The sequence below is a fragment of the Bradyrhizobium sp. Cp5.3 genome (assembly GCF_000426265.1).
GTDB classification, from domain to species: Bacteria; Pseudomonadota; Alphaproteobacteria; order Rhizobiales; family Xanthobacteraceae; genus Bradyrhizobium; species Bradyrhizobium neotropicale.
The window spans coordinates 1-57,502 of record NZ_AUFA01000004.1 but is presented as its reverse complement, the minus strand read 5'-3'; the positions used below and the strand labels follow the sequence as shown (position 1 = coordinate 57,502).

General features: G+C 61.8%; 48 protein-coding genes, 1 rRNA gene and 6 pseudogenes (1 of these 55 cut by a window edge). 36 read left to right on the top strand and 19 right to left on the bottom strand.

The genetic code is table 11. The features are described from left to right. A protein-coding gene (locus K289_RS0107965; protein ID WP_027551009.1) for a flavin-dependent oxidoreductase crosses the window boundary here: on the top strand, positions 1–146 show its 3' end. Its footprint begins 1,105 nt before the window's first position; only the last 146 of its 1,251 coding nucleotides appear in the window; its start codon lies beyond the left edge, outside the window; its stop codon occupies positions 144–146. An 87-nt stretch (positions 147–233) separates the two neighbouring features. Here the strand turns inward: K289_RS0107965 and K289_RS0107960 are convergent, their stop codons facing one another. Further along, positions 234–689 (bottom strand): cupin domain-containing protein, encoded by a 456-nt coding sequence (locus K289_RS0107960; RefSeq protein WP_027551008.1) that lies wholly within the window; start codon positions 687–689, stop codon positions 234–236. A 33-nt stretch (positions 690–722) separates the two neighbouring features. Then, a complete protein-coding gene (locus K289_RS0107955) occupies positions 723–1,898 on the bottom strand; it encodes an ABC transporter substrate-binding protein (protein ID WP_027551007.1) in 1,176 nt (391 codons plus the stop codon). Between the two features lie 265 nt (positions 1,899–2,163). Here K289_RS0107955 and K289_RS0107950 point away from each other — a divergent pair, with 265 nt between their 5' ends. The 3 genes from K289_RS0107950 (at position 2,164) to K289_RS0107940 (ending at position 4,973) form a co-directional block, all read left to right on the top strand. Then, complete coding sequence (locus K289_RS0107950) at positions 2,164–2,655, top strand: MarR family winged helix-turn-helix transcriptional regulator (RefSeq protein WP_027551006.1); 492 nt, start codon at positions 2,164–2,166, stop codon at positions 2,653–2,655. A gap of 149 nt (positions 2,656–2,804) precedes the next feature. After that, a complete protein-coding gene (locus K289_RS0107945) occupies positions 2,805–4,496 on the top strand; it encodes a benzoate-CoA ligase family protein (protein WP_027551005.1) in 1,692 nt (563 codons plus the stop codon). A gap of 15 nt (positions 4,497–4,511) precedes the next feature. After that, entirely contained in the window at positions 4,512–4,973 is a 462-nt protein-coding gene (locus tag K289_RS0107940) for a RidA family protein (protein ID WP_027551004.1), read from the top strand. A 14-nt stretch (positions 4,974–4,987) separates the two neighbouring features. Here the strand turns inward: K289_RS0107940 and K289_RS0107935 are convergent, their stop codons facing one another. From K289_RS0107935 to K289_RS0107925, 3 genes are all read right to left on the bottom strand, one after another. Beyond that, positions 4,988–5,716 (bottom strand): CBS domain-containing protein, encoded by a 729-nt coding sequence (locus tag K289_RS0107935; protein WP_027551003.1) that lies wholly within the window; start codon positions 5,714–5,716, stop codon positions 4,988–4,990. A gap of 161 nt (positions 5,717–5,877) precedes the next feature. Next, on the bottom strand, positions 5,878–6,861 hold the full coding sequence (locus K289_RS0107930; protein WP_027551002.1) for a CHAD domain-containing protein: 984 nt from the start codon (positions 6,859–6,861) through the stop codon (positions 5,878–5,880). Positions 6,862–6,871: 10 nt separating this feature from the next. Next, positions 6,872–8,404 carry a bifunctional aminoglycoside phosphotransferase/ATP-binding protein gene (locus tag K289_RS0107925; protein ID WP_027551001.1) on the bottom strand — a complete coding sequence of 511 codons (1,533 nt, stop codon included), beginning with the start codon at positions 8,402–8,404 and terminating at the stop codon, positions 6,872–6,874. A gap of 249 nt (positions 8,405–8,653) precedes the next feature. On the opposite strand from K289_RS0107925, the gene K289_RS0107920 reads away from it, so the two are divergent. Both K289_RS0107920 and K289_RS0107915 read left to right on the top strand, forming a co-directional pair. Next, positions 8,654–9,478: a universal stress protein gene (locus tag K289_RS0107920; RefSeq protein ID WP_027551000.1), complete on the top strand. Its 825-nt coding sequence runs from the start codon at positions 8,654–8,656 to the stop codon at positions 9,476–9,478. Between the two features lie 64 nt (positions 9,479–9,542). After that, positions 9,543–12,236: a bifunctional acetate--CoA ligase family protein/GNAT family N-acetyltransferase gene (locus tag K289_RS0107915; RefSeq protein WP_027550999.1), complete on the top strand. Its 2,694-nt coding sequence runs from the start codon at positions 9,543–9,545 to the stop codon at positions 12,234–12,236. 57 nt (positions 12,237–12,293) lie between these two features. On the opposite strand, the gene K289_RS0107910 is transcribed toward K289_RS0107915, so the two are convergent. Then, entirely contained in the window at positions 12,294–12,644 is a 351-nt protein-coding gene (locus tag K289_RS0107910; protein ID WP_035684245.1) for a c-type cytochrome, read from the bottom strand. Next, positions 12,644–13,399 (bottom strand): universal stress protein, encoded by a 756-nt coding sequence (locus K289_RS0107905; protein ID WP_371260793.1) that lies wholly within the window; start codon positions 13,397–13,399, stop codon positions 12,644–12,646. Before K289_RS0107905 ends, K289_RS0107910 begins: the two co-directional genes overlap by 1 nt. 239 nt (positions 13,400–13,638) lie before the next feature. Here K289_RS0107905 and K289_RS44070 point away from each other — a divergent pair, with 239 nt between their 5' ends. After that, positions 13,639–15,465, top strand: coding sequence for an alpha/beta hydrolase (locus K289_RS44070; RefSeq protein ID WP_035684242.1), 1,827 nt, complete (start codon positions 13,639–13,641; stop codon positions 15,463–15,465). A gap of 9 nt (positions 15,466–15,474) precedes the next feature. Here the strand turns inward: K289_RS44070 and K289_RS0107895 are convergent, their stop codons facing one another. From K289_RS0107895 to K289_RS0107885, 3 genes are all read right to left on the bottom strand, one after another. Further along, positions 15,475–16,458: a zinc-dependent alcohol dehydrogenase family protein gene (locus K289_RS0107895; RefSeq protein ID WP_027550996.1), complete on the bottom strand. Its 984-nt coding sequence runs from the start codon at positions 16,456–16,458 to the stop codon at positions 15,475–15,477. A gap of 75 nt (positions 16,459–16,533) precedes the next feature. Continuing rightward, complete coding sequence (locus K289_RS0107890) at positions 16,534–16,995, bottom strand: phage holin family protein (protein WP_027550995.1); 462 nt, start codon at positions 16,993–16,995, stop codon at positions 16,534–16,536. Further along, complete coding sequence (locus K289_RS0107885; RefSeq protein ID WP_027550994.1) at positions 16,996–17,271, bottom strand: hypothetical protein; 276 nt, start codon at positions 17,269–17,271, stop codon at positions 16,996–16,998. 165 nt (positions 17,272–17,436) lie between these two features. Here K289_RS0107885 and K289_RS0107880 point away from each other — a divergent pair, with 165 nt between their 5' ends. The 18 genes from K289_RS0107880 to K289_RS0107790 all read left to right on the top strand — a co-directional run bounded on the left by K289_RS0107880 (position 17,437) and on the right by K289_RS0107790 (position 37,796). Further along, entirely contained in the window at positions 17,437–18,573 is a 1,137-nt protein-coding gene (locus tag K289_RS0107880; RefSeq protein ID WP_027550993.1) for an MlaE family lipid ABC transporter permease subunit, read from the top strand. A gap of 2 nt (positions 18,574–18,575) precedes the next feature. Next, positions 18,576–19,355 carry an ABC transporter ATP-binding protein gene (locus K289_RS0107875; protein WP_027550992.1) on the top strand — a complete coding sequence of 260 codons (780 nt, stop codon included), beginning with the start codon at positions 18,576–18,578 and terminating at the stop codon, positions 19,353–19,355. Between the two features lie 3 nt (positions 19,356–19,358). Continuing rightward, positions 19,359–20,462, top strand: a complete 1,104-nt coding sequence (locus tag K289_RS0107870; RefSeq protein ID WP_027550991.1) for an MlaD family protein — start codon at positions 19,359–19,361, stop codon at positions 20,460–20,462. 792 nt (positions 20,463–21,254) lie between these two features. Then, positions 21,255–22,307: an NAD(P)-dependent alcohol dehydrogenase gene (locus tag K289_RS0107860; RefSeq protein ID WP_027550990.1), complete on the top strand. Its 1,053-nt coding sequence runs from the start codon at positions 21,255–21,257 to the stop codon at positions 22,305–22,307. Positions 22,308–24,034: 1,727 nt separating this feature from the next. Continuing rightward, positions 24,035–25,705 carry an aromatic/alkene/methane monooxygenase hydroxylase/oxygenase subunit alpha gene (locus tag K289_RS0107855; RefSeq protein WP_027550989.1) on the top strand — a complete coding sequence of 557 codons (1,671 nt, stop codon included), beginning with the start codon at positions 24,035–24,037 and terminating at the stop codon, positions 25,703–25,705. Between the two features lie 84 nt (positions 25,706–25,789). Continuing rightward, positions 25,790–26,830 carry a 2Fe-2S iron-sulfur cluster-binding protein gene (locus tag K289_RS0107850; RefSeq protein ID WP_027550988.1) on the top strand — a complete coding sequence of 347 codons (1,041 nt, stop codon included), beginning with the start codon at positions 25,790–25,792 and terminating at the stop codon, positions 26,828–26,830. A gap of 60 nt (positions 26,831–26,890) precedes the next feature. Next, positions 26,891–27,961 carry an aromatic/alkene monooxygenase hydroxylase subunit beta gene (locus tag K289_RS0107845; RefSeq protein ID WP_027550987.1) on the top strand — a complete coding sequence of 357 codons (1,071 nt, stop codon included), beginning with the start codon at positions 26,891–26,893 and terminating at the stop codon, positions 27,959–27,961. A 6-nt stretch (positions 27,962–27,967) separates the two neighbouring features. Then, on the top strand, positions 27,968–28,339 hold the full coding sequence (locus K289_RS0107840; RefSeq protein WP_027550986.1) for an MmoB/DmpM family protein: 372 nt from the start codon (positions 27,968–27,970) through the stop codon (positions 28,337–28,339). Positions 28,340–28,447: 108 nt separating this feature from the next. Continuing rightward, the gene (locus K289_RS0107835; RefSeq protein WP_027550985.1) at positions 28,448–29,470 is read left to right on the top strand and encodes an amidohydrolase family protein; all 1,023 of its coding nucleotides are present in this window, start codon (positions 28,448–28,450) and stop codon (positions 29,468–29,470) included. A gap of 5 nt (positions 29,471–29,475) precedes the next feature. Continuing rightward, positions 29,476–30,312 carry a metal-sulfur cluster assembly factor gene (locus K289_RS0107830; RefSeq protein ID WP_027550984.1) on the top strand — a complete coding sequence of 279 codons (837 nt, stop codon included), beginning with the start codon at positions 29,476–29,478 and terminating at the stop codon, positions 30,310–30,312. A gap of 85 nt (positions 30,313–30,397) precedes the next feature. Next, entirely contained in the window at positions 30,398–32,029 is a 1,632-nt protein-coding gene (locus K289_RS0107825) for a molecular chaperone GroEL (RefSeq protein ID WP_027550983.1), read from the top strand. A gap of 149 nt (positions 32,030–32,178) precedes the next feature. After that, positions 32,179–32,859: an MIP family channel protein gene (locus K289_RS0107820; protein WP_027550982.1), complete on the top strand. Its 681-nt coding sequence runs from the start codon at positions 32,179–32,181 to the stop codon at positions 32,857–32,859. A 133-nt stretch (positions 32,860–32,992) separates the two neighbouring features. Beyond that, complete coding sequence (locus K289_RS0107815) at positions 32,993–33,487, top strand: hypothetical protein (protein ID WP_027550981.1); 495 nt, start codon at positions 32,993–32,995, stop codon at positions 33,485–33,487. A gap of 118 nt (positions 33,488–33,605) precedes the next feature. Then, a complete protein-coding gene (locus K289_RS0107810; RefSeq protein WP_245283863.1) occupies positions 33,606–35,654 on the top strand; it encodes a sigma-54-dependent Fis family transcriptional regulator in 2,049 nt (682 codons plus the stop codon). A 14-nt stretch (positions 35,655–35,668) separates the two neighbouring features. Then, complete coding sequence (locus K289_RS0107805; protein ID WP_027550979.1) at positions 35,669–36,115, top strand: hypothetical protein; 447 nt, start codon at positions 35,669–35,671, stop codon at positions 36,113–36,115. Next, positions 36,112–36,420 (top strand): hypothetical protein, encoded by a 309-nt coding sequence (locus K289_RS0107800; protein ID WP_027550978.1) that lies wholly within the window; start codon positions 36,112–36,114, stop codon positions 36,418–36,420. The genes K289_RS0107805 and K289_RS0107800 overlap by 4 nt, the downstream gene beginning before the upstream one ends. Positions 36,421–36,444: 24 nt before the next feature. Next, a complete protein-coding gene (locus K289_RS0107795) occupies positions 36,445–37,560 on the top strand; it encodes a WD40 repeat domain-containing protein (RefSeq protein WP_027550977.1) in 1,116 nt (371 codons plus the stop codon). 53 nt (positions 37,561–37,613) lie between these two features. After that, complete coding sequence (locus K289_RS0107790; protein ID WP_027550976.1) at positions 37,614–37,796, top strand: hypothetical protein; 183 nt, start codon at positions 37,614–37,616, stop codon at positions 37,794–37,796. Between the two features lie 172 nt (positions 37,797–37,968). On the opposite strand, the gene K289_RS44065 is transcribed toward K289_RS0107790, so the two are convergent. After that, positions 37,969–38,877 (bottom strand): class I SAM-dependent methyltransferase, encoded by a 909-nt coding sequence (locus tag K289_RS44065; RefSeq protein ID WP_245283862.1) that lies wholly within the window; start codon positions 38,875–38,877, stop codon positions 37,969–37,971. A 369-nt stretch (positions 38,878–39,246) separates the two neighbouring features. Here K289_RS44065 and K289_RS0107780 point away from each other — a divergent pair, with 369 nt between their 5' ends. Further along, positions 39,247–40,230 (top strand): VOC family protein, encoded by a 984-nt coding sequence (locus tag K289_RS0107780; protein ID WP_027550975.1) that lies wholly within the window; start codon positions 39,247–39,249, stop codon positions 40,228–40,230. A gap of 517 nt (positions 40,231–40,747) precedes the next feature. Here K289_RS0107780 and K289_RS44060 read toward each other — a convergent pair. Continuing rightward, positions 40,748–41,083 (bottom strand): hypothetical protein, encoded by a 336-nt coding sequence (locus tag K289_RS44060; RefSeq protein ID WP_156917858.1) that lies wholly within the window; start codon positions 41,081–41,083, stop codon positions 40,748–40,750. A 377-nt stretch (positions 41,084–41,460) separates the two neighbouring features. Between K289_RS44060 and K289_RS52200 the strand changes: the two are divergent. Then, a pseudogene (locus K289_RS52200) lies at positions 41,461–41,695 on the top strand (hypothetical protein). Positions 41,696–41,778: 83 nt separating this feature from the next. Here K289_RS52200 and K289_RS0107765 read toward each other — a convergent pair. Together K289_RS0107765 and K289_RS0107760 are read right to left on the bottom strand one after the other, a co-directional pair. Next, a complete protein-coding gene (locus K289_RS0107765; protein ID WP_156917856.1) occupies positions 41,779–41,964 on the bottom strand; it encodes a PRC-barrel domain containing protein in 186 nt (61 codons plus the stop codon). A gap of 67 nt (positions 41,965–42,031) precedes the next feature. After that, the gene (locus tag K289_RS0107760; RefSeq protein WP_051310520.1) at positions 42,032–42,274 is read right to left on the bottom strand and encodes a hypothetical protein; all 243 of its coding nucleotides are present in this window, start codon (positions 42,272–42,274) and stop codon (positions 42,032–42,034) included. A gap of 1,608 nt (positions 42,275–43,882) precedes the next feature. On the opposite strand from K289_RS0107760, the pseudogene K289_RS0107745 reads away from it, so the two are divergent. Both K289_RS0107745 and K289_RS0107740 read left to right on the top strand, forming a co-directional pair. Further along, positions 43,883–44,257: pseudogene (locus tag K289_RS0107745) on the top strand (efflux RND transporter permease subunit); the annotation flags it as partial. A 508-nt stretch (positions 44,258–44,765) separates the two neighbouring features. Further along, a complete protein-coding gene (locus tag K289_RS0107740; RefSeq protein ID WP_027550971.1) occupies positions 44,766–46,118 on the top strand; it encodes a ferric reductase-like transmembrane domain-containing protein in 1,353 nt (450 codons plus the stop codon). Positions 46,119–46,306: 188 nt separating this feature from the next. Here K289_RS0107740 and K289_RS44050 read toward each other — a convergent pair whose 3' ends face one another. The 4 genes from K289_RS44050 to K289_RS0107720 all read right to left on the bottom strand — a co-directional run bounded on the left by K289_RS44050 (position 46,307) and on the right by K289_RS0107720 (position 52,015). Next, complete coding sequence (locus K289_RS44050) at positions 46,307–47,590, bottom strand: S41 family peptidase (RefSeq protein ID WP_084788570.1); 1,284 nt, start codon at positions 47,588–47,590, stop codon at positions 46,307–46,309. A gap of 101 nt (positions 47,591–47,691) precedes the next feature. Beyond that, positions 47,692–48,861 carry a trans-acting enoyl reductase family protein gene (locus tag K289_RS0107730; protein ID WP_027550970.1) on the bottom strand — a complete coding sequence of 390 codons (1,170 nt, stop codon included), beginning with the start codon at positions 48,859–48,861 and terminating at the stop codon, positions 47,692–47,694. A 1,033-nt stretch (positions 48,862–49,894) separates the two neighbouring features. Beyond that, the gene (prpB, locus tag K289_RS0107725; RefSeq protein ID WP_027550969.1) at positions 49,895–50,815 is read right to left on the bottom strand and encodes a methylisocitrate lyase; all 921 of its coding nucleotides are present in this window, start codon (positions 50,813–50,815) and stop codon (positions 49,895–49,897) included. A gap of 21 nt (positions 50,816–50,836) precedes the next feature. Continuing rightward, entirely contained in the window at positions 50,837–52,015 is a 1,179-nt protein-coding gene (locus tag K289_RS0107720) for a 2-methylaconitate cis-trans isomerase PrpF family protein (RefSeq protein WP_027550968.1), read from the bottom strand. A gap of 248 nt (positions 52,016–52,263) precedes the next feature. Between K289_RS0107720 and K289_RS53035 the strand changes: the two are divergent. The 5 genes and pseudogenes from K289_RS53035 to K289_RS53030 form a co-directional block, all read left to right on the top strand. Next, positions 52,264–52,485, top strand: a pseudogene (locus tag K289_RS53035) (GntR family transcriptional regulator); the annotation flags it as partial. 24 nt (positions 52,486–52,509) lie between these two features. Next, positions 52,510–52,968: a GntR family transcriptional regulator gene (locus K289_RS44045; protein ID WP_245283861.1), complete on the top strand. Its 459-nt coding sequence runs from the start codon at positions 52,510–52,512 to the stop codon at positions 52,966–52,968. A 207-nt stretch (positions 52,969–53,175) separates the two neighbouring features. Beyond that, positions 53,176–54,696: an FAD-dependent tricarballylate dehydrogenase TcuA gene (gene tcuA, locus K289_RS0107710; RefSeq protein ID WP_027550967.1), complete on the top strand. Its 1,521-nt coding sequence runs from the start codon at positions 53,176–53,178 to the stop codon at positions 54,694–54,696. Beyond that, complete coding sequence (locus tag K289_RS0107705; RefSeq protein ID WP_027550966.1) at positions 54,693–55,649, top strand: MmgE/PrpD family protein; 957 nt, start codon at positions 54,693–54,695, stop codon at positions 55,647–55,649. Before tcuA ends, K289_RS0107705 begins: the two co-directional genes overlap by 4 nt. Positions 55,650–55,774: 125 nt before the next feature. Further along, positions 55,775–56,425 (top strand): annotated as a pseudogene (locus K289_RS53030) (ABC transporter substrate-binding protein); the annotation flags it as partial. A gap of 150 nt (positions 56,426–56,575) precedes the next feature. Here K289_RS53030 and K289_RS44040 read toward each other — a convergent pair. Continuing rightward, a pseudogene (locus K289_RS44040) lies at positions 56,576–56,947 on the bottom strand (transposase); the annotation flags it as partial. 2 nt (positions 56,948–56,949) lie between these two features. Between K289_RS44040 and K289_RS50260 the strand changes: the two are divergent. Both K289_RS50260 and K289_RS48515 read left to right on the top strand, forming a co-directional pair. After that, positions 56,950–57,111, top strand: a pseudogene (locus K289_RS50260) (IS256 family transposase); the annotation flags it as partial. A 53-nt stretch (positions 57,112–57,164) separates the two neighbouring features. After that, positions 57,165–57,502, top strand: a 23S ribosomal RNA gene (locus K289_RS48515); the annotation flags it as partial.

Here is a 57,502-nt window from a genome sequence, read left to right as displayed (position 1 = left end):
TCGACGCCGTCGAGCAGCTTGCGCCTGACGGCTTCGACAATGTCGACAACGTCCTCAGCTACTCCCAGCGCGAGGCGATCGTGCGCGGCTACGCCACCAAGGCCGGCTTCGCCGCGGTGCCCGGCCTCGCGGCAGTGCGGGCTTAAGCGCGATGAATGATCATCACCCTTAAAACTTTTGATTGAGCATGACCCTTCCGGAAAACCGCTGCACACTTTTCCGGGGTCGTGCTGCTAGCCGCCGGGGGGCGGCGGCAGGAAGTGGATGTTGAACTCGGCGGCCATCGCCACCACGTCCTCCGGCTTCTGCTCCTTCATGTTGTGAAGGCCCCAGAACAGCTCGTAGAGCTTGCGGCTTGGCGAGACCCAAAACAGCACCTTTGCAGTCTGTTCCGACTTGTTGAAGATGCCGTGCGGCACGCCCATGCCAAGCCGGATCAGATCGCCCGTGGTCGCCTGTGCCTCGGAATTGCCAAGCATGAAGTCGAGCTTTCCCTCCAGCATGTAGAGATACTCATCCTGGTCGGGGTGGATGTGCGGCGGCACGAACGTGCCCGGCGGCAGCGTCGCGTGCCAGGAGAAGCTGTGCTCGGCGTAGCTCTTCGGCACATAGGTCTGGCCGAGGATGTTCCAGGAAATGCCCTGGATCCCCTCATTCGCCCGCGTGATGCCGGTAATTTCGCTCTTCATTGAAGTCCTCCCGTAACTCGTTCGCGCGCCGTGCTAGTTCGCCGGCTTGCAGTTCTTGGCATAACGATCGCCATAGTTCTCGAAAACCTTCTGAACGATCTCAGTCTGGAACTTGCCGTCCGGACGCTTGGCGACCCTGGTCAGATAGAAGTCCTGGATCGGATAGCCGTTGGTGTTGAACTTGAAGGCGCCGCGCAGCGAGGTGAAGTCGGCCTTCTTCAACGCCGCCGCGACGGCGTCCTTGTTGGAGAGGTCGCCCTTCACCGCCTTGACGGCGCTGTCGATCAGCATCGCGGCGTCATAGGCCTGGAACGCATAGGTGCCGGGCACGCCGTTGTAGGCGGCCTCATAGGCCGCGACGAACTTCTTGTTCTGCGGATTGTCGAGATTGGGCGCCCAGTTCGCGCCGCCGAACATGCCGACCGCGGCGTCCTGCTGCGCAGGCAGCGTTGACTCGTCGACGGTGAAGGCCGACAGCACCGGAATGGTGTCGGCGAGGCCGGCTTGTCGATATTGCTTGACGAGATTGACGCCGAGGCCGCCCGGCATGAACGTGAAGAGCGCATCGGGCTTCTGCGATGAAATCTTGGAGAGCTCCGGCTGGAAGTCCAGCGTGTTGAGCGGCATATAGGATTCCTCGACAATCTCACCCTTGTAGTCGAGCTTGAAGCCCGCCACCGAATCCTTGCCGGCCTGATAGTTCGGCACCATCAGGTACATGCGCTTGTAGCCGCGATCCTGCGCGACCTTGCCGAGGATCTCGTGAACCTGATCGTTCTGATACGACGTCACATAGAAGAACGGATTGCAGTCCTTGCCGGCATAGGTCGACGGGCCGGCATTAGGGCTGATCAGGAAAACCTTCGATTCCGTGACGGGGCGGTGGATCGCCTGGAGGATGTTGGAGAAGATCGGCCCGACCACGAAGTCGACCTTGTCGCGCTCGAGCAGGCCCTTGACCTTGGTGACGGCCGCGTCCGGCTTCAACTCGTCGTCGGCGACGATCACCTCGACATCGCGGCCGCCCATCTTGCCGCCGAGGTCCTTGACCGCCAGCGCAAAGCCGTCGCGGACCTGCTGGCCAAGAGCAGCGGCGGGACCCGACAGCGTGAGGATCACGCCGATCTTGATCTTCTCCTGGGCGAGAGCAGGGTTCATCGTGGTGCCGAGCAGCAGGGCGATTGCGGCAAATGTCGATCGCTTCTTCATGATTTGTCCCCCCGTGACTATCGGGCTTGCGCTGCAAGCCGCATACTCCGATCCGAGCTTATGCCGATGATGGCGCCCGCGGCAAGCAAAGCCCCGCCGCCTCCATCGAGCGGGGCAGGGCATGCAAGCCGCGCGCCAGTTATTTGAAGCCTAAAGAATATCGCGTGCGGTTGATTGTTGCAGGTTTGGACTTGCAGCCGGCTTGAATATATTTGAAGCTCAAAACGATAGGTGAATCCGCGCCGGCGCCAATGGACTGCACCAGATGCTTGATTCCGAGACCAAGGCCGTCGAACTTCCGGAGGACCATGCCGAAGAGCTTCGGCTGTGGCTGCGGCTGCTGACCTGCACGACCCTGATCGAGGGCGAAGTCCGTGGCCGCTTGCGGCAGCGGTTCGATGTCACTCTGCCCCGTTTCGATCTGATGGCGCAGCTCGACAAGGCGACCGATGGCATGACGCTGTCCGACGTCTCCAAGCGCATGATGGTGTCCAACGGCAACGTGACCGGCCTCGTCGAACGCCTTGTCGAATCCGGCCATCTCGACCGCCGTACCTCGGATACGGATCGCCGCGTCCAGGTGATCCGGCTCACCAAACTCGGCCGCGCCGAGTTTCGCAGGATGGCCGCGGAGCACGAGACCTGGATCGCCGATCTCTTTGCCGATCTCACGCCGAAAGACGTGCGCGAGTTGATGCGTCTCCTGGCCAAGACCAAGGCATCGGCGCAGAAATCGGCCGGTCGCCGCCGGGCCTAGGCCTGCGGGCGGGCCCTGTTCCCCAATCCCAATTTGCCGCACGAAAAAGCAGGGTGTGCTCAAAATCCTCTATTGCGCCAAATTATTTTAAGCCTAAAATGTTTTCCAAGAGTGCTGCCGGGTGCTTTCCATGCTGAAAGGAGCGTGCGATGGCCAACGCCGCCAAGATTCAAGTGTCGGGCTCGCATGACGGCAACGCTGCGACCGCCCACGTCGATCCATTTGCCCGGCAACATCTGCCGCCGCGCGATCTTTGGCCCGAATTCATCTTCACCCGGCCGGAGCTGCACTATTCGCCGCGACTGAACTGCGTCAGCTCTTTTCTCGATCGCTGGGTCGAGCAGGGCCATGGTGACGCGCCGTGCGTCATCAGTCCCGCCGTCAGCTACAGTTACCGCGAGCTGCAGGAGCTCGTGAATCGCATCGCCAACGTACTTGTTGGCAGGCTCGGTTTGGTGACGGGCGGGCGCGTTCTGCTGCGCTCGGCCAACAATCCCATGATGGTCGCAACCTATCTCGCCGTGATCAAGGCCGGCGGCATTGTCGTTGCGACGATGCCGCTGCTGCGCGCCAAGGAGCTGTCATATCCGATCCAGAAGGCGGATATCGCGCTCGCGCTCTGCGACGGCAAGCTCTCGGAAGAAATGGAGAAAGCGAAGGCCGCCGCGCCTGGTCTCAAGCGCGTCGTCTATTGGGGCAACGGCGCCGCGGACTCGCTCGAGGCGTTGATCGCGGATGCAAGTCCGGAGTTCAGGGCGGTCGATACCGCTGCCGACGATATCTGCCTGATCGCCTTCACATCGGGTACGACCGGCGATCCCAAGGGCACCATGCATTTCCACCGCGACATGCTGGCGGTGTGCGACGGCTATGCGCGCAATATTTTGCGGGCCGAGCAGAAGGATCGCTTTATTGGTTCGGCGCCCCTTGCGTTCACGTTCGGCTTTGGCGGCGTGCTGTTTCCGATGCACATCGGCGCCTCATTCGTGGTCCTGGAAAAGACGACGCCGGACGATGTGCTGGCGGCGATCGAGAACTACCAGACCACCGTGTGCTTCACCGCGCCGACTGCATACCGGGCCATGCTCGGCAAGCTCGCCGGCCGCGACATCTCCTCCTTGCGGAAATGCGTTTCTGCGGGCGAGACACTGCCCAAGCCGACATTCGACGCCTGGCTCAGGGCCACCGGCATCAAGCTGATGGATGGTATCGGCTCGACCGAGTTGCTGCACATCTTCATCAGCGCGACCGAGGACGAGATCCGCGCCGGTGCGACCGGAAAGCCGGTCCCGGGCTATGAGGCGAAGATCGTCGATGACGACGGCAATGACGTGCCGGCCGGCACCATGGGGCGGCTCGCCGTTCGTGGGCCGACCGGCTGCCGATATCTCGCCGACGAGCGGCAACGCAAATATGTCCAGAACGGCTGGAACATCACGGGCGATACTTATCTGATGGATAGCGACGGCTACTTCTGGTACCAGTCGCGCTCCGACGACATGATCGTGTCGGCCGGCTACAACATCGCAGGCACGGACGTCGAGGCGGCGCTGCTCACGCATCCTGCGGTCGTCGAGTGCGGTGTCGTCGGAGCACCCGACGAGGCGCGGGGCATGATCGTGAAGGCCTATGTGGTCGCCGCGCCGGGTGTGACGCCGGACTCGCAGCTCGTCACCGAGTTACAGGAGCACGTGAAGCGCGAGATCGCTCCCTACAAGTATCCGCGCGCGATCGAGTTTGTGACGCAGCTGCCGAAGACCGAGACGGGAAAATTGAAGCGCTTCGCTCTTCGACAACTGGCACAGGCCGCGGCGGCGTCCTCGGGCGTCGCGGCAGAATGAGAGAAGGATAGAGAATTGTCCGTGACCCCGAAAGCTCCGCAGCTTGCGGTGCTGCCCATCGCCGCTGAGGATGAGGCGCCTTCAGTGCCGCAAATCCTCCAGCCCTCCGGCTGGCCGATGCCGAAGGGCTATGCCAACGGCATGGCTGCGGACGGCCGCATCGTCGTCACCGGCGGGGTGATCGGTTGGGATGCGGAGGAGCGTCTGGCGGAAGGCTTCGTCGCGCAAGTGCGCCAGGCCCTGAGCAACATCAAGGCGATTCTCGCCGAAGCCGGTGCGCGGCCCGAACACCTCGTGCGCCTGACCTGGTACGTCGTCGACATGGACGAATACCTCGCGAACCTGAAGGAGCTGGGGCAGGCGTACCGGACGATCTTCGGTACGCACTATCCGGCGATGGCGCTGGTCCAGGTCGTTCGCCTCGTCGAGAAGGCGGCACGCGTCGAAATCGAGGCCACCGCCGTCATTCCTCGCTGATTGTGCAAGGCCGATCAGCTTGCCTTGGCGAGGCCATCGTCCTCGGGCGAGTTCAGGTAGATGCCGGACATGGTGTCGACCCAGCAGAGATGGTCATGCACCTTCTTCACGCCTTCGACGTTCTCCGCGGCGACGATCGCGGCTTTGCGCGCGCGTTCTTCCGTGATGACGCCGCTGAGGTGAACGATGCCGTCGCGAACGATGACATTCAGGCCGAACGGGCACCAATCGTACTTCTCCATGGTCGCGATGATGCGGCTGCGGATGTGATCGTCGTCGGCCGTCGGATCCGGCACCTCGCGAGCGAGGCTCGCCACCGCCTGTAACAGGTTGGCGCGAGATACGATGCCGACGAGCTCATCACCGCGAACCACAGGCAGGCGCTTCACGTTGTGCCGTTCCATGAGATCGGCGATTTCGGCGAGCGCGGTATCTTCGGTGATGGTCACGGGCGAGGTCGTCATCACCTCCGAGATCTTGCGACCATGCTCCTGGACGAAATCGCTGGCCGAGTTGCCGGGGCCGAGGATGAAGCGCAGCAGGCCGCGCCGCTTGCGCCCGGTTCCGATCTCGCTGCGGCGGATGAAATCCCCCTCCGACACGATGCCCATCAGCTTGCCGGCATCGTCGACCACCGTGAGGCCGCTGACGTGCCGTTGCAGCATGATGTTCGCTGCCTCCACGATGCTGGTCTCGGGCGTGACCGAAATGACCGGCCGGGTCATGATCTGATGGGCGCGCATGGCGAACTCCGCAAGTTCCAATGAATTCCGATGTGCGAATTTTAGTCCGGGTGGGGGGGGGCTGGTTTGACTCAGGTCAAGCCAACGAAGTCGATCAATCCTGTTGACCAAATGCGATGGCCGCCTGGCTTGATCCAGCCCGCGGAGCGCACTCGGATTGTCTAGTCGTCGGCTTCGGGACTGCGCGCGAGGTCGGACGAGCGGAACGGCTTGGCCTTGTCCAGTTTCCGATAGGCAGCCTTTGCAGTTCGCAGCAGCCGCATTTCCCGCTTGCGATCGAGGAAGCGAACACCCGCGTCGGATCCCGCTCCGCCCAATGAGTCAGCCAGAGTCTGACCTCGTGCATCGTCATTGAGCTGCCCGAGAGATCTCTGCGCCTTGCGCAATTGCTTGAGGACCGACTTCTGCTTCGTGAGCGAATCGTCGGAGAACAGGTCCTCCAGCGATTCGATCGAATAGGTCACCCGCTTGTTGAGAAGCCGCAGTCTGTGCCGTTTCTCAACGCTGAGCTTGCCGAGCTTGCGGGCCTTCTTGAGGAGCGTCTTCTCCCATTCGGTGAGTTGAGCCGCCGCATGGTCGGCGAGCGGGCAGCGGCGCAGACGGATGGCCTCCTTGCTGCGCCTGGTCGACCAGGGGCCGCTCTCGATCCAGCCAGAGGTCTGCTCGATCAGGCGCCGATACCGCGCCGATTGCAGCGCCCGGGCCAGGAGGCGATGGCTCTCGGCGCGCTTTTCGTCCCAGGACTGAAGCTCGGCGATCACCGCGAGCTCATCGCCGGTGGCCGCGACGACGCGTTCGATCGCGACGTCGAGGTCCCGCACCATGCCGAGCTGGCTATTCAGCCATTTCAGCTCGGCCCAGACCACCGGCCGCACGGCGTCGTCGACCACCGGCGAGAAGAAGCGGATGGCGGTCCGCAAGTGCGTCAGCGCGATCCGTATCTGATGCAGCGCCTCGGGGTCGCCGCGGCAGGTGCCATCGTGCCGGGCGAGGACGGCGTCGAGGTGTCGCCGCGCGATGATCCGAAAGGCCGTATCACAGGCCATACCCGGGCTGAGCCGGCCGGGCAGGGCATTGCGTTTCGCCGCCGGCTTGGCGGGCGCGGTCGAAGTCGTGCTGGGTCGCGCCGTCCTTGCCCGCGCCAATCAGATTACCTTACCTGCCCTCGGCGATCGCCATCCGGCAGCGCTGCAGTGTCTGCTCAGGTGTCCCGGATGCATCGATGGTCGCCCAACCAACATGGCCGATATTATAGTGCTCTTGCAGCGCAGCAACCTCTTGCGTGGCGTCGGACGCATCCGCTCGCCGGCTGCCGATTCGGGCCTGCCGCGTCGCGAGGTCCGCGACCAGGAATAGCCCGGCCAGGGGGACCTTGCAGTCCCGGGCAAGCGCGGCGACGGCATCGCGCTCGGATTCGCGTGCAAAGACGGCATCGACAATGGCGGAATGGCCCTGCTTCAGCACGCGGCGGGCATGCTCGGTCAAAGTCTCGTAAACGCGCAATGTGACGTCGGGCTGATACGTGGATGACGGCAGCCGGTCCGTGTCCCCGACCCCGAACAAGCGCTTGCGAATGACGTCGCTGCGCAGCACGACAGCCCCTGGCTGTGGTGCGACGACCGGCGCAAGCGCGCGGGCCAGCACCGACTTCCCGGTACCCGACAATCCGCCGACCGCGATCAGACGGGGCGCGGGAGGCTGGATCAGCGCCTGGGCGAGGTTGAAATAGCGGCTTGCGCCGTCGAGAATGCCGGGACGATCGGAATGAGGCCGGTTCAGCCGCGCCAGCGCCACCTGGGCGCGGATCGCAGCCCGGATCGACATGAATAGCGGCAGAGCGCCAAGCGCGTCGAGATGGTCGAGCGACGTAGAGGCGAGATAGTGGTTGAGGACGGTATTGGCCGCCAGTGGCTGGTCGTGACGCAACAGATCCATCAGCGTGAACGCTAGATCGTAGAGCACGTCGACGGTTGCAAGTCGGGGGTCGAACTCGACGGCGTCGAACAGCACGGGTTGTTCGTCGATCAGCACGATATTGGCGAGATGCAGGTCGCCGTGGCAGCGGCGCACGAAGCCTTGACGGCCGCGTTTCTCCAGCAGGACACGGATGCGTTGGAACGCATCGTGCGAGGCTTGATCAAGTCGTTCGATCTCCATTGCTGCAAAATGATTGCCGTTTCGTAGGCCAGCGGTGTTTCCCTCGATGAGCGCCGGGATCGAGGAGACCCATGCGCTGCCCTCCGCGGGCGGCGCGACCCTATGCGAGTTCGCGATGGCGTCGGCGATCGCTGAGGCGAGGTCCGCGTCGAGCACTCCGGCCTTCGCCAGATGATCGAGCGTCCGGCTTTCGTCAAAGCGGGACATCTCCACCGCGTATTCGATCGGATTGCCGGGCCCGCCGACCTCCACCGCGCCATCCGGCCCCTCCGCGATCGCCACGACGCGGCGATAGATCTGCGGCGCCAGGGGCCGGTTGATCCTGATCTCCTCCTCGCAGGCCGCCTTGCGCTTTTCGAGGGTCGAATAGTCAAGGAATGGAAGCCGGACGGCCCGCTTGATCTTCAGCGCACGCGGCCCGTCGAGAAAGACCGAGGCAGCATGCGTATCGATCCTCACTGCGTCAGGACGTGTGGCGGGATCGCTGAGTGCTGCAAAGATCCGGTCCTGGGTCGCGGCGTCGTCCGTCATTGAGAATGTCATGTGCAGGTACGATCACTCACCCGGGTCGGAGCCGCAGGTTGTCTCTCCGGGGCACCAGCAGGCGCGTCCGCGCTTCGGGGCAGGCGGTTCCAATCAAGTTAACCGTAGAAGCGCGGTCGAGCGAGTCCTTGACTTCCGTCAAGCGCTGTCATCGGCTGGCTGCAGGTATTCCCGACTTGACGAGGATCAAGCGCCCCGACGGAGGGGCGGCCTATCCTGCCACCAAGGAGAATTCCGATGCCCATCAAGGATGTGTTTCTTCCGCTTATCGGTCAGCCGCGCGAGCCGACGCTTGCCGCGATCGAAAAATGCGTAGCCGTCGCCGCCGATCTCGGCGCCCGGATCACCGGGCTTGCGCTGGAGGAAGATATTTTCGTGCGGCCGAAAGCGGTGCTCCCGGATGATCTGGAGTCCGCCGCCGAGGCCGGCGACGTGCAGCAGCTCCTGAATGCGTTCAACAATGCCGCTTCACGCGCGGGCATCCGCGCCCAAAGCCGATCGGGTAAGGTACCGGCGGACCAGGTCGCAGTGACTTTGGCGGAGTACGCCCGCTTCAGCGATCTCTCGCTGATCCCGGTGAAGCCGCACGACAGTCGTACGGAGGCCGTCATCGAGACGTTCCTGTTCGAATCCGGCCGACCGCTCCTGCTCTGTCCGGAGCACCTCGTCAGCGAGCTGCGCACGGATTTCGAGAACGTCATGATCGCCTGGGATCACTCCGCGCGTGCGGCCCGCGCGGTTGGTGATGCGCTGCCGATCCTTCAGGCCGCCGCCTCGGTCCGCATCGTCACGGTGGCGGACGACAAGACCGAGGCGATCAACCGATCCGGGATGGACCTCGTCGACCATCTCAGGGAGCATGGGGCCTATGCCTCGTTCGAGACGGTGCAGGCCGGAGGCAGTTCGATCGGCAAGGTGCTCGGAAGCTGGGCTCAGTCCCAGGCGATTGATGCCATCGTCATGGGGGCCTACCGTCATTCCCGCCTGAACGAAATCGTCTGGGGCGGCGTTACCAAGACTGTCATCGGTCAGCCACCGTGCTGGGTTATGATCTCCCACTGATTGCTTCTTCCGAGCCGGATCTTCAATCTTCGGAACCAGCGCCCCGATTGGACGCACCGCATTCATGTCGACCTACCGTCTGAAAAATCTGCTGTCGCCGCGCTCGGTGGCGCTCGTCGGAGGGAGCCCCCGTCAGGTCTCGGTCGGACGTGCCGTCCTGGAGAACATTGGCAAGGCGCAGTTCAAGGGCCAGTTTGGGCTGGTGAACCCGCGCTATGCGGAGATCGGCGGCGTCGCCGCGGTCAAAAGCCTGGACATGCTGTCCTTCGTTCCCGAGCTTGTCGTGATCACCGCTCCCGCCCGCGAGGTTCCCGCAATCGTCGATCAGGCCGGCCGCCTCGGTTCGGCGGGTGCCCTGATCGTATCGGCCGGGCTCGGCCACGGACCGGGGTCTCTGCACGAGGCGACGATCACGGCTGCCAGGAAATATGGCATGCGGCTGATCGGGCCCAATTGTCTGGGCATCATGATACCGGGCGTGAGCCTCAATGCCAGCTTCGCCGCGCACATGCCGGGCGCGGGTAATCTTGCATTGATCTCGCAATCGGGCGCGATCGCCGCCGGCATGGTCGATTGGGCTGCGCAGCGCGGCGTCGGCTTCTCCGGCATCGTGTCGATCGGTGACCAGATCGACGTCGATATTGCCGACCTGCTCGATCATTTCGCGATGGACCACAAGACGCACGCGATCCTCCTCTACATCGAGGCCATCAAGGATGCGCGCAAGTTCATGTCGGCGGCGCGCGCCGCAGCGCGGGTGAAGCCGGTGGTGGTGGTGAAGTCCGGCCGCATGGCGCAGGGCGCGAAGGCGGCGGCCACGCATACCGGCGCTCTCGCAGGCGCGGACGCGGTTTATGACGCGGCATTCCGCCGCGCCGGCGTCCTCCGCGTCTCCGATCTGCGCGAGCTGTTCGATTGTGCGGAGACGCTTGGCCGTGTCGAATCGCCGACGGGAAAGCGCCTCGCCATCCTGACCAATGGCGGCGGCATCGGCGTCCTCGCCGTCGACCGCTTGGTGGAGCTTGGCGGAATCCCCGCGCCCATGACGGAAGATACGCGGCGCAATCTCGATGCGGTGTTGCCACCGACCTGGTCGGGTGCAAATCCAGTCGATATCGTGGGCGATGCCGATGCATCGCGCTATGCCGCGGCGCTGGGAGTTCTGCTTGCCGATCCCGGGAACGATGCGGTCCTGGTCCTCAACGTGCAGACCGCGATTGCCTCGGCGGCCGACATCGCAGCGACTGTCACCGAACAGGTCAGGGCATATCGAGATCGGCATCGCAGTTGGGCCAAGCCGGTGCTCGCTGCCTGGGTCGGCGCCGATCAGAAGATCGTCGAATCGCTGAGTGGCGCCCGCATTCCGAACTATCCGACCGAAGACGATGCGGTGCGCGGCTTCATGCATCTGGTCCGGCATCGCGAGGTGGTGGAGGAGCTGAGCCAGGTTCCGCCGGCGATGCCAGATACGTTCGTGCCTGACGCCGAGGCTGCCAGGCGGATCGTCGCAGGCGCGATCGCCGATGGACGCAAATGGCTCGAGCCAGTCGAGATCAAACGCCTGCTCGAAGCCTACGACATCGCGATGGTGCCGACCTATGCGGCCGCGGACGTCGACGAGGCCGTTGCCTATGCGAACGAGATGTTCGCGCAAGGCGCCACCGTCGTGCTCAAGATCATGTCGCGCGACATCGTCCACAAGTCCGATGTCGGTGGTGTCGTCCTCAACCTGACCACGCCCGAGGCCGTGCGCGTAGCCGCAGCCGACATTCTCGCCCGGGCGAGGAAGCTGCGTCCGGAAGCCCGCATCTCCGGTGTCATCGTGCAGGCGATGGTCGTCAAGGCGAAGGCGCGCGAGCTGATCCTGGGTCTTGCCGACGATCCGACTTTCGGCACCGTGGTCGTTTTCGGCCGGGGCGGGACGGCCGTGGAGATCATCAACGACAGGGCGCTCGCGCTGCCGCCGCTCGATTTACAGCTCGCCCGCGACCTGATCGAACGCACGCGCGTCTCGCGGCTGCTGCGCGCCTATAGGGACGTGCCCGCCGTCAAGGAGAACGCCGTCGCCATGGTGCTGGTCAAGCTGGCGCAGATGGCCGCCGACATTCCCGAGATCCGCGAATTCGACATCAACCCGCTGCTCGCGGACGAAACCGGCGTGACGGCGGTCGATGCGCGCGTCATCGTGGGGCCGCCGCAACGGAAATTCGCAGGCTCCGGCCCTGCCAATTTCGCCGTTCGCGCCTATCCGTCGCAATGGGAGCGCCACTTCGCGCTCAAGGACGGCCGGCGCATCTTCGCCCGGCCGCTGCGTCCCGAGGACGAGCCGGCGATTCACAAGTTTCTGCGTCACGTGACGCCGAACGATCTCCGTCTCCGCTTTTTCGCGCCGATGAAGGAATTTACCCACGAATTCATCGCGCGCCTGACCCAGCTCGACTACGCCCGCGCGATGGCGTTCATCGCGTTCGACGAAGCCACCAACGAGATGGTGGGCGTGGTCCGGATCCATTCGGACTCGATCTACGAGACCGGTGAATACGCCATTTTGCTGCGCTCCGACCTCAAGGGCAAAGGACTTGGATGGGCCCTGATGCAGATGATCATCGAATATGCGAAGTCGGAGGGTCTGAAGACGATATCGGGCGACGTGCTCAAGGAGAACACCGTGATGCTCGACATGTGCCGCCAGCTCGGCTTCGAGGTGAAGCCGGATCGGACCGAGCCGGACATCTGCGACGTCAGGCTGAAGCTCTGAGCGAGGGCTCCGCGTTTAGGAGCTTGCTCCGCTCGACTCGCGGCCGCGTGTGCCGCCTTATTTCTCCAACGTCTTCAGGAACGCGATGAAATCGCCAACCTGATCGGCATCGAAGCTGAATTCCGGCATCGTCGGGTGCCCCGTGACGATGCCCTCGGCAAGGGCCTCCTGCAACTGCTCGACCGGGTATCGCTCGTGCAATGTGCGGAACGGGGGAGCGATCTTGAGAGGGCTGGGGCTGACTTTGTCGGTCGAGTGACATTTTGCGCAATAGAGCAGCGCAAGATGTCGTCCCTGCTCGACGTTCGAAGCCGCAGTTGGGCCTGAGAGGAGAAGAAGAGCCGCTGCGACGATGCTGCCTGCGATGGCGCGTTTGATTCGGAGATGCGTCCTCACATCAAGCTCCATCAGTGCGACATCAGGACGGGGAGGGTCATGCTGCGGAACATCTCCCGTGTAACGCCGCCGAACACCGTCTCCTGAAGCCGAGAATGCCCGTAGCCGCCCATGATCAGGAGGTCGAGGCTTTCATCCGCGGCAATCGACAGGATGCTCGACTGCAGATTGCCGCGGTCGGACTGAAGCGAAACGGTCTTCGCCGGCAGGCCCTTGCGCGCGAGGTGTTTCACCAGCCGGTCGGGCGATGCGTCGGCCGGCACGTCGGATGCGTTGAGAGTGATGATCGTTAGCGCGTCCGCTTCGGTGATGAATGGCGTCGCGTCCCGCAACGCGCGGGCGGCGAGACGGCTGCCGTCCCAGCAGATGCCGACGCGCGAGGCCTTGAAAGCACCGCGGAAAGTATAGGGAATGAACAGCAGCGGCCCGCCCGCCTGCAAGAGCAGTTCCTGCGGGAGCTGGTTGTCGAACGTGTCGCAATCCGGATCCGCTTGGGACACGATCGTGAGGTCGTAGAGCCGCGCCGCGGCGTCTACTCGCGAAACGATCTCGGCGATAGTTCCACTCAGTGCGTATTTTCCATAGTTGATCTGGGCGTGCTTCGCTTCAATCTCGAAAACGCGCAATGCCGCGTCGGCTCGTTCGATCGCGCGTTCGTACTCGAATTGCAGGGACGATGCGACGGCCGCGCCGCCTTCTGCAACGAAAGGAACATTGGTCGATGCATATCCCGTCGCAATTGCATCCAGGTGCGTGCCCGCGCGCATCGCGAGGGAGATGGAAGCATGAATGGCCGGCCGCGGTGACCGCTCTGTGGGAATGTGCACCAGTAGGTCCTTGAACATGTGTGCCTCCCGTTCCAACCTCGATGCTCAAGAGCAGCACATGTCGTCATCGAGGGCCTTGACGCACGTCAAAGCAGTGCCGGAGGTATTGGCCAGGGTTGACGCAGCTCAATCCGCCGACGGCCGATGGGGGTAGATTGCTGGGGCCAAGGGAGTTCACCATGTCGTCTCCAGCATCCGTCGGCCGTATTCCCACCGCTTCGAATTCCAACGAGGTCCTTGCGGGAGCTCCGCCGAACGTGGGAACGACGCCGGTACCGCCGCCCGCCTCCGAGATCGCCGTCGATGCCATCGACCGATCCTTCCACGCGGCGCTGGCGCGCTTCACTGGTGGCCTCTCGCCGGCCGCGCTCGCGCTGGCTTTTGCCGACTGGCAATTGCATCTCCTGGCCTCACCCGGAAAGCAGGCCAGTCTTGCCGGTCGGGCAATCCAGAGCGGGTTTGATTTTGTCGATGCCATGGTGCCGAGGCACGCAACGTTCCATCCTTGGACCGTGATCAGACCGCCGGAGAACGACCGCCGTTTCATGGGCACGGATTGGGAGCTGCCTTCCTTCAATCTCCTGGCCCAGGCCTTCCTGCTGACCCAACAATGGTGGCATTCGACGACGACCGGCATTCACGGATTGGCCCATTCGAACGCAGCAATTGCCGATTTCGCGCTTCGCCAATGCCTGGACACGATGGCCCCGACCAATTTCGCCATCAGCAATCCCGAGGTTCTGCGCAAGATCATGGAGACCGGCGGGGGCAATTTCGTCTACGGCCTGCACAACTTTGTCGAGGATTGGCAGGCTCTGCTCGCCGGCGCAAGGCTGAGGAGCGATCGGACCCATGTGGTGGGCAAGGACGTTGCAATCACACCCGGCAAGGTCGTCTATCGCAACGAGCTGATCGAGCTCATCCAGTATTCTCCGACGACGCCGACCGTGCGGCCCGAACCGGTTCTGATCGTGCCGGCCTGGATCATGAAGTACTACATTCTTGATCTGTCGCCGCGTAATTCTCTCGTCCGCTACCTGGTCGAAAGCGGCTTCACCGTCTTCATGATCTCGTGGAAGAACCCAACGCCCGAGTATCGCAATTTCAGTCTCGAAGATTATCGCGAACTCGGAGTGGAGGCCGCGATCGCCGCCATCAACTCGCTTCGGCCTGGGCAGGCCATCCATGCCGCGGGCTATTGCCTTGGCGGCACGCTGTTGTCGATCGAAGCGGCCAGGCTGGCCCGCGAGCGATCCGACTGCCTGCGAACAGTGACGCTGCTCGCAGCGCAGACCGATTTCACGGAAGCCGGCGAACTCACGCTGTTCATCAATGAAAGCCAGGTCGCGTTCCTGGAGGACATGATGTGGCGGCAAGGTTTGCTCGGAACCGCGCAGATGGCAGGGGCCTTCCAGATGTTGCGCACCAATGACCTGCTCTGGTCGCGCGTCGTACGGGACTATCTGGTCGGAGAGCGCGCCGCACCGAACGAACTGATGTCGTGGAATGCCGATGCCACGCGCATGCCCTATCAAATGCATTCCGATTATCTGCGGCGGCTGTTCCTCAACAATGATCTCGCCGAAGGGCGCTATCAGGTCAACGGCAGGCCGGTCGCTCTCTCGGATCTTCACATGCCGATGTTCGTTGTTGGTACGTTGCGCGACCATGTCGCGCCCTGGAAATCGACGTACAAGATCAATTTTCTAGCCGATGCGGACATCACGTACGTTCTGACGAGTGGCGGCCACAACGCCGGCATTGTCGCGCCTCCAGCCGAGGAGGGCCACAGCTATCAGATGCTCACCAAGAAGGCCCATGATCCCTATGTCGGCGCGGACGAGTGGATCCAGCGTGCGCCGTCTCACGAGGGATCATGGTGGACCGAGTGGACGCGATTTCTCGCCGCACATTCCGGTCAGCCTGTTTCGGCGTCGGCGGCGGGCGCGGAACAAAAAGGCGGGCCTTTGGGTGATGCGCCGGGCTCTTACGTGCTCGAGCAGTAGACGCGGGGATCAGGGCCGCAAAACGGCTGCGCCGACGAGCTTGCCGTCCCGCAGGCGGGCGAGCGCTTCGTTGGCCTCGGCGAGCGGGAATACAGTCGTGTGTGTCCGAATGTTGGCCTTTGCCGCGGCGGCGAGGAAATCGAAGCCGTCCTTTCGGGTCAGGTTCGCGACCGACATGATCTGCCGTTCACCCCATAGAATATGGTAAGGGAGCGTCGGAATGTCGGACATGTGAATGCCGGCGCACACAACGCGGCCGCCCTTGCGCACAGAGCGCAGGGCAAGCGGCACCAATGCTCCGACCGGCGCGTAGATGATGGCGGCATCGAGCTCGGTTGGCGGAATGTCCTCCGAGGCGCCGGCCCAGTCCGCGCCAAGCGAAAGCGCAAGTTGCTGTGCTTCCTGGTCGCCGCGACGGGTGAAGGCGTAGACTGTCCGTCCCTGCGCGAGCGCCACCTGCGCCACGATATGGCCGGCCGCGCCGAAGCCATAGATCCCGATCGTTCTGCCGTCGCCGGCCATCACCAGCGATCGCCAGCCGATCAGCCCGGCGCAGAGCAGGGGCGAGAGCGCTGTGTCCTCTCCGTGCTCACCGAGCGCAAAGCAATATCTGGCATCAGCGACGAGATGGCTGGCGAAGCCGCCGTCGCGCGTGTAGCCGGTGAACTCGGGACGATCGCAGAGATTTTCCTTGCCAGCGCGGCAATAGAGGCATTCGCCGCAGGTGAAGCCGAGCCAGGGAACACCTACACGCATGCCCAGGTCCAGGTGATCGACGCCTGCGCCCAGTGCATCGATGCGGCCGACGACTTCGTGCCCGGGGATGATTGGATAGCGAATGCCGGGTAGCTCGCCATCCACGACGTGGAGGTCGGTCCTGCACACACCGCACGCGCTGACCCTGACGCGGACCTCGCCGGGGCCGGGGATCGGGTCGGGTCGTTGCTCGAACGTCAATGGCGCGCCGCGCGCGGAGAGAACCATCGCGTACATGTCGCATTCCCGTTACGGCTCGTAGTGCATCTCCAGGCGTGCCTCGCCGGTTCTGCGGCCAGTGTGCGGCCGTCGCTAAGAGGACGCAACAGGCGACTTCCGCAGGCTCTTCACGACGATCGCCACGAGCGGCGTGAGCAGCGGTAGCAGGCCGCTGAGCGGGTGGTGGACCGCGCCCGTCACTTGAGCATGGAGCGCGCGCGCCTCGAGTTGAATGGCTTCGATCGCTGCGTCATGGATTTCATTGGCAAGCTCAACCTCGAGTCCTGACGGCGGACGCCCCGCGACGACGAAGAGGATTGCCGCAATGGCGAAATTGATCGCACCAAGAATCGCCGCTGCGACGATGGCGCTCCAGATCTGGACCAGGGCGAAGTAGGCCGCCAATTCGAACAGAAGCAGGCCAAAGGCGGCGATCAGCGCTGCGAAGGCGCGCAGGCCCAGTCCGATCAGCAGATGGCGCAGCCTGATATCGGCGATGATCCGGTCGGTGCGCCAGAGCACACGCAGGTGCTTGACGATATTCTCCGTGTTCACCTAGTGCCTCCGCAGCATGAAGCCGACGACCACGCCGAGTGCGAAGGCTGAAGCGAGGGACGCCGCCGGACGTTCCGCGACAAGGTCACGGAGTTGTTCCCGTTCTTCACTGACGGTCTCGCCGAGCTCGGCCAGCGCGGCCTTGATCTGGTCAGCCAAGGCTTCGGCACCGTCCTTCGACGTCTCGAACGTCTGCTCGGCGGCCGTGTTCAGCAGGCGCGCGACATCGATCTTCATCGCTTTCAGCTCGTCGTTCAGCCTACCGGTGTCGAACATTGGCGGTCTCCATTCAATGGAACAAGCCTATGCGACCCGGCTCGATGGCCATTGATTTGCGTCAAGGGAGCTTTCCCGGGCCTTGGTTTGAGGCAAGTCAATCCAGTTGCGTCGCGGCGACCTAAAAACCCAAACGGATCGGAGTCGATCCATGAGGATACAGGTGTGAATTCGGAACCTCTGCTGCTGGCAACGCCGTCCGGCGACGCGCTTGAATTGAGGCCGGAAGGACCGTGGACCGCTGCCAATGTGTCGAAGCTCGACGCGCTTTCCCGGTCCGTCTGGGTCGCCGTCGACCGATCGAAGACCGTAACGCTCGATATGGCCGGTGTTAGCGAGCTCGACACGCTCGGCGCCTGGCTTCTGGAGAAACTGTCGCGCAGGGCGGCATCATCCGGTCGCGCGGCCGAGGTGGTCGGAATAGCCGACAATTTCAGCGGCCTGATGGACGAAGTGCGTCAGGTCAACCGGCACAATCCGGAGCCGGCACCTGTGCCCAATCCGCTTCTGGACAGGTTGCACGATCTCGGCAAGTCCACGGTCGACGCGCGGGAGGACATCACGATCTTCCTTCGGATGCTGGGCGCGCTGTTCATGTCCCTGATCGGCGTGTTGCGCCGGCCGCGGTCGCTGCGGCTGACATCGCTGGTCTATCAGCTCTATCGGATCGGCTGGCAGGCAATTCCGATTGTCATGCTGATCACCTTCCTGATCGGCGCGATCATCGCGCAGCAGGGATTTTTCCATTTCCGCAGGTTCGGCGCGGAGTCCTACACGGTTGACATGGTCGGCATCCTGGTGCTGCGCGAGCTGGGTGTCCTGATCGTCGCCATCATGGTCGCCGGCCGCTCGGGGAGCGCCTATACCGCCGAGCTCGGCTCGATGAAGATGCGCGAGGAGATTGATGCGCTCTCAACAATGGGGCTCGATCCGGTCGACGTTCTAATCTTGCCGCGGGTGGCCGCTCTGGTCATCGCGCTGCCGATCCTTGCCTTCATCGGCTCGATCGCTGCGCTCTATGGCGGTGGCCTGGTCGCGCAGTTCTACGGCGACATGGGCCCGGCGATCTACATCGCGCGCCTGCATGAGTCCATCTCCGTCACCCATTTCGAGGTCGGCATCCTGAAGGCGCCGTTCATGGCGCTGGTGATCGGGATCGTCGCCTGCAGCGAAGGATTGCGGGTGAAAGGCAGCGCCGAATCGCTCGGCAGACAGACGACGACTTCCGTGGTGAAGTCGATCTTCCTGGTGATCGTGCTCGACGGCCTGTTCGCGATCTTCTTTGCCTCGATCGGAATGTGACGATGTCGGGATTGGCACAGGAGCTGGCGATCAGCGTCCGCGACCTCGTTGTGGGGTTCGGCCGTCAGATTGTGCTCGACCACCTCTCGCTTGACGTCCGCCGTGGGGAAATCCTTGGCCTGGTCGGTGCGTCCGGCGGCGGCAAGTCGGTCTTGATGCGGACCATCATCGGCCTCGTCCCGCGGCGAAGCGGAACCATCGAAGTCATGGGCCAGCCGATGGGTAGTGTGCATGACCGCAGCAGGCAGGGGGCGGCCGGAAAATGGGGCATCCTGTTCCAGCAGGGCGCGCTGTTCTCCTCGCTGACGGTCCGGCAGAACGTCCAGTTTCCGCTGCGCGAAAACCTCGTGCTGCCCCAGGAGCTGATGGACGAGATCGCGATCGCCAAGCTCGAGATGGTTGGGCTGCGGGCGGAGGACGCCGACAAATATCCGTCGGAGCTCTCCGGCGGCATGACCAAGCGCGTGGCATTGGCGCGCGCCCTCGCGCTCGATCCGCCGATCCTGTTCCTGGACGAGCCGACCTCCGGCCTCGATCCGATCGCCGCCGGTGATTTCGACGCCCTGATCAAGACCTTGCAGAAGACCCTAGGCCTCACCGTGTTCATGGTGACCCATGATCTCGCGAGCTTGACCACCGTTTGCGACCGCGTCGCCGCGCTCGCTGACGGCAAGATCGTGGCGATCGGTCTGATGCGCGAACTTCTTCAATCCGAGCATCCCTGGGTGCGGGCCTATTTCCACGGCAAGCGCTCCCGGATGCTGCAACCTCACATGAGATGAGACATGGAAACCCGCGCTCCCTACGTACTGATCGGCGCCTTCGTGATGGCCGCAGTTCTCGCGGTCTTCGGCTTCGTCTATTGGCTGAACAATACGGGCGGCATCGGGCCGCGAACGAGCTATCGCGTGCAGTTTCAGGGACCGGTGCCGGGGCTCCTGGTCGGCGCCGGCGTGCTGTTCAACGGCATCCGCGTTGGCGAGGTGACCGAGCTTGGTCTCGCGCAGGACAACCCGCGTTTCGTCAACGCGACGATTTCGGTCGCGTCCGCGACCCCCGTGCGCACCGACACCAGGGTCGGGCTCGATTTCCAGGGGTTGACCGGCGTGCCGGTGGTGGCTTTGGAGGGCGGTACGATCGCCGCCAAATCGGACGTGCCCTTAACCTTGATCGCCGAGGCGGGCGCCGGCCAGAGCATGACGCAGGCGGCGCGCGATGCGCTGCGGCGGGTTGATTCCGTGCTGGTGGACAACGCCGGTCCACTCAAGGATACGATCGCCAATTTCAAGACGTTCTCGGACGGGCTTGCGCGCAACACCGGCAAGCTCGACGGCATCGTTGCCGGACTTGAGAAGATGACGGGCGGCGGAACGCCAGTGCCGAAACTGACCTACGACCTGCGCGCGCCGCAGGATCTCGGGCCGGTCGGCAAGGCTCTTTCTGCCTCATTGGCGATTCCCGAGCCGACCGCGGTTGCGATGCTCCAGACGCAGCGCATGTTGTTCTCGCCGGTTCGGGACAATCCCGGCTTTGCCGAGTTCCTGTGGGCCGACAGCATTCCAAAGCTGGTGCAGGCGCGCCTGATCGACAGCTTCGAGAACCTCGACATCGCTCACGCTCCGTTGCGCACGACCGACCTCGGCCAGGCGGATTATCAGCTCCTGATCGATATCAGGCGCTTCCGCATCGCCACGGAAGGCGAGCCGCGCGTCGAGATCGGAATGTCGGCGAGGATCGTCGACAAGAGCGGCAAGGCGATCGCTTCACGTCTCGTGGAAGCGAGCGAGAAGCTCGACAAGATCGAGCCATCTGCCGCAGTCGCGGCATTCGACGCTGCCTTCTCCCGCATCGCAAAGGAGCTGATCGGTTGGACGGTGCAGGCGGTCTAACTCTTAATCAGCGGGTCCCAAGTTCGAGCCCTGTGCGCCCACCAAATCAATGATTTAGCCAGAAAAATCGTTTGAGCATCTGATTTTTCAAACGGTCATTTTGAGGCGATGGATTTTCGCTCCAAGGTTGCCTTCAGAGTCGTCCGCGAGCACCGCAACCGGTAATGCGATTTGTCCAGTGATGGATTGGAGCGAGAGTTTAATATTCTCAATCGGTTAGACGGCGGCGTGTGCACGACGTGTGCACCGGGAGATCAAGAAAAATCCATAGAGGGCAAGCTGAGGAGTGCCGGGCCCAGACGTAGTCTGCAGAGATCGAGTTCTGTCTCCAACCAGAAGTTTTTCTTTGTGAGATCTTCGTAGTCGCTGTGCTTTTGAGTCTTTCAACTGTATCGGCGCAAGCCGGCCTGCGGCATTGCATTGGCCTTTCAGCTATCGCCAATAGAGACCTTCCCAGCTTGAGATTGGTGGCCATTCAATAGGTGACGATCGGACCATAAGACGCTTGCCCAGATGCGTACCGGCAATGACTCGTTAGCCGCGCACAAACTTCAATTTGCCGATCAACTCAATGTGGTCAAACCGCATCAAGATCATCTCCCGAACATCCTGAGCCACCAGCCGAGACTCATTCGTTGAAGCGCCTGCGATCTTCGATTGCTACATCGACGCGCGGCTTGCCGACGGTTGAAACGGTCGTTTGCGCTGCAATAACAAATCCGCTGGCACGAAAAATGCTGAGCCGCCTCGGCGATGGCGAGCGCGAAGTTCGCTGGGCAGATGGAGGACAACATGAGAGCCCAAGTATTGAGAGCGTATGACGAAAAGCTGTCCAACGACCAGTGGGTCCGCGAGGAGAAAGTGCCGGATCCCAAGCTGACCAAATCGACGGATGTCATCGTCCGTATCGGCGGCGCTGGCGTTTGTAGGACCGATCTTCACATCATCGAAGGCGTCTGGAAGCCGCATATGGATCCGACCGGCGACAAGCTGCTACCCATCATCATGGGACACGAAAATGCAGGGTGGATCGAAGAGGTTGGCAAGGAAGTCGAGGGCCTGAAGAAAGGCGATCCTGTAATCGTTCATCCGAAGATCACCGGCGGCACGTGTCTCGCCTGTCGCCGTGGCTTCGACATGCACGGTCCCGGCACTTTTCCGGGGCTCGATTGCAACGGCGGCTATGCAGAATTCCTTTGCACCTCCGAACGCAATCTCGTGCCGCTGCCCCGGACGCTCGCTCCGAAGGATGTGGCGCCGTACGCGGATGCGGGCCTCACGGCCTATCGCGCGATCAAGAAGGCCACGCGTCATCTTCTGCCAGGCGAATCCTGCGTCGTTATCGGAGCGGGCGGGTTGGGCCACATCGGAATCCAGTGCCTCAAGGCGATGTGTGCGGCCGACGTTATCGTGGTCGACAAGTCCGAAGCGTCGCTGAAATTGGCCGAAAAGTCCGGCGCCGATCATCTGGTGAAAGCCGACGGCAACGAAGTGGCAGCAGTGCTGGCTCTGACCGCCGGAAACGGCGCGGAAGCGGTGATCGATTTCGTCGGCGAGAAGGGCACGACATCCAAAGGTCTGGCGATGACCCGTCCGATGGGCAGCTATTACGTTGTCGGCTATGGTGAGGACATCCGTGTTCCGACCGTCGACATGGTGATTACCGAGAAAAACATCATCGGAAATCTGGTCGGCACATGGGCCGAGCTAACGGAGTTGATGGCACTCGCGGATCGAGGCTTGGTCGAACTCGCGACCGCCGAATATCGACTGGCGGATGCAAACAAGGCGTTGCACGATCTCAACGCCGGCAAGATTCATGGACGTGCTGTTTTAATTCCTTGATTCAGAACCCACGTCATCCATCGCGAGAATGCACTCCTCGCGATGGATTTGACGTCCCTCCGTCTATCCAGGCATCCGCTCAGACTGCTCATGTTGCGGCGCAAACGCTACGGGGCTTGACGAACACCCGCGCGGTTCGCACAAAGTCTCATTTTGCGTCGTCGTCGCAATTTGCAACGCGATCGGTCTCAGGGCGATACCCGCAATCACCCAATGTCGTCCAGCACTGTCTTCTGCTGCTCAGAAGATGATCCGGAAGAGGCCCTCGAACGATCTGGCACAGCTGTTGCACACCTCCTGTGTTGGTACTCGCCGGCGAAGCACACCGATACGGCCAAGAACGAGCCGCTTCGCCCTTAGGCGCACATCAGAGGCAAACTCTTGCGCCTGGCGTCCGTATCCGCCGCGAGACATTGCAAGCCACCGCCATCGCCGACCCCGCACTTCTCGTGTGGTCGCGGTGCTGTGTGGAAGCTCGGAGAATTCAACTGTTATCGACAGGAGGCCAGAATGTGCAAGAGCTCCAAGAATCCTCACCACGGTTCAGCGAGTTGCTGCGCCGTCTGCGGCGGAAAGTTTGGGCTTATCCGTTACTACTGCTGGCGAACGGCGCTTTGCTCGAGGAAGTGCGTCGACCGGTTCAGGGTGCGCATGGAGGCCGACCATAGATGGCTCTGCTGGTTGCGAGCCGCTTAGGTGTTCAACCACGACGTGGTGGCATTGTAATGCTTCGCATTGGGAGACGCCACATGAGGTTTATCCTGGTGAACGGCAGGACCCCATGTCAGAAGACATTCTGCATGCTTTGCTGTGAGCCAATTCACGCAAGCTATCTGAGAGAGTTCAGCACCGGACTGCCCTTTTGCGATCATGATTGTTACGCCCTCTATTCCGGTCGTTGGATGTTGAGAGTTGGGCAATCAAGGCCCTCAGCTGGCGTGGAAGACTATCGCTAGTGCGAGCGGGCGAACCATGAGCCAGCTCGCAACGCGCGGCCGCCGGCATAAGCGAAAGAACGCTGATTGCAAACTGCGGCCAAGTGATCGCTCTAGCTGGTGATCCGGGATGTGCCGGCGAATGTCAGGGCCGGTTTCGATCTGCAGCTATCGCCGACAAGTGCTTGCTGGCCGGCAGAGAGCGGGCCTCTGTCTCTCTCGACGCGCGGCATCGATCAACAGCGAACAAAGAAATTTCAGCGTCCAAGCGGCCGATCGATATTGCGACGCAAACGTTGCGATGCAAAATCGACGCCTATGCGCGTCGCTGAGATTCTCATTTTGCAATTCGTGTCGCAAATTGCATCTCAGTCAGTTGCGACCCAGGCACTGTGACGGCTCTTCCTTCGCTCATTTCCCCACTTACCCAATCAGAAATCACTTGGCGGGACCCAAGACGCGCTGGCACGCCCATTGCAAAGCTCTTGGACACAACAAGTCGACTGCTCCGTCTGGGGCGAGCCGCGAAAAGAACGAGGGAAGGGGATGCTCAGCTGAAGGCGCGCTTCATGGGACAACTGCGATCGGGGGCCGCCTGGTCCGAAGATCGTCCCTGGTCATCACCGGAGCGCTCCACGGTCATCCTAAGACCCTTGCCGATATCAAACGTCCGGTCGTGCGAACGGCCGCGAGGTGGCCCGTAACGCACGGGTAAGCACTGCCCGGCCCGTCGAGGTCCTGGGCAGGCGGAATATCGAAGTGGTCTCTGACCCGATCAGGAGGATAGACTAGATGTCTGGAACTTTAACACTCAACAAGATCACCGCCCAGCGCGGCATTTCCGTCGGCGAAGCTGCAAAGAAGATTGCGGATCTCGGGTGGAATCCTTCCTACGTGCAGGAGGCGATGACCTTCCCCACGGACTACAAAATCACGAAGGCGCCGAAGGATCCGATGAAGCAGGTCCTTCGCTCCTACTTCCCGATGCAGGAAGAAAAGGACAACCGCGTCTATGGCGCGCTCGATGCTGCCCTGCGCGGTGACATGTTCCGCAACGTCGAGCCGCGCTGGGTCGAGTGGATGAAGCTCTTCCTGGCGATCATCCCGTTCCCTGAGATATCCGCTGCGCGGTCCATGGCCATGGTCGGGCGCCTTGCTCCCGGCGAAGATCTGCGCACCGGCTTCACCATGCAGATGGTCGACGAGTTCCGTCACTCGACAATCCAGATGAACCTGAAGAAATGGTACATGGAGAACTACATCGACCCGGCCGGGTTCGACATCACGGAGGAGGCGTTCGGGAAATGCTACGCCACCACCATCGGCCGCCAGTTCGGTGAAGGATTCATCACCGGCGACGCGATCACGTCGGCGAACGTTTACCTGACCGTGGTCGCCGAGACCGCGTTCACGAACACGCTCTTCGTCGCCATGCCGTCGGAAGCGGCCCGCAACGGGGACTATGCGCTACCGACGGTTTTCCTCTCGGTTCAGTCGGACGAGAGCCGCCACATCGGCAACGGCCACTCGATGCTGATGTCGATGCTGAAGGAGCCGGAGAACCATCTGCTGCTCGAGCGCGACATGCGCTATGCGTTCTGGCAGAACCACGCCATCGTCGACGCGGCGATCGGGACGTTCATCGAGTATGGGACCACCAACCGCGACAAGAACAAGGAATCCTACGCGGAGATGTGGCACCGCTGGATCTTCGAGGACTACTATCGGACCTACATGCTGCCGCTCGAAAAGTACGGCATCAAGATCCATCATGACGACGTGCAGACCGCCTGGAAACGCCTCACCGAAAAGCACTACGTCCACAAGGTCGCGCAGTTCTTCGCGGTCGGCTGGTCGGCGAACTTCTGGCGCATCGAGGCCCAGACCGACAAGGACTTCGAGTGGTTCGAGCACAAGTACCCGGGCTGGTATGCTCAGTTCGGCGAGTTCTGGAAGTGGTACGAGAAGCTGTCGCATCGCGGCCAGACCAACATCCTCTTCAACAGCGATGTCGGCTATGTCTATCCGCATCGTTGCTGGTCGTGCCTGGTACCTTGCCTGATCCGCGAGGATATCGTCACCGACGAGATCGACGGCAAGCTCTACACGTTCGCCCATGAGATCGATCGCTGGACGGCGGTCGAAGCTTTCGCCGGCGAATATCAGGGGCGTCCGACCCCGGCGATGGGCCGGTTCAGCGGCCGTCGCGAGTGGGAAAGCGTCTATCACAATGTGGATATCGCCGACGCCATCAAGGATCTGGGCTTCGTGCGTACGGACGGCAAGACCCTGGTCGCTCAGCCGCACCTGCGCTTCGACGAGAAAGAGATGTGGACGCTCGACGATGTCCGCGGCCACATTCTCAAGAGCCCGCTGCTCACCCTGCGGGAGATGAGCCCGGCCGACCGAGAGGCGCATCTCGCCGACTATCGCAAGGGATTCACCATCAATCCCTGCAACTAAGCGAGACGGAAGGAGCCGGCGCCGGCTGGCTCCTTCCCTGTCGATCACCGGAAATTTCGCAAGCTTTGGTTTGAGGAGGCCCCTATGGGCGCGCCCGCTAATGTCGTTCGCCTGCAACCGGTAGGCATAGAATTCGAGGTCGAGGAGAACGAAACCGTTCTCGACGCCGCGTTCCGCCAGGGCATCGCGTTGCCGCACGGTTGCAAGGAGGGACAGTGCTCGGCGTGCAAATGCGTGCTCACCGGCGGTGATGTGGAGCTGAAGAAATATTCGACCTTCGCCCTCAACGAAATGGAGCGCGGTCAGGATTATATCCTGCTGTGCCGAACCTTGGCCTACTCGGATCTTGAGGTGGAGCTCCTCAACTACGACGAGGAGGTGCTCTCGAAGTCGATCCCCGTCAAGGACTTCACGGGCACGGTGACGAGCGTCTCCGCGCTGACCCACGACATTCGGCGGCTCGAAATCTCGCTGGAGCAACCTCTGAAGTTCTGGGCGGGTCAATATGTCGACATCACGCTCTCGGGGGCAGAGACGATTACGCGCTCGTTTTCCATGGCAAATTCGCCGAGCGAAAGCCAAAAACTCGCATTCATCATCAAGAAGTACCCGAACGGACGCTTCTCCTCCCGGCTCGACGGAGATCTCGCTGCCGGAACCAGGGTTGGGATCAAGGGACCTTACGGCACCTGCTTCAGACGAGAAAACAAAACCGGAGCCATGATCCTGGTTGGCGGCGGATCGGGGATGTCGCCGCTGTGGTCGATCCTGCACGATCACCTCAACTCCGGCGAGGTGCGCCCCGTACATTTCTTCTACGGGGCCCGCACGCAGAACGACCTGTTCTATCTCGAGCGCCTTGCCGGGCTGTCCGAGAAGCATCCGGAGTTCAGGTTCGTGCCGGTACTTTCTCATGCGGTGGACGACGCGACTTGGCACGGCGAAAAGGGCTTCGTGCACGAGGCGGTTGGAGCACATCTGCGCAGCTCGGGCTATGGCGAGGACGTCGACGTTTATGCCTGCGGACCATCGCCGATGATCGAGGCGCTGACGCCAGTTTTGCAGATGAATGATGTCGAATCGGAGCGCGTCTTCTTCGACAAGTTCACACCGGCCACCAACTGAAGCGTTCTGTCCGAGTGTCGACCTAGCGAGTGTAAAGCCACAAATGGGAGGAGAGAGACTATGACTGCCGTTCCAAGTGTTTCAGTCGGATCCGGCGCAGCCGGTGCTGCAATATTCCCCGACTCGGACAGCCGCAAGTACCGGTATTTCGAGCCACGTAGCAAGCGGGCCACGCACTACGAGGACGTGACCGTTGACGTGCAGCCTGATCCGGAGCGCTATCTGCTGCAAGACTGGATCATTTCTTTCCCGAACGGGAAGGGCGCCTATACCAAGGACAACACGGCGGCGCTGAGCTCGAACTGGCATGCCTTCCGTGCTCCGGATCAGGAATGGGAGCGCACGCATTACCAGCGCCAGTCCAAGATCGAGGCAATGGTTCAGGCGGTGATCGCCAATGGCCGCAAGTCAGGTGCACCGAAGTCGTTCGACAAAGCATGGATCAAGATCCTGCAGAATCATCTCGGAGCGTGGAAGCACGCCGAGTTTGGGCTTGGCACGTCACTGATGCAGGCCCAGCGCTACGGCTATACCCAGATGATCAACAACGCGACGCTGACAAACTCGTCCTACAAGCTTCGCCTGGCCCAGGATATCACGCTCTATCTCGCCGAGATCGGAATGGACATTCAGGGCTTCGACGATGCGGCGGGCAAGCGCGTCTGGCTCGAAGACAAGGGATGGCAAGGTACCCGGGAAGCGATCGAATCGATCATGGGTTCGCCGGACTATCTCGAGCAGTACTTCGCCACCAACATCGTGTTCGAACCGCTCGTCGGCGAGCTGTTCCGCAGTGGTTTCCTCATGCAGACGGCCTCGTCGAACGGCGACTTCATCACGCCGCCCGTCATCTCGGCGGCGGAGGCCGATTATGAGCGCAATCTCGCGAACACGATCGACCTGATGCATCTTCTGGTCACCGACAATCAGCACGCAGCTCACAACAAGAAGCTGTTCCAGGGCTGGGTGAACAAGCACGTGGCGCTCGCCAACAAGGCGGCCGCAGGCCTGCAGCCGATCTGGTCGCAGCCGCACTCAAAGCCGGTGCAGTACGCCGATGCCCGCGCGCAGTCGGTCGAACGCATCAAGAAGATTCTCGGCGAACTCGGCCTCACCTTTCCCAAGGAGTAAATTGCAATGTCCGTTGCTTCCAGATCTGCCACCAACCAGAACATCTTCCAGAAGATGGGAGACCTTCGTTTCGAACAGACGATCTCCCATCAGTGCGGTGTGACCATGAACGACAGCGTTGAAGCGCGCGCCATCGCCGAATTCATGGGAAAGAAGCCAAACGTGACCGTGACCTATCAGCCGGCCCTGATCCGCATCGACGGCGAAGGCAAGCTGATCTTCAAGATGGACGAGATCAGCGAGATTCTCGGCAAGGAAATGACCGCCGAGATCTTTGAGGTCAACACGTCGACCCACTACGGCCGAATGGTCCGCATCGACGATAATACGGTGACGCTGTTCGGCAATATGGACGAGGTCTTCGAATATATCGAGTGAACCTTTCTCCCGAGACTGGGTGGGGCCGCGTGCAGCTCCACCATTTTCTCGCGCGCTCGGTCGTTCCCGACATCGATGGAAAAGCACCTATAAACCTTGGAGACTTTCATGTTTATAACTCCCACTGGCGAGGAAGTGTTCGTCATCGACGGTCACACCCATTTCTGGGACGGTAGCCCGGCGAACCAGCTCAACATCCACGGCAAGCAGTTCATTGATTGCTTCTACGCGTACCACACGTCGCTCAGTCCGAAGGACAAGCTTTGGCCCAAGGAGCAGTTCGAAAAATACAGCGCCGAGCAGATGTATCGCGATCTGTTCGTCGATGGCCCGGACGACATGGCCATCGTGCAGTCGACCTATTTGACGGAATTCTACAAGAACGGCTTCAACACCATCGACCGCAACGCCGAGATGGCAAAGAAGTGCAAGGATCGCTTCATCGTCAATGGCGCGTTTGATCCGCGCGATGGCGAGCGGGCGCTTGAATACATTCACTACATGAAGGAGACGTTCGGCATCAAGGGCGTCAAGCTCTATACGGCGGAGTGGAAGGGTGACTCGCGCGGCTGGAAGCTAACGGATCCCAACGCCTATCGCTGCTTCGAGCTCTGCGAGAAGCTCGGAATCAAGAACATTCATGTCCACAAGGGGCCGACCATCATCCCGCTGGACAAGGATGCGTTTGATGTCCACGACGTGGATCACGCGGCCACCGACTTCCAGGGCCTCAATTTCATCATCGAGCATTGCGGGCTGCCGCGGCTTGACGATTTCTGTTGGATCGCGGTGCAGGAGACCAACGTCTATGGTGGACTGGCGGTGGCGCTGCCGTTCATCCATGGACGCCCGCGGTATTTCGCCGAAGTCATCTCCGAACTCTTGTTCTGGGTCGGCGAAGACAAGCTTCTCTTCGGCAGTGACTACGCTATCTGGACGCCCCGCTGGCTGGTCGAAAAGTTCTGGAACTTCGAGCTGCCCGAGGATCTGAAGCAGGAGCACGGCGTCGATCTCACCCCGCAGGCCAAGAAGAAGATTCTGGGTCTTAACGCCGCGCGCCTTTATGGCGTCGACGTCGAAGCCCAGAAGGCGAAGCTTGCGAAAAAAGCTCACGCGGTCGCAGCGGAGTGATGAGGATGGGCGAGGTCCTCCAACATCGTGACCGAAAAGCAGGCGAGGTGTGGGCACGCCTCGCCACAGTCACGGATCCCGAGCTAGACGAGTCCGTGACCGACCTTGGGTTTGTCGAACTCGTCACCGTGCATGAAGATGGCGGAGTCGACATCGTCTTTCGCTTACCGACCTTCTGGTGTGCGGCCAACTTCGCATTCCTCATGGCCGACGACATGCGTCAGGCGGTGTCAGCGCTGCCGTGGGTCCGTCAGGCGCGACCGGAGCTCCGGGATCATATGGTCGCTCGGGAGATCAACCAGGGCGTCAGCGAGGGGAAGTCATTCGCCGACGCGCTCAAGGAGTTTGCACCTGGAGGCTCTCTTGACGACTTGCGCGAGAAGTTTCGCCGGAAGGCGTTCGAGCGGCGGCAGGAGTTCATGATCCTGGCGTTGCGCGGCCTTGGTTACGAGGATCCGGCGATCTGCCGGATGACCCTGGGCACCTACGACGGGGTCGACTTCGGGCCGGGAGACGTTTCGCGCCAGAAACTGCGTTATCGTGAGCTTCTGGTTCAGCGGCATCTCGCCCATCTCCCCGACGATCGCGCTTTCGTCACTTACGAGGGCGACACCATCAGACGTCATGAGCTGACCCCGTATCTGCAGCGGCTGCGGGGGGTGCGGATCAACATGGAGTTCAACAGTTCATTGTGCAGGGGTCTTCTTGCAGCCCGTTATCGCGAGGTCGGCGGGATCAGTACAGCGCGGACATCCGCATGCGGGACTTGTGGCAGTGGCTGTTCGGTGCGGACCATCGGGCCGCATGGGGCTGCCGAACAACATACCGTCGCGCCCGCATGAGGCGCGCCTGCAAGTGCCGAAAAAAGGAGCGGTCAGCAAGTCCGCCCGACCAGACAAACAATAGACCACGTGGGAGTGAAACGCGATGCCAAAAGTTCTGTTGCATGACATAGAAGCCCGTCGCGCTCTTGCGCGCGGAGTCCAGAAGCTTGCCGCTGCCGTCGAATCGACGCTCGGTCCCAAAGGCATGAACGCGATGGTCGATAGGCCGATCGGTACGCCTATCGTGTCACGAGATGGCGTTACGATCGCGTCGGAAATCGAACTGCCGGATCGCTTCGAGAACATGGGCGCGCAGGTGGTGCGCGAGGTCTCAATGCAGACCAACGCAGTCGCCGGCGACGGTACGACAACAGCGATGGTCCTTGCGAATGGTCTTATTCAGAGAGGCGTTGCTGCCTTGGAGCGCGGCGCAAAGCCCGTAGATCTCTGCAAAGGTATTGACCGAGCCGTCGAGGTCGTGGTCGAGACCCTGAAGAGTTCGGCAATCGCCGTATCGGACCGCAAGACGTTGCAGGCGGTGGCGACGATTGCGTCGACTGACGCCCATCTGGGTGGTCTGATCGCCGAGGCGGTGGAGCGCGTTGGCAAGGACGGCATCATCAGTTCCGAGTACGGGTTGACGACCAGCACGACGCTCGAGGTCGTTGAAGGCATGTCGTTCGACCGCGGCTACATTTCCCATCACATGGTGACGGACGTCGAGAAGATGGAAGTGGTGCTGGACCAGCCCTATATTCTTCTGACCGACCTGAAGATCAAATCGCCGAGCGAGCTGTCCGCGGTGCGCACGTCGGTTGCCACGACCGGGCGGCCGCTGGTGATCGTCGCTGAAGAGATTGCGCCCGAAGTCGTCGTCACACTGCTTGGCGATGGCAACCGCGGCAAGATATTGGTGGTCAATCCGCCCGACTATGGCCACTGGCGCAAGGCGATGATGGACGATCTCGCCATTATGACCGGCGGTCGTGTGATCGCCCGCGAGCTTGGCGGGAGGCTGGAAGAGGCGAGCCTTGCCGATCTCGGCACGGCCCGCCAGGTTCGGGCCAGTGCGCGCGAAACGGTGATCATTCGTGGCGGTGGCGACGATGCGGCGATCGCGGCGCGGCGCCAGCAGGTGGCCAAACAATACGACCTGGCACCACCGAATATCGAGCAAGACAAGCTCAAGGAGCGGCTCGCGAAGCTCTCAGGCGGGACAGCCGTGATTTTTGCCGGCGGTGTCACACCCGTGGAGCAGAAACGGACGATCCAGTTGATCGACGATGCGCTCAGTGCGGCGCGTGCCGCAGCCGAGGAGGGCATCGTGCCGGGAGGCGGCACGGCATTGGCGCAGTGCGCGCCGGTGGTCGCCCGCACGCTCGGCAACATCAATGGCGACCTGGGCGAGGGCATTAAGCTGGTGCGCGAGACGCTGTCCCGTCCCGCCGCGTTCATTGCTCGGAACGCGGGCCACGATGCGGAAAAGGTCGTGGCCGACTTGCAGGGCGCGCCGGCGGGTGTCGGCTTCGACGCCGCCAACGGCAAGTTCCTCGACATGGTCTCGGCGGGCATCGTCGACCCGGTCCGCGTGACCTATACGGCGCTTCGGAACGCGGCTTCTGTCGCCACGCTGGTGCTGACCACCAATACATTGGTTGCAGACGTGCCGGAGTACGTCGATCCGACACAGGGACCGGCGCTGGGCGGCGGAGCAGAGAAGCTTGGGCGCGCATGAGGCACGTCTACGCGGTACGTATTCCGCCGCGCCGGATTCGGCGCGCGGGATACCGCGGACAGATACTCGGATCAATCGCAAACCTGACCGAGCGGAGAGGGGCGGATCAACCGCCTCGGCATCGAGACCATCACCAAGGAGGGGAAGTCATGCGTAAGTATGTTGCGGAATTCATCGGCACGTTCGCGCTCGTGTTCTTCGGCTGCGCGACCGTGATCTTCATGCGATCCGAAGTCGGGCTACTGGGCGTCGCGTTCGCATTCGGCCTGTCGGTGGTCGCGATGGCCTATTCGATCGGGCATATCTCCGGCGCACACCTCAACCCGGCCGTCAGCCTAGGCGTGCTCGTGGCCGGCCGGATGGGGCCGCGGGATTTCGGCGGCTACATCGTCGCGCAGTTCATTGGCGCAATCGCGGCTGCAGCGGTGCTGTATCTGATCGCGGAAGGCAAGGTCGGCGGCTATGACGTCGCAGCGAACGGCTTCGCCCAGAACGGTTGGGGACAATATGGCGTGCTCTCCGCGTTCGTGTTCGAGGCCGCTGCGACGTTTCTGTTCCTGACTGTGATCCTGGGTGCAACGCAAAAAGGCGCGGCATCGGTCTACGCGGGTTTGGTGATCGGCCTCACCCTGGTGGCGATCCATCTCGCTGGCATCGCTGTATCGGGCGCCTCGGTCAATCCGGCGCGCTCGTTCGGCCCAGCACTGTTCGCCGGCCCCGATGCGTTGTCGCAGGTGTGGCTATATTTCGTGGCGCCGTGCATCGGGGCCGCACTGTCCGGTTACGTGTTCAAGGCCGGCGTGACGAGCGAGATGGTGGCGACAGCTTGAGCTCCGCGTTCGAGTGATTGGACGGTGACAATGATCTAGAACGAGCTACAATCTTAGGAGCTCCGGCATGCGCCGAAGGAGGCGGTACAACAAGCCTTCACGGCCATCCGATTGACCGGGGAAGGAGGAGACCGTGGTCGACATCATTTCAAAGCGCGACGGGCCGTACCGCGAACAGGCCGCAGCGAAGGACTTCATTCAAAAGAACCGCACGAAGATCGATGCGCTCGCCAATCATCTGAGCGGTGGGCGCTGGCAGGAGTTGCGCAATCCCACGCCTCCTCCGCAGCCCCAGCCATCGGGCAAGTTGTGGTACACGCCGCCGAGCCGTCCGAGAGAGGCGGAACCCTATGTGCGGATCAGCCTCAACGGCCGCGTCGTGATCGTAGATCTCGGGTCGGGGCGGCAACTCTATTTTGTCGGCGAACTGCGTGGAGGGGGCCAATCGCGATACTTCGCCCTGGCGACGCGCGAGAACGGGATGTTCGATCCGCTGGATGAGGAAATCCGGAAAGTCCTCGCCGATCTTGAGGGCGTGAGCGTGCCCGACGAGACGTCTGAGCAGAGCCTGGAACAAGTCATTGCAGGCCGTCTCGGCTTGGATGCCGTCGTCAAAAGCGCCGAATGATCTCCGTGAGCCGGGCCTGTGGGGATGACGATCCCGGTCAGGTCCGGTTCAGGTCGTTTCTGCCGATCGGGTTGTTTGCCAACTTAGGTATGGTGCTCCAATGCTGACGGAAACGCTCATGGCTAAGCCGCCGTTCTCCCTGGAAGGCTACAGAATTCCGGACGCCACGGATGCGGAGCAGGGACAGCCATATGATGAACGAGAGACCAATAGGGCCTGGGAAGACTTTCTGACGTTTGGCGACCTCAGGCGTGAGAACGCGCTTGTGCGAGGCGTCATCGAGAAATCATGGCAGCGCAGCATCAACTCCGGTGTCAATGCGCATTGCAAGGGCAGCAATCTCGTGGCCTCGCCGGACGATCTCTATGAGCTGCGTCTGAAGAACGACGACTTACTAGGTTCGAGCGCACAGACTTTCCGCCGCGTCGCGGAAGTGCTCGGCGACGCCGCGACCATGCTGGTTATCACCGACAGGAACGGCGTTGTGCTCGACGTGGGCGGCGATCAGCGGACGATTGATGCAGGGCACGATATTCGTCTCGAGGTCGGCGCCGCCTGGGGTGAGACGGTGACCGGCACCAACGGCATCGGCACTGCGCTCGTCACGGGAAAACCGGTCCATGTCCATGCAGCCGAGCATTTTTCCGAAGGCATCAAGGCCTGGACTTGCGTCGGTAGCCCCATTCGCAGCCCCATCGACGGCAGCATCATTGGCATCATTGATTTTTCTGGACCTCAGGCGATCTTTCACCGGCACAACGTCGCACTGGCGGTGATTGCGGCCAATCACATCGAGCTTGCGCTCTCGGAAAAGGTCCGCCTTGAAAGAATACGGCTGCTCGAGGCCAGCATTTCTCGAATGCCAGGGATGGGCAGCGCGGACGGTGTGGTTATCTTGGATCGTTTCGGTCGGGTCGTTCATCACAACGACATGGCGTCGGTTCGCTGGCGGCGGATCGCGCAGTCTCGCGACTTGACCATCGGAACTCAACTTCTTCCGAGCAACGAAGGCCTGCTGGGCAAAGAGCTGGCCAGCGGGTTGCCCGACGAATTGCGCGACCAGCGGATCGAGCCGCTGTTGGTCGACGGGGTTGTGAAGGGAGCGATGCTCGTGCTTGCATCGAGGCCACGGATAAGTTCCGCTGCGCCTCAGGTGTCGCCGGCAACTCGTGCAGCCATCATGTCGGCCAAGGAAGCGATCGTCGGATGTAGCGACGCATTGCAGGATGCGGTCGAGAAGGTTGAGCGGGCGGCACTTGGTCGGACAGCTATCCTGCTTGAGGGTGAGACCGGGGTTGGCAAAGAACTGTTTGCTCGTCTCGTTCACGCCGCCAGCCAGAAGACCGGCAAAGAGCCTTTCGTCGCCTTCAATTGTGGTGCGGTCTCGAAAGAGCTTCTCGGTGGCGAACTGTTCGGACACGCGCCGGGCGCCTATACCGGCGCCACACGAGAAGGAAAGCCAGGCCGCTTCGAATTTGCCAATGGCGGCGTGCTCAGCCTCGACGAGATCGGGGAGATGCCGCTGGATCTGCAGCCGTACTTGCTCCGCGTGCTGGAAGAGCGTGCGGTGTACCGCCTCGGCGACAACAAGCCGCGTCCAGTGGACGTTCGGCTCGTGGCGTCGACCAATCGGAATCTGAAGCAGGAAGTAGCGGAAGGACGTTTCCGTAAGGACTTGTATTTCCGGATCGGCGTTGTCAAGATCACCATCCCGCCGCTCCGCGAGCGCCTGGGCGATGTCGAGATTCTGATCGATCATTTCAACCGACAGTTCGCGGAGATCTATAGCACCGAACCGCTACGTTTCGAGGCAGCCGCAATGGAGATATTGCGGCGCTATAGCTGGCCGGGGAACGTTCGCGAACTGCGCAATCTGATCGAGAACCTCGTGCTGATGACGCTCACTGGTGTGGTTACGCCCAGGGAGTTGCCCGAGGATTTCCTGGAAGCAGCGCCGGCTCAGCCGAGTCCGGGTGCCTTGCAGACAGGGCGCGACACCACGGGACCAGAAGGCGAAGAGATTGCACGCTTCGACGATATGGAGCGTCGTGCCATCGAAAGGGCCGTCGCAAACGCAGGCGGCAACATTGCAGCCGCGGCCGAGAAGCTGGGCCTTTCGCGTGCCACTCTGTATCGCAAATTGCATCAGTATCGTTCACGGACCTGAGGGCAGGATCGGGCATGGCGACGGTCTGGGACGGACGAAAGGGGACAGAGGAGCCTGCCGCTGCGGCGCTCGCGTCGGAGATCCTTTCGCGCGCGGACCGCGACGTCACCTTCATGGTGCACCTGGTTGGCGAAAGCCAAAATCTGCTGGTTAGGCATTTCGTAGTGTTCATCGAGACCGAACTCGCGAAGCGCGGCATCAGCTATGGCGCGCATCCGCTATTGCGTCCTTTCATCGAAACGCATGCGCGCGAACTGACGGATTTTGTTTTGAAGGGAATTGGTTTGCGGCATCAGTTCGGTCTGCAGGCGCTTGAGATTATGGCTGGCGATCCATCGCGGTTGCTGAGGGTTGATCTATGGGACTCGCTGGAATCTCACATCAATGACGCGCAGCGCCAATTTGTATCGGGCGTGGGTGGCCTGCAGCGGATCCTGGTCCAGATCGAGACTGATACATGAGGATCGCTCCCCTGACTGTTGTCGAAATGCTGACCCAGCGGCTGCAGATCGTTCAGGAGATATCGGCCGCCCAATCGCGCAATCTGCTCAACCGTCAGCTTAGCGGCGGTGCCGAATTCGATATTCAGGGCACCGAGCAAGAGATTGCAGCCTCCGGCTGTTCGCGTGAGCTCGTCAGGACCCTCGCGGATGCGCGCGAGCGCTTACGAAAGGCAAATGCCGAAATGGCGGAATGCGACGCTCATTGCGCCGCGCTGGAGCAGCGCCTTGAAGAACTAGACAGGTGTATTGCCGCTAGTAGATGAGACGATCCGAACGTGAGGCGACCGATGGATACGATGGAAGCAGAGATCGCGACGCTCTATGAATTGCTTGGGCGGCATTGGACGGTGGGTACGGCCGTTACAAATACGGCCTTCGATCCTGCGGGACAGGGAGTTGCGTTCGCGCTCGCCGATGGAGCGTTGGCGATAGCTCCGTTAACTGACGTCGAGCCGGCGCAAGATCGCTGTCGCGCGGCGCTCGACGACGGCCGGACGACGATTTCACCGCGACGGAAACCAGTGCCGCCATTGACGAAGGTGATAATCAGCGATGCCCCGCTTCACCTCGCTCCGCTCGGGGCCTCGGATTTCGTCGCCAGTGATCACGGCCGGCTGCTTCGTGTGTCGGCGTCCGGCGTCACACGGGTGGTCTCGAGCAACGGGGCGCCTATCGATGTGATTGCCCCGGTATCGGCGGGGGGCATCCTGACAGCTTCCGGCGGGTCAATCATATTTTACGATTCCAATGGTGAAATGGCCTGGCTGCAGGAGCGGGTCGGAGGGCATACGTCGGCAATGGCTGTATCGCCGGATGGCCGGCGCTTTGCGATTGGAGCCGACGGCCGTCTGCTCGTCCGTAGCTTTGGGCCACGACCCGAGCCCTCCGCCTCATTTGAGTTGGGCTCAGTCTCAGCCTTGTCGTGGAGCCCAGATGGGAGCTGGTTGGCTGCGTCAGTCGGGAAAACAGGCATTGTTTTGGCGCGTCTTGCCGATGCGCGGATCGTTCGTATTCCGACCTATCCCGCAACCGTTGCATCTCTTTCGTGGAGCGCGGACTCCCGCGTCCTCGTTACGAGCGGAGCCTATCGGATGATCGCATGGGACGTTTCAAGCCTGGACGACGGAAGCGATCAGCCGAAGAACCTTGCCACGGGTCGGGCCCGGTTCGTCCTCGTCGAGACGGTGGATATTCACCCAGAGCGTGGCCTGGTTGCGGCTGGTTACGCCGACGGCATGGTCGCGGTCGCGAGGATCGGACAATCCGATGAATTGGTCGTCAGGTCGCCTGGTCGAGGTGCCGTCCACACCCTGCGTTGGTCTAGCGACGGTCAGCATCTTGCATTCGGAACGAGCGAAGGGGAGGCGGCGATCGTGACGTTTCCTCCGTACATTTTCAAATAGTTGACCCGGTGCCACGCCAGAGACCTTTGCCAGCATCATCAGGAGACAAAGTCATGACAGCCACTCGATCGCTCAACGAAGCCGAAAGCAAGGATCAATTCTTTCAGGAGTTGGCGGAACTCTCGGAGCGCATGATCGTTGCGCACGGAAAGGAATTTTCGATGGGCGCTTTGGTGCTGGCCGCGAGGTTCATCGCTGAAAATAAGCCCTTCGAGCGAAGCGCAGCAACGCAGTGATGCGCGCTTCGTTCTGCGCTTCAATGTCCTGTTTGGCGGCTTCCGGTCATCCAATTTGATCCGGTCGTTCACACTCTGTTGAGAGTTGGACCATCCGTGCCGACGCTAGACCCAGATCCATCTCGTTAGCGCGTTCGTGCTCGGCATTGAGCTTCCTGGCTCGCCGCCATCTTTATTGTAGTTGAATAGCAGCGTATTCGGGCGAATGATGGCCTGAGCTCAAACTCCTCGCGACGCAGCGCTGAGGACAAAAGCGCGAAATTCCCCTCCTGGAAGCAAGAATCAACGCTGGCCAGCACTGTCCGTACAAGCAACGATATCGCGCGGCGATTTTCGACCCGCTTCTTGCGGTGGAATAAACACCGCCAAGTATCCGCCGTCGCCTGCGAGCTGATGCGTGGCGATCTCGCCATAGCCAACGGCGGACAGTTCGCAGCGCAACAATCGGCGTGCCGTGCCTTGACGTGGGACGCTCGAAATCGACAATTCCGATCCGTGCGCCCGGCTTAAAAGCGGGCGCGAGATCATAGAGAAGGGCATAGGGTTGGGCTATCTCGTGGTACATGTGCCCGAGGATAGCGGCGTCCAGCGAGGACTTGGGCAGGCGGGGGTCGTGTGGTTCGCCCATCGCGAATATGACGTTTGTCAGTCTCAGTCGCGCCGTTCGCCTGCGGAGCTCGATGAGGTACTCTCGCGTGACGTCCTGGGCGACGACGGAGCCGCTGGGAGCGACGAGGTATGAGAGGCGGACCGTGTAGTAGCCGCTGCCGGCACCGATATCGCCGACCGTCATGCCTGGTTTCAGCTCAAGAAGACGTGCGACCTCACCGGCCTCATTCAGGGAGTCGCGGTGCTCCTCGGCGGACCGACTGAGGCTGGCGATCGGCGCAACCGGACGTCTGGGTGAGGGAAATTCCTTTGCAGGAATTCCCGGCGCGGTCAGATAACTAATGCCAGCGGCGAAGGCGCGAGCTGTGCCCAGCGCCACGACAAACGTCACTGCGCAGACCAGCGTGATTGTGGGGCCGCCAAGTATGAGGCACGGCCGTTCAATTTGCGACAGACGTGGGCCCAGAGTCATCTTTCCCACCGCGCGCCGCTAGATTGGGAACGATCTCGGCAACCATAGCCAATAGATCGGTTTGCTGCGATCCTGTATTTCCGAAGAAGCGGCAACGCCCGCTGGTGCGGATTTGTAAACCCGCGAACGCGGGTGAGCGCATTTGCCTACTGGAGCATAACTCGCGGCAGCTTCTGGCACTAAGCGAAACTCCGACTACAGCGCGTTTGAGTATGCTTGGCAGCGTGAATTTACGATGTTCGCTATTCCAGACGGTCGCGACCGCGCGGGATTTGGATGTCGGTTGACGAGCGAACGCCCCAATACTTCGATTGCAATGGCGGTCGGCGCCTCTTACGCTTGTCGAGCAAAGAACCGGGGAGATAGACCATGGAAATCCAGGCTTTCGGTTATCTCGGTGTCGGCGCGTCAAACCTCGATGATTGGGCCGCGTTCGCCACATCAAACGTTGGTATGCAGGCCGTGGACCGCGTCAGCTCAATGCGTGCCTTCCGTATGGACGACCGCAAACAGCGTCTGTTCATCGACCGGACCATTGAGCCGGGCGCTCAGGTCTTCGGCTGGGAAGTCGCCGATGCCGCCGCTCTCGAGTCGCTCGCCGCTCGCCTCGAAGCCGCCGGCGTCGCCGTGAAGCGCGAGCCCGCAGCGCTGGCGGACCAGCGCTGTGTGATGGAGCTGATCTCCTTTCCCGATCCCGCCGGCAATCGTTTGGAAGCCTTTCACGGTGCAGAGGTAGCTGACACGGCCTTTAAGCCTGGCCGCGACATCTCCGGTTTCCGCACCGGCCCACAAGGCATGGGCCACACCCTTCTGACATTCCCAGAGATCGATGCCGCCCTGGGCTTCTACAAGGACCTGCTGGGGTTTCGCGTCAGCGACTTCATGGTTGCCCCACTGAGGGCCTACTTCATGCACGTCAACACACGCCATCACAGCGTGGCTCTGGTGGCCGCGCCAGTGCGCAGCATGCATCACTTGCTCGTTGAGTACTATCAGCTCGACGATGTCGGCCAAGGCTACGATCTGTTGCAAAGCGCGCCGGATCAAATCGTCGCCACACTTGGCCGCCACCCCAACGATCTCATGACGTCGTACTACATGCGCACGCCGTCGAACATTTACGTGGAATGTGGCTGGGGTGGCAGGGAGGTGGACGACGTTACGCCGCCCGTGGAGATGACCAATCTCGGCAGCTTCTGGGGCCATAAGGGCCTGTTCGAAGACATCGGCGCGCCCACCCCACGTGCTGAGACGCGCCGCGCACCTGTTCAGGTGATGGAAGGCAACTACGAACGCATGGCTGGCACCTGTCCGTGGTGGGACGCGATGCGCGGACGCGCTAACGTCGTGTGAGCCTCATTGTCTCAGCCGGGTCAAGATGCGACCTCGCAGGGAGGCAGCTGTTCTTGGCGAAAAGCGGACCACTATTGATCAGCCTCGATCGCGTTGGCTGGAGCTAGCTCAAATTGGCCCATGATGGATTGGAGCGAGAGCTTAAGTGTTTCAGCAAGTTAGGAGGTGTCGTGTGCACGACGTGTGCACCGGGAGATCAAAGGAAATCCGCAGACAGCAAGTTTGAAATGGCCCCAGCATGGTTGAACGTTAGGGGAGCCTCTGCAGGCAAAGATTGAGCAACCAGAACAATGTTTCACCGCTGCCAAAGCGCGGGCTGTTCGGTCGACAGCGCTCAGTTGCGATAACGTCCGATTATCGAAGGCTTGGGCCGCTCTCGGCGCGAAGCGGACATTTCGTGCAAGTGCAAGGTCGCCAACGGGCCAACGGGCGGCATCGGGGGCCGCCGGATGAAAGTGTCATTCAGGCGCCTTCGGCGCTCGAACTCTCGCGTTGCCCGTTCGGCGTCGGCTCCTCGCTACTTCTTCTTCGCCGGTCCGAAATCCGGCTGCCAGGCCGCTTCCTTGCGGCTCGGGGCTGCGGCGATCACCGTGGCTTTTTCCTTCTTCGGCTTCTTCGCTTCGCGATTGCTGCGTTGCTGACCCTTCGCCATGTCACTCTCCTTTGGTGCCTTGAGTTCGTCCGATTGCGGCACGCGTCCGCGCGGGGGGCGGTCGCGCGCGTCCATGTAGCCTTCGCGCTGCGGTTTTCGCGCAAGGCGCAGGGCGACCGCCGCAGCGCTTCGTTCGAGACTGGAGCTGCCGTATTCGTTTGTCCCGCTGACCAGATATGGCACGCGTGTAGCTCTAGTCATTGAGCATGGCGGCTCCGCACACGAGAAGCAGAATAAGCAGCGCAACGATCACTGGAGGCACGATCCGTTCCGAAATGCGAAAACGCGACATCGAACGCGCCTGCGAAGCTTTTGGCGGGAGCGCACGTGTCCCTCAGTCACCGGTCGATGCCGTGGTACGGTGATAGCAGCAAGCCTACGCCTGCATCACGCGCCAATAGCGAGCGTTGAAGCGCCTCGTTTACGAGGGGCGCGCTGAGGCATCGCCACGAGCCAGCACGGTGAGGATAGTGCTGGCTATTGCCGGGCCAAGCGCATGGTCGTCAGAGTTGGCGTCGGTTGCGGCCGCGCGTGCGAAAAGACAGGCGTGCATGACCATCCGCTCGTGACGAGAAACCGTGACGTTCAGGCATCCATACCGTATCCGCGGCAGCGAACGGCTTTTGCCGTAGGCGCCTATGAGGTCGTCACCGACGAGGAGAATATCGCGGGCCTGTCCTTCGCAGCTTTGCGCCGCGTTGCCACCATGATCACCGAGCTGGCGAAGGCGTGCGCGGCTCAACGGAAGTCTGTCGTTCGGATCCTTCGTTAGCGGATGCCCAACGCATGGATGCGAGTGTTCCTAATGACTGACCACACCGTCGATCTCGACAAGCACTGCGGCATGGCCGCGCAGAAGGCGACCGACCGGCGCCGAGCGCTGGCCGGCTGGGCGATCAGCTCTCGATTTGCTTCACCGTCGAGATCGGCCATCGACCCTCATGCCCCGCGATCGAGATGCGGAGCCCATGTTCATCATCGAGGAAGACGCCATCGATTGTGCCAGCCTTGCCGTCGGTCAAGACGGCGGCCTTGCCGACTAACGCTTTCTCGGCCTCGTGCAATTCGCGCAGGACGTTCATGGCTCGTTTGTCGCCCGTGCTCGAGGCGCTCATGGTGCCAACTCCAAACGGGCCGCCGACCGGCGCGTCAAGCGCGGGTGATCTCAACAACCTCGCTGAGCTTGGTTTCGGCGTCGTAGATCTTGACCTGAAGCCGAGGGGATCGGTTCTTCAGCTGTGTGCCAGCTTCCAGGGCGCTGGATTTCGCCGCGAAGGTCGCCTTGACATGACCGTCAACGATTAAGGCATAACCGGTCCTCAGAGGTTCAATCGATGCCTTGGTGGTGCGGGCAGGTGCTGCTGGCGCTGCCAGCCTGCGCTTCTCGCGCATGGGAAAAACTCCGCTTGTCGGGGACTGCTGATCAACTGCCCGCGGTCCCCAAAGGTTCCTGTCACCAGACGCGCGCCAATGCAGAGACGGCGCGCACCCGCGGTCCTGGACTGCAAAACGGTCCGCCCGAAGGCTGCCGGCAAGGCAAAGCGCCGCCAGTGTCGCAAAGCGAACTGAGCGGAAATCGAGACTCGATTAGGCTGCGGACGCTTGGCCATGCAGAGGAACGGCTATTGCGATATGAGACCTATGCACTCGTAGTTGACGCCGCGGGGATCATCGCGCTCGGTGTGTTGATCATCGGACAGCGATCTCGTCGGCGAGGCCGATGGCCGTCCGGATAAACGCAAAGGGGTCGCCATGGGCCGGTCCTTCGATTGATGTTGTAGGTCCGTGTCAGGGTCGCTATGCGGTCGAGCTGCGAGCGCGTTCCAGTTCATCGATGATCTCGACTTGGCGCACAATGTTCCGTTCGCTCTGCGCTATATGGCGCTTCGCCCCGGCGTGCTTCCGGATAAGCCGTAGGTCCATGCGATAAGGATGCCCGAGGGGGAGCTACCGCCTTTGACCTACGTCAACGGGGACCCCCAGCGCCATGCTAGGTTTACTCGTCGGATGGCGGGCTTACGGACTGTCATCCGATATTTTGGAAGTGCAGATACTTAAGCCTTCGTGCCCCGCCTTCGGACGAATTTTCTAAGTACGTTGGGCATGGATACTTGGACCTACCGTTCTTCCCATTGACTCGGAGGCGGGTCTTTTTCTGTTTCGCGATTGAAAGTCAGGCGGATCTGTCCTTCAGGGGCCGGGCATAGGTGCCGCTCTTGAAGCGTAGTTCAGCGCGTACCCATTCAGTCTTCTATTCGGAAAATCGGTGATTCTTCTCAGCTTCTGACTACCAGTTTCCATGTCCCGCCGGGAGCATTTCAACGTTCGTCATTTGACGGGTCCCTCGCAAACCGTAACTTGCCGTCTCCCGCCGATGGTGGCTGCTCATTCTTACGATATGGTCGGGCTGATCGCCACTCAGCGGTGCAGAGAGTCCCCCGATCGCATTCGTCCGCAAGCCTCAGAAGCAGGTCCGCGTTGGCCTTGTCGCTAGAGGCGAGCGCTAGTCTGCGATATCGGATCGCGCGGGCTTTGCTCATGGCATCTCACATCTCGACGCTACCAACTAACGCGCTTTCCTAGATCGAGGCGAGGGCGCCGGACCACTCACGGCGTTCCTTACTTCGGCGGGTGCAAATCGCCCTGAAGCCAGCGGCCAAGGGCCTTCGAATTCAAAGGATCTTCATTGGCGGCAAGGGTCGTAAGCATGTGGTTGCAGACAGCGCACTGATACCTGTGCAAGTCCACGCCTGGGTGCTGTGCCTCGATGCTAACGAGCATCATCGAAGCCTTGCACCTTGGACAGACGGGGCGCGGGAACGGGATCGGTGGAATGGCAGGCGAGGGGCGTTCAGGTTGGGCCATGCTGCCTCCCTACGCTTAGGCGGGAGCGCAACACTCTCAGTCACCGGCAAATGCCAGGATGCGGAACGGTGATAGCGCAAATATGCGCCGCAGCCACCTCAAAAGCGAGTTAATTCGCATCGCAGCAATGGTCGCATTGGGAGGCGCGACCGCGTTCCGACCCTGACCGTCCAGGCCGCCATCGCCGGTGACAAGTTGCCGGAAAGCGTGATTGGGCTGCTCCCGCAAGCAGCAAGTCTGCGCGACGGACTCATTCTGATTGGTCAGATCGATGCCGAACGCACGCTGGGCAAGACGCCCAGGGAGGCCGCGGTAGACGCCAGCAGCTCCCGGTTTCGGCCGATCATGCTGACCGCAATATCAACCGTCCTCGGGATGATCCCGATCGCGCCGACGGTGTTTTGGGGGCCGATGGCCGTCGCGATCATGGGCGGGCTCCTGATCGCGACCGTTCTGACGCTGGTCTTCCTGCCGACCTTGTACGTGACCTGGTTTGGTCAGAAGGGATGAAGGCAGGCGGCCTACAGAATTCCGTCGCTTGAAGGGCGGTTTTCCAGCGAGGGGAATCCTGACCCGCGACTAGGTAATCACCCAATATTCCGAACCTCTCCCGAGGCGCAGGGTTGGCTGCGGGCGAAGCGACCGGCCAGGATGTTTACGCATTCCTTGCGGCTCGAGGTCTTCACATGACGGAGACGACATCCATCCAGAAGCTCTCGTTGTTCGCGCTGACCGCAATGGTGGTCGGTTCCAGCATTTTCTCGCTACCCTGGACGTGCTGTTCGACCAGAAGGCCAAAATCGAATGTGAACCGGCGCCGAACATGACCCCTCCAATGTCATGTGCATCAAGGACTTATCGTGCCGATCGGCGTTGGGACCCCACGCCGAGCAATATTTGGACGCGCGCGGCAGGGCGGACAGTAACCGAACTCCGTAACTGACTGCCTCGAGTCTTCGTCGGCCAGATGCCGGATCACGAGGCTATTCGAGCCGATGCAGGTGAGCACCGACGGAGCATGCAGAACCTCAAACGCGCATTTTGGGCAATCCTCGCAATCTTGGCCGTGCTGTGGGTCATTGCGGAACCTTCAGTATTTCAGTCAGCCACGTTCTTTGCTCGTCGCGGAGCGATGGTGCAGTTGAGCGGCATTCTTGCAATCGGATGCATGAGCATTGCGATGATCCTGGCGCTCCGGCCGCGCTGGCCGGAGTCGTGGCTGGGCGGCCTCGACAAGATGTATCGCCTGCACAAATGGTTGGGCATCGCAGCCCTTGTTGTTGCCATCGTCCATTGGCTCTGGGCCCAGGGACCGAAATGGGCGGTCGGCTGGGGCCTGCTGGAGCGGCCGGCGCGCGGGGCAGGGCCTCCCATCGAGAATCCCATCGCGGCGATTTTTTCGGATCTGCGTGGATCGGCAGAAAGCCTGGGCGAGTGGGCGTTCTATGCCGCGGTGATGCTGATCGCGCTGGCGCTCATCCAATATTTTCCCTACCGGCTCTTCTACAAGACACATCGGCTTCTCGCCCTTGCCTATCTGGTCCTGGTCTTCCACGCCGTCGTTCTGATCAGGTTCAGCTACTGGACGTCGCCGCTCGGTTGGGTGATAGCGGTGCTGCTTGCCTGCGCCACATGGGCGGCCGTTCTGGTTCTTTTGCGCCGGGTGGGCGCCGGGCGGCAGGTCAAGGGCAGGATCACCTCGCTGCAATATTACCCCGGCGTCAGAGCTCTCGAGACCGAGATCGACGTGCCGCACGGATGGCCGGGCCACAAGCCGGGCCAGTTCGCCTTCGCCATGTCTGACACCTCGGAGGGCGCGCATCCTTACACCATCGCCTCCGGCTGGCACGCCGAGAACCCCGGGATTACCTTCATCACCAAGGAACTTGGCGACCACACCAGCCGCTTGCGCGAGAAGCTCCGCATCGGGCAGGAGGTGAAGGTGGAAGGGCCCTATGGCTGCTTCACCTTCGATGATGACTGCCCGCACCAGATCTGGATCGGAGGTGGCATCGGCATCACGCCGTTTGTCGCGCGTATGAAACATATGGCCATCCAGAAAGACGCACCCGACTGGCCGGAGGCGCAGACGGTCGATCTCTTTCACACCACCGCTGACGTCGATGAGGAAGCCTTCCGCAAACTGGCAGCCGACGCCAAATCTGCCGATGTCCGTCTGCATGTCCTGATCGATGCCCGCCACGGACGGCTGACCGGTGAACGCATTCGCCAGGCCGTGCCGCAATGGCGCGAGGCGAGTTTCTGGTTTTGTGGCCCGACGGGCTTCGGTGAAGCGCTGAAACGAGACTTCGCCGCGCACGACTTCCCCGTCAAAGGGCGTTTCCATCAGGAGCTTTTCGCGATGCGTTAGCCCTCGGGTCGAGAGAGTGATAGCGGAATGCGCGCAAAGTCTTCGCAATCTCCTCCGCCCTTCGATAGTCACTCATGTGAGCCGGGCTGCCGTGGGAGCGAATGCTCCAGCAAGAAGCGCAGCATTTCACTTGTGGCGTCCGGTCCTCGCGGATCAGGGTCAGAGCTGGCAGGGCAGCTTCCCTAGGATCAGGCCATGGATAGGACCGCGATTGCACGATTGAGTTGAGGATCACCTGGACCCATGGAGGCGGGGTCAGCTTGGACCTCGATCGTGGGTGCGACGCCTACGCCTTCCAGGCGCTCGCCGTCGACCTGCACGTCCCCGACCGCGAGCAACAGCAAGCCGTCGTCAATGAGAAATGCCGTCGCAGCGAGGACAGCTCCCTCGGTCCGGCTACCGATGACCTCGCCAAGCCGATATTTCTTGAAGCCATATGCAAGGATCTCCTTGCCGCTGCGGGTGCCACCGTTGATAAGCATGGCGACAGGCTTGCGCCACTTCACGTTCCTGAGCTCGCCGGCGCCATTGCGATCAGTGACCTGCATTGTCGGCGCTCGTGCGTTGAACAAATCAAGATACTCGGGGATCGCGCCGCCCCAGCCCTCGCGCAGGTCCCAGATCAGCGCGTCGGCGTCGTTCAGCGGACTGTGCGATAGAAGTTGCTCGAGCGTCCGCTGATACACGGAGCCAGCGTAGCACCAGACATGAACGTAGCCGATCCGTCGACCGTTGGCCGGTATTATACGGGCACTGGCCTTCAAGCCGTCCAAGAACATTTTGTTGGGCTCAATTTCAACCGGAGTAACCGATAGTTGCATAAACGCGCCGGCACGACGCAGCCCCAGCACAACTTCCTTGCCGACCTTGCCTCGGAATGAGTGTACCGGCTGAAACGGTGCACCATCGGCGAACACGATCACATCGCCGCCGAGCAGGCCGGCTTGTTGGGCCGGCGTGCCTTCTATGACACCGGTGATCAGGCCGCGGCCCTGCATGTCGAGACGCGAGAGGACGCCAATGCCGGGATAGAAGATACGGCCACTCGGAAAAACGCGTTCCAGTCCGCGCCGCCTTAACGCACCAGCAAAGATATCGGAAAGCTGGTAGTACTCTGGTTCGTACGGTGTGTAGTAGCGGGTGTGCGAAGCATGCAGCTCAGACAGCATGCTATTGATGACGCCGGCCAGCGCCTCTTCGGAGCTCGCCCGCGTGGCGTCCGGCAAGTAACGTACCCGGACCGCCGACCAATCGAGCCCGTGCAGGTGCGGATCGTAGAACCGGTCTCGCACGGTCCGCCATACTTCCTCGAACGTGGCGATGCGTGCGGGCACGGCTTGGGATATGGCCGAATCCGCTGCTTCTCGCTGCTCGGCCCACAACACCGTTGGAGCCAGGGCGGATGCCGCAGCCATTGATGTTAGCCGCAAAAAGTGGCGACGCGACGGTGCTGAGTTGATTACCTTCTTCATCGTGCAACCTTGCGATGGAGCTCGTCGCTATCCCGATAATCGGACATTCTCAGAACCAGAGGGGATGTCTCAAACACGCCGCTGCAGTTCTGAGCGTTACCTCAACGCGCGCTGAAGGTGAGGCCGGCACGCTCTTTCAGACGCTTGCGCAACGCCGGACCCATCAGCGCGCCCGGCGTCCAGGTGCCGCCCTCGCCCTGCACGTCGCGCACGAGGCAGAGAGCGCTTTCGGCGATCATCTTGCTGGTCGAGCCGTAGCCCGGATCGCGGTCGCCCGTGACTACCGCCTCGACCCGTCCGCCATCCGGCAGCTCGCCCAGGAAGAGAATGTCGTAGAAGCCCTTCTCGCGCTCTTCCCGAGTAGGGCCGGCGCCGGGTTTGAGACCGCCGGTCCGGAACAAGGAAACCATTGTGGCGAACGTCTCCGTCGTCACGCTTGCGATTTCCCCAAATCGGGGCGCGACCATCATCTCGTCGTAAACGAAGTCCGTGCCGTAGGGATGACCCAACAGGAAATTCGTGCGGTGTACGTTTTTGGTGTTGATCGGAGCCATGGGAAACGGCACGAGCCACACGTTCATGCTCGGGTCGTATTCGGGGATAAGGCCCGACGGCTGAGACGGCCCGGCGAACCCCGGTGTCAGCGCGAAGGGATCGGTCAGCAGCCGGATCAGGGCCGGGTCGCGCGCCGCGGCCGCCAACGTCGCCTGGGCGCTCGCCGCGGTGCCGCCCGACATGCCGCCTTTCACCTTGCGCAGGCGGGCTTTGACCCGCCGCGCCGGGCGTCCGAATTTCTCGCGCGCCTTCTCCTGCAACGTGAGTACGCCGAGATCGAACGGGATGGAATCGAAGCCGCAGGAGAAAACAATGCGCGCGCCGGTCCGTTTCGCCTCTTCGTGATAGGCGTCGATCATGCGCCGCATCCAGGCCGGTTCGCCACACAGATCGACATACGCCGTGCCCGTGGCCGCGCAGGCTGCCACAAGCTCGGCACCGTGAAGTTGGTAAGGTCCGACCGTCGTGATGATCACGGCGGCACGCTCGCACATCGAACGCAGGCTGGCCGGCTCGGCGGCATCCGCCTTAATCAAAGGAAAATCCTCTGGTGCGCCGATGTCGGCACGCACCTTCTGGAGCTTGTCGGTCGAGCGTCCCGCGATCGCGCAGGACGGAGCATCGTCGCCGCGATAGGAGGTCGCCAGATATTCGGCGATGAGACGGCCGGTGTAACCCGTCGCGCCATAGACGATAAGGTCGAAGTCCCGCTTCACGACGTTGGTCCTCCTCGAGACCCGGGAGCGCTATCTTCAGATCCGTGTGCAATCGCAGGACACGAGGACGCTTAGCACGAGCCGCAAGTGCCATTTGAGAGCCCGCCGGTTCATCGAACCGTTTGACGGAGGATATCACAGTTCCCGCCCTGGATCCCACGGGCGAAGTACTTGGCTCGGTAATGATCCAAAAAGTGTCAAGCGGTTTTTTGATGATTTCTGTCGAGCAAATCAGAGCGCCGAGAGGGCTGCTTGGGTGGTCCCAAACGCAGTTGGCTGAAGCAACTGCCCGACAAGAACTTGGCGAGATCAGGTGCAATAAAGATTATCGAGTAGGCGACGATAGCGCATTTCGAAATGGCGCGCCACGGCCATGGTTATGGAGTTGCTCAGCGTCGTGAGAGCCCGCGAGATCGAAAAGCAAGAACCGTCCAACTAGGCTTGTCCAGGCATGTCGCTGGAGCAGACACAGCACGTCCTGTGGCGATAACTGCGGCAAGCCCCTTTGGCTTCCGGCGGTAGGGGCCTCCAGCCCCTGATCTCATTGGTGGGCCCGGCAGGACTCGAACCTGCAACCAGACCGTTATGAGCGCAGGATCGCTCGGTCGTTTCTTGGAGCTTGCTCGAATTGCCGCTGGTGGGCTCAAGCACGCTCAAACTGGCCCATGATGGATTGGAGCGAGAGTTAAAATCTTTCAAACGGTTAGAAGACGGCGTGTGCACGATGTGTGCACCGGGAGATCAAGAAAAATCTACTGTTGGCAAGCGTGAGCGGTCGCCTTTTTGGAGTGATGCAGGCCTTTAGGTTAGGGGAAGTGCGGGCGACGCAAGGCTAATGATGCTCGTCACGAGCCGAGATCTCTCTTCGACTTACCGTCGATATCGCTGCTATTTGACGTGAGGACAAAAATGACGTCGGGGGTTCGAGTGGCTCCTCCGCAACCAATCCCACCATTTTACAGGCCAAACTATGGTTTTCTGCGATTGCACACGCCCGTTGCGCTTCGGACCAAAGCGAAGTCGCAGCGTTGACTTACCGTTGCGGCATGCCAGCCGGAACGATGGTTTCAACGATCGATGAATCCAACGCTTCATAATCGTGCAGGCCGATTGTTTCGTAGAGCTCCGCCCGCGTCTGCATCCGCTCGACGACCTTGTGCGTGCCGCCGTCACGCGCAATCGCCGCGTAAAGCTCGGCCTGTGCTTTGTTGGCCATTCGCAAGGAAGAGACCGGCCAGATCACCATCGAATAGCCCATCGCCTCGAACTCTGAGGCCGTGAAGAACGGCGTCTTGCCGAACTCTGTCATATTGGCGAGTAGGGGGACGCCCGGCATGCGTTCGGCAAAAGCGCGGAACATCTCGGCCGTGTTGAGAGCTTCCGGGAAGATCGCGTCGGCACCCGCGGCCATGTAGAGCTTTGCGCGGGCGACTGCGCCGTCGAGGCCTTCGCTCGCGGCGGCGTCAGTCCTGGCAATGATCACGAGATCGCGCCGCGCTTTCGCCGCGGCCGAGACCTTTGCCGCCATGTCATGCGCGTCAGCAATCTTCTTGTCGTTGAGATGGCCGCACTTCTTGGGCAGGATCTGGTCCTCGAGGTGAAGCGCGCCCGCGCCGGAATCTTCAAACACGCGGGTCGCGTGCATCACGTTCAAGGCCTCGCCATAGCCAGTGTCGGCGTCGACGAGCAGCGGAAGTCCCGACGCGCGGGTGATTTGGCGAACAAAGAAAGAGACCTCATCCACAGTGATGATGCCGAGATCGGGGAGGCCCATCGACGCGGTCATCGCCGCGCCCGACAGATATAGCGCTTCGAATCCGGCCGCTTTGGCTTGCAGCGCCGCCATGCCGTTGTGAGCGCCCGGCAACTGCAAAATGCCGCGCCGCTTCAACAGCGCGCGAAAGCGCCGGCCGGCGGATTCGCGGGGAAGGTCGGCGGCAACGAGATAAGTCATCGTGAATAGCTCCGGGGACGTTTAAGCGCTGCGCCGTGCTTGCGCAGTGGATTTGACAGGACGGTAGAAGACGTTCCCCTCGAACAGCTGCCGCGCTGTGCGATAGACCGCGCCATGAATGGCGCGCGCTTTGGCGGAATCATCGGATTGTTCGACGGCGGCATCGACCACGGTCGTGCCGGAGGGGTGGGCGATGATGATCGGGCCATCGCCAGGGCGTGCCATCCGGTTCGCAAGCGTGCCATCGATGCGCACCGCGATGGCGAGGCAAGTCGCGCCGGTGATCGGGACTGCGCGATGGGGCTGACCGATCGAGATCATCCGGATGCCGAGCGACATCTCCGAGGGCTCGAGCTGGCGACCCGACAGCGTCGTCATCTGACGCGGCGGCACGATCATCGCGACCTTGGGAACGCTCGGGATTTTGGCGGCTTCCGCAACGTCAGGCGCAAGGCCCATCGCCACCGAGGCCGCGCAGCGAATCGCCTCCATCCGCGCGAGGAAAATTGGATCGCCCTCGAGCGCTTCGGGCGTCTCGCTGCCGTCCTTGCCGACCGAGGCGGCCGCGATAAAGACGCAAGGGTTGGCGGCATCGACGAGAGACGCCTCAACCGAGCCAAGGCCGGGGATATCGAAATGATCGCAGGCGCGTCCCGTCGGCAGCACGCGTCCGGTTCTGGTGCCGCCGGGATCGATGAATTCAAGCCGGACGGGCGCGCCCTGTCCGCCAACGCCATCGATGCTCATGTCGCCCTCGGTTTCTACCTCCCCATCGCTCATGGGGAAGCGAGACACGATGATCTTGCCGGTATTGGTATTGTGGATGCGCACGACGGCCTCGCCGTTGGCGGGCGCCTTCACCAGCCCTTCGCTGACCGCGAACGGTCCCATCGCGGAAGACATGTTGCCGCAATTTGCGCTGTAGTCGACTTCGGCACTCTTCACCGAGACCTGCGCGAACGTATAGTCGATGTCGGCGTCCGGCCTCGTAGGCGAGCCGACGACGCAGACTTTCGAGAGAGATGACAGGCCACCACCCATTCCATCCAGTTGACGGCCATTGGGATCGGGCGAGCCCATCACGGACAGGAAGATCGGATCCCATTGCGCGGGATCTTCCGGCAAGTCTTGTCTGTTGAACACGACCGCTTTCGACGTGCCGCCGCGCATGAAAGTGGCTTTGAGCTTGTTCTGTGCCATTACGCGTCTCTATTGCATACCGTTGTATACGTTGGATACCAGTGTATACATTCTTGGGGCGGCCTGCTACCCTATTCTAATCGGTGGACGCAATGGCCTCGGTCCAGACAGGCGGCGCGACGCCGAATATCTTGCGTCGATTACGTGCTTCGTGCGGTCGGAAGGATCAGACGCAGATCAATGATGGACAGCTTGGCGCGTCACGCTCGTACGAGGTGGCTCCTGCCGAATAAGATCGGGATGACTTTATGAACGACGAGATAGTGTTGCCGGATCGTACGAAGTTCGCATCTGCCGCCGATTACGCTTACGCGGCGTTGCGGCGTGAGATCGTCGAAGGGCGCTTTGCTCCAGGCCGGCGCATGCGCGAAGTCGAATTGGCGGAACACCTCGGCATCAGCCGAACGCCGACGCGTCAGGCTTTGACACGGCTCGAGCTCGAGGGCCTGCTCGACCTTCGGCCGCGAACGGGGCTCGTCGTTTCGGTTCTCGACATGGATGCGGTCGACGAGCTCTACGAGATGCGCGCGGCTCTCGAAGGCACCGCGGCCGCGATGGCGGCAAAGCATGCAAGTCCGAAAGATCTTGCCACACTGGCCCGGCTTGTCGCCGAGGGTGAAAAGCTCGATCGCGATCCGGTTAAGCTCTATCGGCACAACAGGGAGCTGCATGACGCGATTCAGGTCGCCGCTCACAACCGTTATCTCGAAAAGAGCCTGTCAGCGCTGCAAGATGCGATCGCGCTTCTAGGTCCTACAACATTGGCCGCGAAGGGCCGGTTTGCTGTCGCTCAGGCGGAGCACGCGGCGATCGTGCAAGCCATTTCGCAAAGAGAAGGCGAGAAGGCCGATCGCCTGGCGCGGGCGCACGTTCTGAGCGCGCTCGAGACCCGTCGGGTCATCCTGGCGAAGGAGCGCGAACTAGAGGCCCGCCACGAGCAAGGCGGCGCCTAAGTCGACGTGCGAGCTGCACCTCAGCCGCAGCTCACGGCGCGACGCCGATTGCTGCCCCCAACCCACTAATTTCTGCATCTGACTGTTTTCATGGAGGTTTCTCCTGAAAACGGCTGCGTCCGAATTATCTTGCATTCGGATGTATACATTGGTATCCACAAGAATACAGAAGCGCAGAAAGCGCAGGCCAGGCGGGAAGGAACGGAAATGCACGAAGAGTTCGATGTGATCGTCGTTGGCGCTGGAAACGCTGCTTTGGCTGCGGCGGTCTCGGCGAAGGAAAACGGCGCGGATCGTGTCGTCGTTCTCGAAAAGGCTCCCCGCGAAATGCGAGGCGGGAACACCCACTGGAGTGGTGGTGTCCTGCGCTTTGCCTATGACGAGCCGCGCGAGATCGGAGCCCTGCTGCCGGGTATCGAGGACGAATTCGAGAATTTCTACGACGGCATTTCGCCCTACACGCAGGAAGACTTTCACGGCGACCTCATGCGCGTCACCAACGGGCGCACGGATCCGATCCTGTCCCGTCTTCTCGTGTCGAACTCGCAGGCGACCGTTCGCTGGATGAAGGACACCGGAGCCATCAAGATGGAGCCGGCGATCAGCCTGTCCGCCGTCAAGAAAGACAATGTCATGGTCTGGGCGCGCGGGCTCGTGGTGCGCGCGGCGCATGAGGGCGTCGGCCTTTCGCGCAGCTGGTTCTCGACCTGCGAGCGCATGGGCATCGAGGTGCGATACGGCAATGCCGTCTCGGAGCTGCTTGTCGACGACAATGGCCGCGTCGTCGGCGTCAAGACCAAGGACGAGGAGGGCGTTCGATCGCTCGGTGCAAAGGCCGTCGTCCTCGGCTGCGGCGGCTTTGAAGCCAATGTCCAGATGCGCACCCAGCACATCGGCCCGCTGGTCGGCGCCGCGAAGGTTCGCGGCACCCCTCACAATCAGGGCGATGGGCTGCGGATGGCGCTCGCCATCGGCGCGATGCCGTGGGGACAATGGAGCGGCTGCCACGCCACCCCGATCAGCGCGGACTGGGGCGATTTCGCGCCGCGTGAGATGACCGACCGCAGCAACCGTCTGTCCTACGTCTATTCAGTGATGATCAACCGCAAGGGCAAGCGCTTCGTCGATGAGGGCGAAGACGGTGCGCTCTTCACCTACGCCAAATTCGGTCGCGCGATCCTGGCCGAGCCGGGTGCCAAGGCGTATCAGCTGTTCGACAGCAAGGTCATCCACCTGCTCGAGCCGCGCTATTCGACCAGCGATCCGATCAAGGCCAATTCGCTCGAAGATCTGATCGCGCAACTCGATATCGACGACAAGGTGCAGGCGCTCAAGACCGTCCAGCACTACAACCATCACGCTCGCGCGCCGGACGAAGGCTTCGATCCCACGAAAAAGGACGGCCTCTCGACCAACGGCCTCGATCTCGAAAAGACCAACTGGGCGCTCCGTCTCGACAAGCCGCCTTATTACGCCTACAGCGCGACCGGCGGAATCACCTTCACGTTCGGCGGCCTGAAGATCAACGAAAATGCCGAGGTGATCGGTACCGACTGGCGCCCGATCAAGGGATTGTATTGCTGCGGCGAACTGGTCGGCGGCCTGTTCTACGACAACTATCCCGCGGGCACCGGCCTCGTCTCGGGTGCGACGTTCGGCAGGATCGCCGGACGAAACGCTGCGAGCCAGCAGAGCGTGGCGCCGGCCAAAGCGGTGGCGTCGCGATGAGCGTCAGCGCCACGATGTCGAGCCTGGCGGAGCGGATCAGTGCCTACGATCCGCAGCCGCGAGATGCGAAGGCCCTGGGACGAGCGCGGGCAGCAGTCATCACGGCGTTTGGCCGGACGCTGTCCGGCGCGCCGGCCGCCATCACGACGGCATTGCTGGCGACCCCCGGTGTTGCCATGCCCGGCGGCCCGTCGCTTGTGTTCGGTACCGAACGGCGCACGAGCGCGGTCGATGCCGCGTTGATCAACGCCACGGCAGCCGTAGCCGGATCCGAAGCATCACCCGATGCTGCGAACGGAGCCTTTGTTGTTTCCCTGTTCGGGCTCTGCGAGGAGCGCGGGAAAACCGGACAAGAGTTCATTGACGCAGTGATTTCAGGCGCTGACATTTCGCGTTCGCTCGCGCTACCGCCGTCAGCCGGCCAGCTCGGATCCGCCTTGCTGGGCAGCGTCGCAGCCGCGGCCCGATTGCTCGAATTGAGCCGCCCGAAGATTGCAGCCGCGCTGCTCATGGCCGGGGTGGCAAATGCCGGCAATTCCGCGGCCGGACAGGGCGGACCTGAAGCACTCATGGTCGGCCAAAGCCTGAGAAATGGATTGCTCGCCGCGTTGCTGGCCGAAGCGATGGACGAGGCGTCCTGCCACGAGATGATCGGAGGCGACCAGCGCGCCGCTGGCGACGGTCTGCCGGGAGCGGAAGCTTTCGATCTTCTTGCGGTCCAATCGCCACCGGGAGCCGATCTCTGGGATCAGTTCGATCAGCAGGCCGGTGCCGTCTTGCGGCGCGATGACGTCGCTCCGCTGTTCGAGCGGCTCGAGACGATCGATAAGGTGAACGATCTCGCGACGGTTTCGCGTCTGTTACAGGGACGCGGCACCCGAGCAGCGCCAAAGAAGGTCGTCTTCGCTCCGCGCGGAACGCATGAGCCGGAGGAGACCAACTGGGTTCCTTGACCCGCGAATGAGGACGATGGCGTCAAGCCGCCATCGCAAATGACAAGCATCACCTGACAACAAAAAGCCGAGCCTGAAAAGAAACGAGCAAGGCAGACAAGAGCAACATCTGGGGAGAGATTGGAATGAAGCGTTTTGAGTTGGTTGCCGTGCTGGCCGCGTCGGTCGTCTGTTCCGCCGCCCGGGCCGAAGACAGTGTCACGATTGGCGTGCATGCCAGCTTTTCCGGTGCAGGCGCCGCGTTTGCCGAAGGTATGCTCGCTGCCACTGATTTTGCTGCCGAAGACGTCAACAAGGACGGCGGCCTCGAGGTCGCTGGCAAGCGCTACAAGATCCTGATCAAGCAATATGACGACCGCTATCGCGCTGCGGACGCGGTCACGGCCATGGATCGCCTCATGATCCAGGACGGAATTCACTTCGTGGCGGCGACTGGGGCTGTGGACGAAGCGTTTGCAGAAGTGCGGGCGAGCTTTGATCGGTTCTGCCTTGCGGCGGGGATCGAGGCGCTCGGCACGATGATGGAGGCGGATGTCACGGCGGCCTGCGGGCCGCGCCACGGTCGCGATGCGGCGCGGCGGGCGCCCCGTTGGGGCCGAACGCGGGGACGGATCGGCTTCCACGGCGGCAAGATCGAGGTCGAGCGCCCGCGGGTCCGGGGCGTGGACGGCCGCGAGGTCACGATCCCGAGCTGGGAAACGGCGGCGCAGGAGGACTGGCTCGGTCGCTGGGCGATGAACCTGATGCTGATCAATGTGTCGACGCGCCGGTTGGCGAACCAGCCGGTGTGATATCTCTCGTCATGGCGTTGCTCTCCTTTGTGGAATCAGCACCCCGAGCCTACCGGCTCAAGGTGGGCAACCGCCTGCCGAAAGAGCATCATGCGGCCACCCGTCGGGTGCTGCGCCAGGCCTGGGAGCTCGATGACGCTGGATCGCAGCGGCCGAACCGAAGGTGCGGCGGATCGCCTTCGACAACGCCTTCGCGCCGTCGGCGATGAACAGTCTTGGCACCGTCGGGTCGAGCCCGCGCGAGATCAGGTTGTCCAGCAGGGCCTGAACCGTTGCGGCATTCTCGGTCGCCCCTTCCACCAGCGCCAGCGGATGCTTGTTGCCTTCGCCGTCAACCCCGATCGCGGCGACCAGCACGAGATCGTCGCCGAGATGCAGCCCGTCGATTTGGACCACCAGAAGGTCGAGCGCGGACAGATCGGCAGCCATGAAGTCGGCCAGCCGCGCCGCCGACAGCGCTACGAACCTCCGCGAGGCCGCCGACTTCGAAACCCCCGATCCGGGCGGTGGCCGACAAGGCTGAAAAATTGATCCGCAATCTCGCGCGTCGACTCGACCAGCAATGGCCCGGCGTAGCGGCCAGCATCCTCGAAGGCCTCGACGAAATCCTGACTGTCGTCCGGTTGAAGTTGCCGAAGGAGCTTCGTCGATCGCTCGCCTGTACCAACATCGCTGCCAGATCCACAAGGCGCGCAACATCATGGAACGCGATCGGGACATCCCCACGACAAACACTGTGAAAGACAGTGTCGCCGAAAGTCCAAGGGTTCCTGCGTAAAGTTAATCTTCGCAGGGTTAGCCGGTCCCTAAGGCGAGGCCGAAAGGCGTAGTCGATGGGAATGCAGTAAATATTCTGCAGCCAGTGGATGGTGACGAATTCCGTATGTTGTCTGACCTTACTGGATTGGTCGGGCCTCGAAGGAGTTCCAGGAAATAGCCTCCACATCAGACCGTACCCCAAACCGACACAGGTGGACTGGTAGAGTATACCAAGGCGCTTGAGAGAACTATGTTGAAGGAACTCGGCAATTTACCTCCGTAACTTCGGGATAAGGAGGCCCA

What these genes read in the sequence shown, in the direction of transcription:
- K289_RS0107960 (WP_027551008.1), bottom strand. Translation starts at nt 689, where the DNA reads ATGAAGAGCGAAATTACCGGCATCACGCGGGCGAATGAGGGGATCCAG.
- K289_RS0107955 (WP_027551007.1), bottom strand. Translation starts at nt 1,898, where the DNA reads ATGAAGAAGCGATCGACATTTGCCGCAATCGCCCTGCTGCTCGGCACC.
- K289_RS0107950 (WP_027551006.1), top strand. Translation starts at nt 2,164, where the DNA reads ATGCTTGATTCCGAGACCAAGGCCGTCGAACTTCCGGAGGACCATGCC.
- K289_RS0107945 (WP_027551005.1), top strand. Translation starts at nt 2,805, where the DNA reads ATGGCCAACGCCGCCAAGATTCAAGTGTCGGGCTCGCATGACGGCAAC.
- K289_RS0107935 (WP_027551003.1), bottom strand. Translation starts at nt 5,716, where the DNA reads ATGCGCGCCCATCAGATCATGACCCGGCCGGTCATTTCGGTCACGCCC.
- K289_RS0107925 (WP_027551001.1), bottom strand. Translation starts at nt 8,404, where the DNA reads ATGACGGACGACGCCGCGACCCAGGACCGGATCTTTGCAGCACTCAGC.
- K289_RS0107920 (WP_027551000.1), top strand. Translation starts at nt 8,654, where the DNA reads ATGCCCATCAAGGATGTGTTTCTTCCGCTTATCGGTCAGCCGCGCGAG.
- K289_RS0107915 (WP_027550999.1), top strand. Translation starts at nt 9,543, where the DNA reads ATGTCGACCTACCGTCTGAAAAATCTGCTGTCGCCGCGCTCGGTGGCG.
- K289_RS0107910 (WP_035684245.1), bottom strand. Translation starts at nt 12,644, where the DNA reads ATGGAGCTTGATGTGAGGACGCATCTCCGAATCAAACGCGCCATCGCA.
- K289_RS0107905 (WP_371260793.1), bottom strand. Translation starts at nt 13,399, where the DNA reads ATGCGCGCGGGCACGCACCTGGATGCAATTGCGACGGGATATGCATCG.
- K289_RS44070 (WP_035684242.1), top strand. Translation starts at nt 13,639, where the DNA reads ATGTCGTCTCCAGCATCCGTCGGCCGTATTCCCACCGCTTCGAATTCC.
- K289_RS0107895 (WP_027550996.1), bottom strand. Translation starts at nt 16,458, where the DNA reads ATGTACGCGATGGTTCTCTCCGCGCGCGGCGCGCCATTGACGTTCGAG.
- K289_RS0107885 (WP_027550994.1), bottom strand. Translation starts at nt 17,271, where the DNA reads ATGTTCGACACCGGTAGGCTGAACGACGAGCTGAAAGCGATGAAGATC.
- K289_RS0107875 (WP_027550992.1), top strand. Translation starts at nt 18,576, where the DNA reads ATGTCGGGATTGGCACAGGAGCTGGCGATCAGCGTCCGCGACCTCGTT.
- K289_RS0107870 (WP_027550991.1), top strand. Translation starts at nt 19,359, where the DNA reads ATGGAAACCCGCGCTCCCTACGTACTGATCGGCGCCTTCGTGATGGCC.
- K289_RS0107860 (WP_027550990.1), top strand. Translation starts at nt 21,255, where the DNA reads ATGAGAGCCCAAGTATTGAGAGCGTATGACGAAAAGCTGTCCAACGAC.
- K289_RS0107855 (WP_027550989.1), top strand. Translation starts at nt 24,035, where the DNA reads ATGTCTGGAACTTTAACACTCAACAAGATCACCGCCCAGCGCGGCATT.
- K289_RS0107850 (WP_027550988.1), top strand. Translation starts at nt 25,790, where the DNA reads ATGGGCGCGCCCGCTAATGTCGTTCGCCTGCAACCGGTAGGCATAGAA.
- K289_RS0107845 (WP_027550987.1), top strand. Translation starts at nt 26,891, where the DNA reads ATGACTGCCGTTCCAAGTGTTTCAGTCGGATCCGGCGCAGCCGGTGCT.
- K289_RS0107840 (WP_027550986.1), top strand. Translation starts at nt 27,968, where the DNA reads ATGTCCGTTGCTTCCAGATCTGCCACCAACCAGAACATCTTCCAGAAG.
- K289_RS0107835 (WP_027550985.1), top strand. Translation starts at nt 28,448, where the DNA reads ATGTTTATAACTCCCACTGGCGAGGAAGTGTTCGTCATCGACGGTCAC.
- K289_RS0107830 (WP_027550984.1), top strand. Translation starts at nt 29,476, where the DNA reads ATGGGCGAGGTCCTCCAACATCGTGACCGAAAAGCAGGCGAGGTGTGG.
- K289_RS0107825 (WP_027550983.1), top strand. Translation starts at nt 30,398, where the DNA reads ATGCCAAAAGTTCTGTTGCATGACATAGAAGCCCGTCGCGCTCTTGCG.
- K289_RS0107820 (WP_027550982.1), top strand. Translation starts at nt 32,179, where the DNA reads ATGCGTAAGTATGTTGCGGAATTCATCGGCACGTTCGCGCTCGTGTTC.
- K289_RS0107810 (WP_245283863.1), top strand. Translation starts at nt 33,606, where the DNA reads ATGGCTAAGCCGCCGTTCTCCCTGGAAGGCTACAGAATTCCGGACGCC.
- K289_RS0107805 (WP_027550979.1), top strand. Translation starts at nt 35,669, where the DNA reads ATGGCGACGGTCTGGGACGGACGAAAGGGGACAGAGGAGCCTGCCGCT.
- K289_RS0107800 (WP_027550978.1), top strand. Translation starts at nt 36,112, where the DNA reads ATGAGGATCGCTCCCCTGACTGTTGTCGAAATGCTGACCCAGCGGCTG.
- K289_RS0107795 (WP_027550977.1), top strand. Translation starts at nt 36,445, where the DNA reads ATGGATACGATGGAAGCAGAGATCGCGACGCTCTATGAATTGCTTGGG.
- K289_RS0107790 (WP_027550976.1), top strand. Translation starts at nt 37,614, where the DNA reads ATGACAGCCACTCGATCGCTCAACGAAGCCGAAAGCAAGGATCAATTC.
- K289_RS44065 (WP_245283862.1), bottom strand. Translation starts at nt 38,877, where the DNA reads ATGACTCTGGGCCCACGTCTGTCGCAAATTGAACGGCCGTGCCTCATA.
- K289_RS0107780 (WP_027550975.1), top strand. Translation starts at nt 39,247, where the DNA reads ATGGAAATCCAGGCTTTCGGTTATCTCGGTGTCGGCGCGTCAAACCTC.
- K289_RS44060 (WP_156917858.1), bottom strand. Translation starts at nt 41,083, where the DNA reads ATGACTAGAGCTACACGCGTGCCATATCTGGTCAGCGGGACAAACGAA.
- K289_RS0107765 (WP_156917856.1), bottom strand. Translation starts at nt 41,964, where the DNA reads ATGAACGTCCTGCGCGAATTGCACGAGGCCGAGAAAGCGTTAGTCGGC.
- K289_RS0107760 (WP_051310520.1), bottom strand. Translation starts at nt 42,274, where the DNA reads ATGCGCGAGAAGCGCAGGCTGGCAGCGCCAGCAGCACCTGCCCGCACC.
- K289_RS0107740 (WP_027550971.1), top strand. Translation starts at nt 44,766, where the DNA reads ATGCAGAACCTCAAACGCGCATTTTGGGCAATCCTCGCAATCTTGGCC.
- K289_RS44050 (WP_084788570.1), bottom strand. Translation starts at nt 47,590, where the DNA reads ATGAAGAAGGTAATCAACTCAGCACCGTCGCGTCGCCACTTTTTGCGG.
- prpB (WP_027550969.1), bottom strand. Translation starts at nt 50,815, where the DNA reads ATGACTTATCTCGTTGCCGCCGACCTTCCCCGCGAATCCGCCGGCCGG.
- K289_RS0107720 (WP_027550968.1), bottom strand. Translation starts at nt 52,015, where the DNA reads ATGGCACAGAACAAGCTCAAAGCCACTTTCATGCGCGGCGGCACGTCG.
- K289_RS44045 (WP_245283861.1), top strand. Translation starts at nt 52,510, where the DNA reads ATGGATGCGGTCGACGAGCTCTACGAGATGCGCGCGGCTCTCGAAGGC.
- tcuA (WP_027550967.1), top strand. Translation starts at nt 53,176, where the DNA reads ATGCACGAAGAGTTCGATGTGATCGTCGTTGGCGCTGGAAACGCTGCT.
- K289_RS0107705 (WP_027550966.1), top strand. Translation starts at nt 54,693, where the DNA reads ATGAGCGTCAGCGCCACGATGTCGAGCCTGGCGGAGCGGATCAGTGCC.